The organism is Pseudidiomarina fusca, assembly GCF_032227045.1.
In the GTDB taxonomy this organism is placed as follows: Bacteria; Pseudomonadota; Gammaproteobacteria; order Enterobacterales; family Alteromonadaceae; genus Pseudidiomarina; species Pseudidiomarina fusca.
This window is the reverse complement of sequence record NZ_JANFPJ010000018.1, coordinates 1-46,926: the sequence shown is the minus strand read 5'-3', so window position 1 is coordinate 46,926 and position 46,926 is coordinate 1. Positions and strand designations below refer to the sequence as shown.

Here is a 46,926-nt window from a genome sequence, read left to right as displayed (position 1 = left end):
AAGAGGTGAAGGCCTTTTTAAGTTGGTTGGCGAATGAGCGCCATGTTGCTGTTAATACGCAAAAAGTTGCTCTAAATGCTTTGGTGTATCTTTATCACAAAGCGCTGAATCAAGAACTAGGTGATCTTAATTTTAGCCTTGCTACTAAACAGCGTCAGTTGCCTGTAGTGCTCACACCTGAGGAAGTTCAGCGCATTTTAAACCAGCTTAGTGGTCGAAATAAGCTGATTATTGAACTCCTATACGGTAGTGGTTTAAGAGTAAGTGAGGCGCTTCGTTTGCGGGTTCAAGATATCAATTTTAGTCATTCTGCACTTACGATTCGTGACGGTAAAGGCAAGAAAGATCGGCAACTTCATCGATAGATTTAGCTGACGCGCGTTCAATAACGATGCGCCGGTATACTGCTGTAAGGTGATGGCTTGGGTCAAAACTCAGCTCCAGAAACGACAAAAGCGGTATCCGATTAAGATACCGCTTTTGCTGATGAAGCGCTAGCGCTTGAGGAACTTGCAGACCCAGCTCCGGACCCTGCTACGTAGCTGGGGCCGCAAGTCTTTCTTTCAAAAACCGGGCAATCCTGCTGATTGCTTCATGTAGGTCATCAATTTTGGGTAAGAATACCATGCGGAAGTATTGGTTGCTGGCAAGGTTAAAGCCGCTACCTGGCACTACCAATACTTTTTCTTGTTGCAGTAATTGCATGGCAAAGTCTTGATCGTTTTCTATGGGATAAAGTTCAGGATCTAAATGTACGAATAAGTACATGGCTCCTTGAGGGCTATTTACCGAGACTCCGGGAATGGCATTAAGATGCTCGACTGCAAAATTGCGTTGTTCATATAATCGTCCTTCTGGCGCACATAAGGCCTCTATCGACTGGCTACCACCCAAAGCTGTTTGAACGGCAAGCTGCGCTGGAACATTAGCACACAGCCGCATACTTGAAAGCGTCTCTAGCGCATTAAAAATGTCACCGGCTTGATCTATCGCACCACTGATGATTAACCATCCAGACCGAAACCCGGCTGCTCGATAAGCTTTTGATAAGCCATTAAAGGTAAAACAAAGCACTCGCGGGTTAAGTGCAGCTATCGAAACGTGCTCAGTTTCGTCAAATAATACTTTATCGTAAATCTCATCAGAGAACAGGAGTAACTGATGAGCTTCAGCAATGTCAGCGATAGCGGTTAGTAGAGCTTTACTGTAAACAGCACCCGTTGGGTTATTCGGGTTAATCACCAAAATAGCACGTGTCTTTGCCGTAACCTTGCTAGCAATGTCTTTAACATTTGGGGCCCATTGATTTGCAGGTTCGCATTGATAGTAGACCGGCTTGCCACCAGCTAAGGTTACTGCCGCAGACCAGAGCGGATAGTCTGGCGATGGAATGAGCACTTCATCATCTGGATTCACAATAGCTTGAGTCACCAAACTTATAAGTTCAGAAACGCCATTCCCCATAAAGATATGCTCATGGGTCACCCCTTCAATGCCCTTACGTTGGGCTTCTTGCATGACCGCTTTACGAGCCTGAAATAAGCCTTTGGAATGGCTGTATCCCTGCGCATGAAATAGATTTTCTGCAATGTCGCTCACAATTTCTTGGGGGGCGTATAGCTCGTATGGCGCCAGATTACCAATATTGAGACGAATAATCGGATGTCCTGCTTTTTCCAAACGTTCAGCTTCTTGCTGCACAGCTCCTCGAATATCGTAACGAATATTCTGCATTCTCGTTGCTGGAGTAACCATGTATCTATCCTTGTTCAGAGTAAAGTGAGGAACTTGCAGTAAAGTGAGGAACTTGCAGACCCACCTCCGGCCCCTGCTACGTAGCTGGGGCCGCAAGTCTTTCAACTAAGTTTTTTCAACTCAAACTAACGATGCAGCCACAACAAATCATTCACCTCACTTTCAGTAGGTGCGTACCCGCAAGGGGCGCTGAGTAGCAGCGCGCGCAGTTCATCAATTTTGAAGTTTTGGCAGGCGTCGTCCAGCGCATCCAGCAACGCAGACATTTCATCCCAGGGTAAATAGGCTTCTTGGGCTTGGCAGATACGTGGGTGGGCGCAGTCGATGACATTGTCGCCGATCAGCAGTTCTTCGTAGAGCTTCTCGCCAGGGCGCAGGCCACTAAAGGCTATCTCGATATCGCCATGGGGGTTACTCGAATCACGCACTTCAAGGCCGGATAAATGAATCATTTTACGAGCTAAATCGACTATTTTCACGGGATCGCCCATATCCAACACAAACACCGAACCGGATGTTCCCATGGTACCAGCTTGGATCACTAGCTGAGCGGCTTCAGGGATGGTCATAAAGTAACGAGTGATCTCTGGATGGGTGACGGTAACAGGGCCACCCTCGGCTATTTGCCGTTTAAATAGAGGTACTACGGAGCCAGAAGAACCTAACACGTTACCAAAGCGTACCATGCAGAAGCGAGTCGCTACGTCAGAGCGTGACGCGAGGCCCTGCAAGACTAACTCTGACAAGCGTTTGGTGGTGCCCATCACATTGGTGGGGCGCACCGCTTTATCTGTAGAAATCAGCACAAACTGTTCAACGCCTGAGGCAATCGCTGCTTCCGCAGTATGCCAGGTGCCGAACACGTTATTACGCACGCCTTCTACCATGTTAAATTCAACCAGCGGCACATGTTTATAGGCCGCAGCATGGTAAACCGTTTGCACTTTAAAAGCGCGCATCACGGCTTCAACCCGGTTGCGGCGCTGTACCGTGCCTATCATCGGATAAATCGGTACTGATAAGCCCAAACGCGTAGACATCGCACGGAGTTCGTTATCGATGCTGTAAAGGCCGTACTCGCTAAGTTCGTAGAGTACTAATGCGGCTGGCTTTTGCTGCAAGATCTGACGACACAGCTCAGAACCAATCGAGCCACCGGCCCCCGTAACTAAAACCACTTTGCCACGAATGTGTTGCTGCATCAGCGCTGGCTCTGGGTCTACCGGGTCGCGGCCCAATAAATCTTCGATGTGAACATCTTGCAAGGCATCGATGGCTAAATCGCCATTCACCATATCGGCCATACCCGGTACCGTTTGAACCAGTACGTTAAGCGATTCTAATGATTCTAAAATTTGTTTACGCACCGAACGTGGTGCAGATGGCAGTGCCAGTAGAATGCGTTGTATGTGTGAGCAGCGCACAGCTTCAGGCACTCGAGTCGGGTCGATAACAGGGATACCCAGAATCGTTGAGCGCTGCAGGGTTTTGTCATCATCGACAAACACTACCGGATGAAACTGCTCGCCATTGATCAATGCCTGTGCCAACTGGCGTCCGGCCGAGCCAGCACCATAAATCATCACACGCGTTTTACGACGGCTCACCATGCGATGATACATTTCGCGCATGGCCAACCGGCTACCACCTATCAGCAGTAAACTCACCAAGCCAAAATTAACGATGGCCTCGAAAGGTAAACTGACACCAAACAAATGTACCAAGGTATACAACCAGATGGTTGCTACCAGCACCCCGGCAAAAACCAAACCCAGAGCTCGGATACTGACATAGCGCACCACCGCACGATACAACCCTAACTTAGTAAAGACCGCCAACGAGCCAACCGCTAAGCCTACGTATACCCCGGTCCACTGCCATAAATGGCCAGGCATATTCAGGTTAAACGACAAACAGTAAGCAATCACTAACGCCAGCAGTAGCGCCGCAGAATCGGCAACTAAGCTAATCACTCGTTTCACCGAGCGTGGAAGTTGCAAAAGTTGACTAAGCAGGTTCACGTGCAATACATCCTAATTGTGCAGAAAGGTAGCTCCGACACCATAGGCAATCCGCTGCCTTGGTAGGTAAAACATTGGCGCAAGTATAGCTTTGTTAACGGGGTGTTACAAGGATTTGCAAAGTAAGAAAGGAGTTTGGGGCGCATAGGAGTAACTAGCACCAATGACCTTGGCCAGTTTAAACGAGCAACATAGCTTGTCATGGCTAGTTGTTCGATGCAATTTCTTCGATCAAAGTTCGACTACTCTTCAATGAGTCGGTATTAAGTTCAATTCGATTACTATTGTTGACGAGTTAAATACTGCAATTATCATCGGGGACCTTTGATTCGTTGGGCAAATAGACTTTAACAAGCCCCCAAAGAAAACTAACTGATGATAGATGTCCAAAATCATTTGCCATAAATCACCTTACTAGTTACAACAAAGATGTAGTGAAAAACTCAGACATAGGAAAGAACAGGCACTGAAGCACTTAAGCTTCAGTGCCTGCCCCCAAAGCCTATTTTTTCAAGCAGAGAAAGCCGCCGCCTTCAATTGTAGTGCCGTTGAAATCTTTTGCGCGTGGGTGATAGCCGGCTGCATAGTAACCTGCACCTAAGGTGCTGCAAACTTCCTGACCCTGAGTTTCTAAATTCGCTGGAACCGGCCCAAAGGCTGATAGATCATCCCAAACTCGAGCGCTAGGATTTTCAGCATCAGCAACAATCTGGGGCGGTGTAGCACCCGGCGCTTTACCAATGTTCGGACCTGTTGTCATACATCCACTGACAAACAGAGAAACCACTGCGAAAACAACAGCTTTTTTTACATTTAATAATGACATATTCAGGTTCTCCTTAACTGACCTCATCTGATAATAGCGCAGATTTCGACATTTTCTAGTAGCTTGCGATGTTTTTTCTGCGCCAAGAATAAAACGCCAAAAATCTATGGAGCAGCAACAGATCATGTTGATTATCCAAGGCAGCGTTCCAATTAATAAGAGCATCCTTCTGTTGCAATGGCAACAAAAAAAGAACACTATTTATCCACAATCATTTAATATGCAAAAGGTAGTCCGTTGTCACAATTTATTGTTGTTCTCGCGTACCCTCGAACGGGGTCGTCTTTGTGTATGCAAACATTGAAGCTGTTAGGTGCTCATGTGGCTGGTGAAGCAAAACGACCCGACCTAGATATTGACGGCAATCCCAAAGGTTACTACGAAGATATGCGGGTACTTGGCAAAGGCTTGAACGCCCAAATTATAAATGAATATCAAGCTATTAAAGCCCATAATATCGCTTTTAAATTATCATACGCCCCCCTTCACCCGAACCACAAACGAACGACTCCTGAACAACAAGTTGCATTTTTAAAGCAACTCAGCCCGAGATTTATCTTAACCGTTCGAGAACCCTTAGAATCAATCATGTCAGTTCAACGATGGTCCGATTCTACTTGTCCTAAAGAACAATTTATTCGTATTACCCAAAAATTAAAGAAATACAAAGAAAATATAGAGACTATATTAAAGGTTCTTCACGACAATCACTGGCTAAATCCAAACAACTGTCTAGTCCAAAATTATCATGATGCAATTCAGAATCCGACAGCTTATGTTGAACGCCTGGCTGATTTTGCTCGCCTAGCACCAAGTCATGAGCAAATAGCATCAGCGAAGGCGAATATTGACCCAGCCCTTTTTCGCTATAAAGCCAAAACATTACCCGCAAATGTTGTGGATTGGGACAGTAAAATTGGCGCTAGTGCAACCTATGAACGCTTGATACAGCCTTTACTCATTAGATAACAACACCGAATAGCGTTATGTGTTTTGCGGTTTTCTCATTTTTGCTCTATACAAATGTACGTGCATTAAATATGAACAAAAAATGAGGACGGAAAACCAATGGATTATTTTTTAGGTGAAATACGACTGTTCGCTTCCAAACGTATACCGAGGGGATGGTTAGAGTGTAAGGGACAAGCTTTACCAATCTCCAGAAATCAGGCTTTATATGCTCTCATTGGAAAAAAGTTTGGTGGGGATATGAATAATTTCAATCTTCCCAATCTGCAATATCGTGCTATTCGAAGTACAACAAATCCGTCAAGTCAGATAGGTAACCAAGGTGGCAGTAGTGCGGTTGCACTCACCTCTAACCAAATACCTTCCCACACTCATGAATTGGGCGCAAGTCACCAAATCGCAGATACACCTGTACCACAAGAACAGTCTTTACCTGCCAACACGATAGATGAATTTATACCCTTTTATGGCACCAAACTACCCAATACGACGGGCTCATCTCGAAATTTCACCTCAGCCGGTGCGAGTGCACCACATAACAACATGCAACCTTCACTCGCCATGGTGTACTGCATTTCAACCGATGGCATGTGGCCACCCCGTCGATAAACAAGGAAAATTATTATGGCTGATTGTTATATAGGAGAAGTTCGTATTTTTGTGGGTATGCGCCCTCCCAGAAATTGGTTGTTCTGTGAAGGCCAATTATTACCTATAGCTGGCAATGAATCGCTCTACAGCTTACTTGGCACAACCTACGGCGGCGATGGGATCACTCGCTTTGCGATACCAGACCTTCGCGGTTGTGTTCCTATTGGTCAAGGACAAGATCCGAGTAGCTCCAATAACATTCATTGCGGTACCCGCATAGGCACCGAAACAGTAACTCTTTCGTCTAGTCAATTGGCAGAACATTCACACTCACTTAATACCAACACGCAATTTGACGGAACCACGGTCGCGCCAGATCGAATGTACATCAATAGTCTAAATATTGAGGCGTTCAGCAATACCACCGACCCCAATCGCCTAATTAACTTTAATCAAAATGCTGTGAGCACGGTGGGCGGCGGACAACCTCACGAAAACAGAATGCCATATATGGCACTTCACTACATGATTGCTACTCAGGGTGAATACCCCATGCCAACAGAATAGGAGCAGAAAATAATGGATGCATTTATAGGTGAAATACGAGCTTTTCCTTATGGCTTCGCTCCTGATGGTTGGCTCGCGTGCAATGGGCAAGTGGTTCCTATACAGCAATACCAGGCGTTATTCAGTATCGTTAGCTATCAATTCGGTCCCCGTAGCAGCGTGTCGTTCTACTTACCCAACCTGAATGAAAAAATTGTCATAGGCGCTGGACGCTTGGCTGAGACCGGCTCGTTATACCAGTTTGGACAAACAGGCGGACAAGATGAGGTAACCCTAACTGAGGCACAGATCCCAGCACATTCTCACCGTTGGGTTGGAGCGCGCCGCCCGGGCGAATCTAATAGCCCAACCACTGGTGTACTCGGCAATATACTTGGTTTAGTAGAATACAAGGAATTTCCACAGCCGACCATACCCACAGCTACGTTTGGTCCACAATCTATGGGAGTGACTGGCGCAAACGAGGCTCACGAAAACCGACAACCATTTTTGCAAATGGCGTATTACATCAATTATGACGGCGTCTATCCCATTCCAAGCGATTAAAATAGTCACAACATTAACGACTCGTTTTTTGCCTTAAATTTCAATTATTCTCATATATTCGCTAGCAATTTCAAAAGAGAAGTCTAATATAGTTCAAAGAGTAGACAATTGGCGCCCCTACCCTAGGGGCATAATGTAAGAGCAAAAAAGACAAGGTTAACCCATGCACCAAAACAACAATAAATTAGACTGTGAAGGTAAGCTTAACGACATAGCTAATAACGATAGCAAAGCTTCTTGGCAAGCACCTAAAGTAACTCAAATCACGGCTCGAAACACCGAAGGTAAAAATTGGACTGCGGGAGGCGAAGCCTCAGAATGGCAAGGTCCTAGCTAACCCCACAAGCGATTACTGCTCAACGTGGCAACCTGTGAACAACGGGTGATACATGACACATGAAGGCGGGGCTAAACGCTTGGGCTATGTTGGGGTAGCCCCGCGCAACTCACCATATCCAAGTAGTCACCGTCAACTAGACCACCGCGGCCTTGGGTTTGTAGAACGCTCGTCCCCCAATTTAAATTACCCTCAATTAATATCGGGCCCTCATCAGTCAAAGCAACATCCCAACCAACTGACTTTAAATCAGCAACTTCAGCATGAGCCCGAATCGCTAAAACAACAAGATCAGCCCAACAGGGTAACGTAAAGTTGTCTAACTCACCAACACGACCATCAGTAACGTCAATTGCGTAAGGCTTTACAAATACTTGATTCAGAACCGGAAGTTCAAGGTTAGCTCGCCACGCCCTAAAACCTTTGGCGGTTCGCAACGTAACAATGCGAATCACCACTAAGTCATGATTGTCGTAGAATGGCGTTAAATCTGGGTGACTCACGAGTTTCGGTTGCTTTAAATAAGAGGTCGAACACAAAGCCTCATTCAAATAGCTCCGTATTGCCGTTAAGCCCTTGCGTTGAGTTTTACCATCTTTACTTCGCAAATGCGCTTCGCCACATTCTGTCCACTCGATTATAAGACAGCCTTTTGCTTGTGATGATATTTCCGGCTTAAAGAACAGCGCTGGTCCCGCTGCCAACTCCACAACAGTATCAGACGTCACTTTTTCAGTCGGTATCACGGCAAGACCGGCCTGCGCCATTGCCTGCGCAAACTCCAGCTTACTTGATATAATTGCCGACGAACGCTTGCTATACCCCTCCTGCAATACCATATGCCAATGCGGTAGCACTTGGTTTGGTACATATGCCCACCAATCATTACGCGCTAGCTCTGCAAAATTTAACGAAGAAAACGAAACCGGAGCCAAGCCGCGCAAATAGGCAAAGAATGATTGCTTCATATAATGAAGAAATGTTAAGCCTGTTGAAGGCTGGTCGACTGATTTTGAACATCGCCTTTTAATCAAATGCCGAGTGTAAAACCATGGCCCCCAAATGAAATACCAAACCAACAAACTATAAATAACACCAAATACATATAACGATCGGGGAATTTGCGGCCACGCTTGAAGAAAAACTTTTTTGTGCAATTTATAAGCACTCATGTTTAAATCAGCCCAACCCATTGGAACGAAAAAGCGCCAGCTTACTAATGTATGCGGTATTGTTCTTTTTATAATTCGTTGGTAAAAGAAATTTAGAAATTTACTCAAGGCAGTCAATCCACTTAAAATGGGTTAAATACAATAAAAATCGCTAAAGGCACTCCAACTTGGTCAATTTTGTATCACAACTATCTCACCGCTTAACACACTCAGGATCTCATGAAGCAGCCGATCCGATAGATCCTGACTTTATTACTGCGTTAAAATACCACCAGCTAGTGTCGGCGGTACAAGAAGTATTACCGCTTCCACAGCTCAAAGAATGGCAATTTCACAACCTTAAGCGCACCAAAATACAACTATTAGCCAAGCAATACCTGAGTGATTTTTTTAACCAAAACGCCGTTAAATTTAAATGGTTAAAGGGCCAGGGTTTAGCCCAGAAGTTATACCCAACGCAGGCATCTCGCTACGCAAGCGATTTAGATGTGCTCATCCAAAGCAGAGACGCGGTTCTTACCTGTGCCGTAAAACTTATTGCTGAGGGCTGGACGTATTCCAATAACGCCAATAAAAACACTCCCAACCACCTTCAGCAACATCTTAAACTACACAAGGACATTCCATTATCGCACCCTGACTTTGGTACACTTGAGCTACACTATCGCGTTACAGCAGTTCCTACACCGCTTGGAACTGCCTACGAAACATGGCTCTGGCAAAATAATCATCAGAACTTAAGTGCCGAAGAATTCTTGTATTTATGCTATCACGGTACAGCAACTGCGTATCATCGGTTAAAGTGGCTCTACGATATTCATCTTTACATTACTGCATGGTCAAACGAAATCGATATCAATGATCTGTTAGCTAAAGCACATAACTTAGACTGCGAGCGCCCCTTATTACTTAGTTGGTATTTGGCCCACCAAATATTTAAAACCCCGTTACCTGAAACTGTCCAAATTAGAGTTCAACAATCGCCGTTAATTCGCTTCGCTGCAAAACGCATTATTAATCATGCGAATCAATGCCGCGGACGAAATCCACATACTGCATATCGGCTCGAGCGCCGATTGTTCTGGTATTTCGCTCATAAGACGCGTAAACATCGCTACCAAATAGGCCGTCATTTGACTATTTTGGCATGGCAGCGATTCAAATAATCGGAGACCTATATAGGCTTAAGCTATAAATGCAAGAAAGTTGAAACAATCGTAAAAGAACGGTGTCCTTCTCTGCCAGAAAAAACTAACTTTCCGGTACAAAGCCACGCATGCGCTTTCATACCCTCTGCCTCGTCTTTTCGAACACCTAAATGTACCACATACGGAATACCATATAATCGACACCAGCAAGCTCCAACTAAAGCTTGCACCAAACACTTGGATTCCCATGGCGTAAACCGAGCAGCAAGTTCAACCGCTCTGCCAATTTGCCAAGCACGCTGCAACTGCCGGTCACTAGTCAAAACACACAACTCCGTATTCCCCCAATGCTGCCCAAGCACACCACGATACCAACGAAACGGCAGTACCACCACCGCCAGCCGAAATAGTCCAGTCATTGGCCACATCAAGATAAACCACAGCTTTTTGCGCAGCGACATCTTAATGAAGAAAGTTTGAAGCTTGTTCAACACCGCCATGAATGATCTCTTTTCATTGTTTAACCTAAATGAATTTGGTTATCGGCAAGCTCATTAATCGATGCTTGATGTGATATAACAATTACCGTTAATTTGCCACGCAAACTTTGAATCGTCTCTTTTACCAAAGCTTCATTAGCCTGATCTAAAGCATTCGTCGCCTCGTCCAAAATAAGCAATTGGGGGTTACGCAAAAGTGCTCTTGCTATGGCTAATCGCTGGCGTTGACCACCACTTAACTGCCGCCCATGATCGCCCACCCGAGTATGCAAGCCTTTAGGTAGACTTTGTACAAAATCCCAAGCCGCCGCATCCCGCAACGCTCGCTCTATGTCAATGTCCGAGATATCATCGCGAACCCAAATTAAATTGTTGTAAATTGTGTCGTCAAATAGTAATGGCTCTTGCACCACATAGGCGACGGAATGACGCCAAGCTAACGTTTGCATCGCATTTAATACAATATTGTCCACCACGAGTTCACCGGCGGTAGCTTGCTGCAGACCCGCAATTAGATCAGCAACCGTGCTCTTGCCTGAACCCGATGGTCCTGTTAATGCCGTTATTTTATTAGCTGGAATGACACACGAAAACTGTTGTAAAACCGGTTCATTAGCACCATTGTACTGGAACGTGACATGACGTAACTCACATTGCTGAGTGATTTGCACAACATATTTAGTGGCATCAACCGCTGCTAGTTCCGGCTCCTGCGCTTGCTGCAATTGTTTTACTACAGCGCGGCCATTAGCACTTGCCGGAATAGCATGCAACGCTTGCTGCACCGTTTTTTGCACACTCGATAACAGCGGTAGCATACGCGCAAGAATAACCACCAACACGATTAACTCAGCGATTTCACTACCGACAACCGTTAATGAAATATAGAAAAACGCGGCCACTAATAGCGCTGCGATAATCGTTAACAGCCACGTGGTCACGGCATTAATAAGGGTCAATCGAATCTGCTGCTGTTCCAGACGTTCACTGGTATGAGACAGGGCCTGCGCAAAGCGATCTTCAGCGCCAAATAGCTTAATCATTCGTAAACTATGTAAGTGCTCACTTACCGCCTTAAATAAGCGTTGATTCTCGCGCAACTGCGTACGACCGCTTCCCAGTGTTCGTTTGTATAAGGGTAACAACAATACCGATGACAACACCGCAAACAACAGCGCCATGAAGCTCATTTGCCACGACACCACTAGCGCCACTACAAAAAAGCCAATCGTAAGCAAAAACTGAGACAAAAACTGAAAAGTAAGTTGGCTTAAACGCCCTATTTGGCTCACTTGTCCATTTAAAAGGTAACCCAAGTCAGCCAGAGAATAACCGTTCAAAACGCTCCATTGAGTACGCATAACCAAACGATACATCGTTTGTCGTAGCACATGCGTGTAGCGTTGCTGTACTGATGCACTTAACGTCATATTATACGCACGAAGCGTTGCCACTAAGGTAATCAGAGCGACATAAACCACGAGCATCGACACTAAATTTAAAGGGATATGTAACGTCTCAAAAATCGCTGCAACAACTTGGGTGATTTCATGATTTGAAGCGGTCTCACCAGCAAAACCGAGCACGCTTAATAACGGCAAAATAAAAAGAACGCCTACGCCAGCAGAAAGCGTTTGTGCCACCATGAGTAGGACAATTAACGAAATACGCTTTGGAAATGCACGAAAGAAGTCTAGAAAATAGTTTTTCGCTTCGGTTACTGTTTGTCGTGCCGACAGTACTGGTAATTGATGATATCCTGACATGCCCTGTCTTTATTTTTTGATAAACAAGGATTCCACTATACGATACCTTGCGTTTACACTCCATCTACAATCATGTCTTTTATGTACCACCACAAGGCACTTATGTATAATTAGGTACACAAGTTATGACTCAAGAAAGGAACGACGTGTTTTCTTCACAGGTATACGGACAATATATTGAAAGCGATTTCATACTACCTGGGCTGGCTCCTGCATATAGTCAGAACAACACGACGTTAAAACGGCAAGTAATAAGGTTAGCCCACACCACTTTTCAACAGCCGGCGCAGAATAAACGAATTTACGTCAGGCTTAATCATGGTATTTATCGTTCACCTGAGTATCCAAATCACTTATTCGGTACAGTAGACCAACTAGGTAGCTTTAGGCTCACGCCGTCCAGCGTAACACTTGCGCCTATCGATAGCCTTCCGCACCAACATCTTATATCGTTCGCACTGGGTAGTGGGCTAGGAGTGCAGCTTTACTTACGGCAAATTATTCCAATGCACGGTATGGCATTTTTAAATTCTGATAACACCGCAAGTTTAGTTTTTGGTATGAGTGGCGCAGGAAAGAGTACCTTAACGGCGGCCTGCATAAGCGCAGGGATTCCTGTTTTTAGTGATGATATTTTACCTATCGAGCGACAAGGTCATGAGTTGTTTATCCATCCGGCCCACCGTCGACTAAAGCTATCACAACAATTAGTCACTGAGTTAACGATACCAAGCGAAAACCATCAACCTGTGAATCATTCAATAGAAACGGCCTATCCAAACACCGATAAAATAGGATGGGTGGCACCACAAGAAAGCTTTGCACACGAACCGGCTCGCGTATCACGCCTGTATTTATTACGTAAAGTTCGCCATCAAGAAGCAGGCTCTGTGAGCTCTCCAATGAGCCCTTTTCAAACAATCAACCTGTTACGACGCTTTGTATATCGCCCTAAGCTCATTCCCTTTTTGGGCTTAAACAAACTCTTTTTTGAACAGGCTTCTCTACTTAGTCAAACGACTCAGTTACGCGAAATACACCTACCAGACATCACACACTTTTCATCCTTTAACAACTATGCTTGCAAAATCAAAGAGTTGCTTCAAGTTTAACGCTATTTCTGTAGCAACGTAACCGCAGAGCTATTCATCTAATTTGCAGCCTGTATTATCTAGATAGCTTTTTAGCCGATTTGTAAAAACGCCAGCGCCATCGTCATTGAGATGAAGTAAATCGGCAAACCAGTCTTCTTGCATGCCATCGGTGTTATGCTGCCATAGCTCGCCCGGGAGGATAATACAGTGATTTGTTTTAGCTAACTCACGCATTATTTCTTCTTGTAAATGAAATGGATTGGGTATCTCTTTTTTTAAATTATCTTTCAAAGTAATCCAATCAATAAATCTATCATAATATCTAACTAAAATAGGTGGCTCCTCAATTATAGCCCTTTTATTTCGTATTATTGCTTTTTGCGTTGAATTAGCCTCAGCCGTCATGAGACCTTCTAGCATTCCAGTAACGTACCATTGCGACAAAGGTGATTCTAGCAGGACAAAGTGAGAACCATGTTGTGAAGCCAATTGCTGAATCTTCCTAAGTTCATTCAATGACTCTTCAATAATAGTACTATTACTCTTCAACGCAGGAGTAACTGCGGATAATAAAATCGGAAAACGGTAAAAGGGGTGCAACTCTGTATTAATAGGTTCCGCTTCTTGTATAAATGTAAACTTAGGGTCAGTACATCTGTCGGTTGGCTTTACAGTGCACTTTAAATAAGCAAGCATGGAATGCCCTTGCCGACCTTCTACTCGAAGCGGTATGAGATTGGAGCGAAAAAAACCAATAAAATCATTTCTTATAATGGTCAGATCAGAAATTTCTCTTAAAACAAGATAGGCATTTTCACGACCTTTATTGGCAAGTAATCGACTATTTGAAAAGTTTATCGAATGCCCGTTATCTTGAAGTAAAATAAAAGGGTTCAGTGTTAAAAAAATCCACTTGGGCTTTGCGCCGCTTTCATAAACAGCCTCTAAAATGACCCTTGTTTCGAAAAGATCTCCACCGGGAATCCATAGTGGAACATGCTCTAAGCCGAGTTCGTCAAAGTCAATGGCCACAGAATGTGAATTACCAATAGATATCGCATCCGCTTTGTGTAATCTGCCATCTCTGATATCACTGATTCGCTCAGAAATTATAAATATTTGATTTACCCAAATATGACTAATCAACCATAACGAAACAAAGAGCAAAGCACAAAAACAAAACGCTCTTGCTGCAGAAAACTTGCTACTATCTTTAAAATTGGAAATAAATAAACGCATTTTGATCCGGAGCTGAAAAGTTAGTTATAAAGATAATTATTATTAAATAGCAAGCCCATCTGAAAATAGGATTACGAAAAGGCCAATTCTCTTTTTCTTTCTGAAAATCGACAAGCTTTCGACTAAAAAACCAACTAGCTGATGCTATACCCGCAATTAATAAAGGAAAAACCATAGCGTAATTACTGATAGATATATCCATTTGAAAAGAAAAAATCTTTAAGAATACTGTACCAGCATGCTCAACACTAGGTGATAGAAAAATAACTGCTCCCAAATTTACTAAACAAAAAGTCCTTAATTTCCGAAGGTTATCCCACAACCTATTCTTCGGCAAAATTAAATTCTGTTTATAAAATAATTTTTCTACTACAATAAAAACCCCATTAACAAAGCCCCACAAAATGAAGTTGAAAGCAGCTCCATGCCACAAACCTACAATCGTGAATGTAATGATAGTTAGATAAAAACGCCAGTAACTATTTTCAGATAGGGATGCTAAAGGTTGATGAAGATAATCGAAAATCCATCTTGTTAAACTAATATGCCAGCGCTGCCAAAAATCTCGGACACTTAGAGCACTGAAGGGTCTATTAAAGTTTTCAGTGAGATTTACACCATATATCCGCGCCGACCCTCTCGCAATATCAGTGTAAGACGAGAAATCCATATAGACATAGAACATAGATAGTCCTGCAGTTGCAGTAGCTTCAAGCCATGTGTATTGATCACCGTTACCATAGACAGTATCCATCAAAGGCGACAAATTACCTACAATAACGAGCTTTTTAAAAAGTCCAACCAGTATTAATATAAGCCCAGAACGAATACGCTCCCAGTCAAAGTTATAATACCGTTTTAACTGAGGTAATAGCTTATTTGCACGTTCTATTGGACCAGCTATTAGCTGTGGGAAATAAGCTACGTAAAGAGCAAAGTAGCCCAGATGCCTTTCCGCAGTCTTCTTTCCACGATATACGTCAATGGTATATCCCATAGACTGCAACGTGAAAAAAGAAATACCAATAGGTAGGATAAAATTTGCTGCTGGACCTGATAGAAAAGAGGATGTTTCGAGAAGATAGCCAAGTGTTTCATCGATTAGCAGTCGATATTTAAAATAAGCTAAAATAGATAAATTTGTTATTATACTTACTATCAAAAACAACCTGCGTTGTCTTTTATTTTTAGTTTTGCTTATACTCAATCCACAGCTATAATCAATAAAAGTTGAAACAAGTAATAGCCAGATAAAATCTAATTGAGAATACCCATAAAAAAAGTAGCTTACAATAAGAAGTAAAAGCCACCTTAAACGAAATGGCGTTATAAAATAAATAGAAGCACTAAAAATGAGTAATAAAAAATATTCTACGTTATGAAAGCTCATGGAGTCTCTCTGTCATTTAACTGGGAAAACTAAGACTCAAAATAGCACTCAGGGTAAGTAACCTAAATTAGACATTACTTCTGAATGGTCTTTCACAATGGTATCGACTTGCTGGGTGCTTAGCGTGTTTTTCCAATCACCAACAATACCTTTTCGAAAAAAACTTTGAACACCTACGGGCTTTTCACGAAAGCCAAACTCCCTTTCCTTCTTTTGCAGTCGCTCAAAACGCGTGAGTTCTAACGACTTCTCGATCAGTTCCTTATCATTGGGTAATTCCAGGAAAGTTGCTATTTCGGAAAAGGTTTCAAACGGTTTAGACTTCATATCTTCATAACGTACGAACTTAACGGATAAATCAGCATTTTGCCATGAACGCACATGCTCACTCCACGACCACAACCATTGCCGAACCTGATTCGCTTGACCTATCTCGGTTTTACAAAGTGCACTATTCGAATAGTTCATTTTCGCTATTGACTCGTCAATGGAGCACTTTGAGTGATTTGCAAATGAAATACATACGTCAAGAGGGTTACGAACTATATATAACGCACCTCGTGTGACATCTCTTGGAAACATTGGCTGCCGAGCCGCACCTTCCCCCACAAAACTATAGGCATCATGTGCTTTATGATATCCCCAATTTTTTGTCACACTATTTATGTACCGATATGCAGAAGGGCGTAGGGTATCTATTTCATTCGGTGTTAAACTGTCTAGTGAAAATCCGAGTGCATTTTGAATCCACTCTCGCCCACTCGCTATTACGCCAGTTCTTAATTCATTTAAATCAATATCAAAGCTTTCTTCGAAAGTATTTTCATGAATAAATTCCTCGTTCATACTCCGCAACGCTGATATGAAGCTACGTGTCCAGGTGTTACCAGACTTCGGATATGATGCTAGCCAAAATAACCGTGCTTCATGATTTATCACGGGTGGCTCCAAGAGGTTCATTTGTTAAATAAGTAAATAATGCTTTGCCCATTTTCTCGAAATTTTCTAATATCTTAGAGCTGCGCGGACGCCCTAGTTTTATAACCGGTGTATGCCCAAAGCTCTTTCCAATCAAAATAAAGTGAATTTTTTCTAGCCCTGCAGTCTTCGCAAACTCCTTTCTAAATATCTGGTTCTGTAACGGCGATAGCTTCTTTACTCCTTGAATTTCTTCAATCTCAACAGTGTTTTCATTGTCACCAGTAAGCAACACTACAAGGTCAACAGAGGCTTGTTCAGAGATAAAGCGCTCACCAATATGCCAGTCAAACTTATTAACACTAGGGCGTACTGGCGTTAACTCGGCTTCATCTAGTTGCAAAGCTTGCGACACATCTTGCCAAATTTTTAACCGCGGAGAACCACTACAAACAACCCCTTGACTATTAAAAACAGCCAAATCGTCAGCGACTAAACACGCATTACACTGGTTAATGAGGTACGCTGAAAAAGACGATTTCCCTACCGCAGAGTGTCCACATAATAGCAACCGATGAATCTGACCATGTATTTCAAGGTGAACGACATTACCGTGCATCACTAGATACTTACGCATATTCATTAATGGGCCTAAAACAGCTCCTAATAGGTACAACTCTACAGAGTCCATATCCGCCGTAGGGTAAGGCTGCACATTGATAGTATCTAGATCAGCAACAAAGAAACGAGCAATATTTGGAACATCAAGCCAAAACTGGGTATTACTTATACTTGCGAAAGCTGATACAGACTCCAAATGGCTCGGCGGCGCCGACTCAACATTAGCAAGTTTGATATGAATATCAGGGCTCTTATCCGTCACTAACGGCGCCTTTAATTCGAACTCACTGGCAAGTACTACGCCATAAATCTCATAATTATGAGCCATCCAATATCCTTAAGCTTCGTCGGGATGAATTTGAATCAACTTCTTTTGTTGCATGTCATTCAAAAAAAATAATAAATCTTGCTCACATTGCTCTTTGCTCACCACAAACTCTTGCTGTAATTTGGTACACAGAACATTCACCACATGAGGCTCTTCCAACATTGTCCAAATTTTGCTCGCCACTCCATTTAAACCAAGGTAGTTATCTTGGTCCTCGCTCATCATTACAACTTCTTCGCCCATCAGGGCAAATACTAAATCAGGATGACGTTGCACTTTACTTTCCAAATCAATTACCATTTTTTATCCTAACTGTCTAATAGAAAAGCTAATAACTCGCTGTAACTACCTGAACATTCGCTATTTACTTCCACGAGTAACTTTACCACTCGTAGTTCGAGCTAAACTACCACGCTTAAGCAAGGTAACTTTCAAATTACCCACACCAAGCTCCTTCAGTAAGCACTCATTTATCTTCTGTACTAGAAGCTGGTTGGCATCTAACGTTTTATCAGTTCGTTCAAGAACTAACTCAGCATTCTCAAAACCTTTTGGCTCTTGACTCCGACCCACAACACTGTTGCTAAGCAGTCCTATATTTGTATTCACCGGAATGTTTAGTTCAGAAATAAGAGCAAGTATATCGGCTAAATAGATATTTCTTCCGGCAAGTGAGACTCGATCATTATTGCGCCCCAGAACCACAAGACAGTCGTCCTTTATATAACCTAAATCCCCGGTATTAAACCAACCTTCAACTTCTTCCCCGTTTAAATAGTTCGAAAATAAACTGGGTAAACGAACCTCTATCTCGCCAACATTTAATTCTGAGGACTCGCCAAACTCACTTGAACAATAAACATCATTCTCTGACTTGATACGAATAAAATTCGCGGACTCCGCAGACAATATACAAGGTAAAATACGAGTGTCCAGATGTTGTGCTTTATCGAATTCATAACAGCTCATCGCTGGGCGACCGCAAACATACAATACCGCTTCGGCTAATCCATAGGTTGAAAAAAAAGCGTCTCTGGGTATGGAGCAATATTCACTCAATTTCCTAAAAGTTTCTGTTAAAGCGCTTGGTACGATGTCTGCTCCCACAAATATCCGCCGCAAATTTTGCAAGTTTAACTGCCGGAGTTGTTCACTCGAAGTAGATTTCAACAAAAAATCGAAGGCAAAAGGAGGCCCACCTGTTACTGTAACTGAGTATTTTTCCATCATAGTAAGCCATCGTATCGGCTTTTTTAAGAAGTCAGTCGGCGACATAAGCACAGTTTGCCTTCCGCAAACTAAACTAAAAACATAGATCCCAAATAATCCCATGTCGTGGTGTAGCGGTAGCCAACTCCCCATCACATCTGACTTATCAAACTCCCAATCTTGATTGTTATACTTTGTATTGCTTAAAATTTGTGCATCTGTTAAACAGACGCCTTTTGGCTTAGAAGTAGAGCCTGATGTAAACTGAACAATGCGATTCTTTGGAACCTGAGAGCAAACAAAACTTTCACAGCGGTATTCGCTACTATCTAACAAATACTGGCCAAGTAGAACATGGTCCATTAATAAAGCATCAACAAACAATGAACGAATAAAATCTGATCGCCCCTCTTCCTTTTCTCGAGTTGGCTGCGGAATTGGAATAATTGTATATCCGGCATAGATAAGTGCTAACAAACCGACATATATTGATCTATGGTGACTTACATAAACAATAACGTTTTTAGCCTCACCAAATTTTAATTTTAAGAAGCCAGCTAGTTGTTGCGCTTCTCTACTCAGCTCTCCAGCTGTTATGTCATCAGAACCTTTTTCTCCACCCCGCTGCAAAATACGAAGGAGAGTTTTCTCTTTAATCTCAGACAGCGACTTATAAATTGCGAAGGCCAAATTATCCGCGTGGTTCATCATTATCTCTCTTGGTCGGCTTTTCGTTTAATTGATATGTTTCAATAATTTGCTTGCCATAGTCGACGGAAAAATGAATAGGATCCCGCCAAATAGACTGTATTTCGTCTTGTACAGCTGGAACCTTTACAAATATATTCCGCCCGCGGCACAATGCAGCAATATCATTTGTATGGTCAAAAATAGACTTTACCTTTCCACTCCAACGAGCACGTTCAGCACGGGAAGGCAGCAAATAGTCATTCATATCAAATACGAGGAAGTTTACCGTTAGTTGAGGATATCGAACGCATAACCTCTGGTAGAAACCTAGTGCATCAGAAAAACTTGCGGGAAATTTGTTCTCGATTTGGCTTGCATAAACCTCACGCAACCGGATCGCTTTCGCATATAGGTTTTCGGAAGTAGGTGCCGGAGATTCAAAGTCATCAAAGGTTACACGATAGGACTCTGCCGGTAAAAAGAGCGCCTTTAAACTATTAAAACTTAGCAGTACTGTCTTCCATACATCTAACGTTGTCTGTCGATTGGTTCTATCATTAGTCATCGGCGCAAATACTTCTACATTCAAAATCGTATTTTCAGAGCTTAATGTAGCTTCAGACAAACCATCTACAATCACTGACGTTTCAAAAAAATTCATGCCAGCTAACCCAAGCACGGCTAACGAAGGAGTATCAACAAAACCATCTCTTACTATGGATGAGCCGACCAAATAAGAACGTTTCGTTTGGTCACCTGCAAACCTTCTAAGCATAAGAAGTTCAACAATACGGTTACTGTGCCGCCCTTTCAAAACTTCTAAATTATTGCTATCCGGCAATGGGCTGTTTTTAGTGAAAAGCCCAAATGGATTAATGAAAGAATAGGCGACTACATACGCCGTTAAGCTTATTACAAAAACTGCAGCTAGTGTAAGTACGAACTTGTGTTCCTTTAGTTGGTTAGAACTGCTCATAAAAAAACTTACCGTAATGCTGTGAATAGAAAATCACCCACAAAAAAACAAACGCAACTGCGGCAGCGCGCTGCCGGTTCATTTTCATTATCTTTAATTTCCGAGGTTCTAGCTCACTATACCCAGTAATCTCCATTGAGTTCGGCATAAACAGGGAGATTAAAGACGCAACCCCAAGCAACAACATAGCAGCGAAAGGCGTCATGCCGGTATCTATCATAAATGTTCGCAGCGATATACTTGAAAAAATCAGCGGCTGAGACAATGCAAACAAATCAAAAAAGCTCTGAAAATTAACAAGCCCAGTTAAAAAATGGGTCCCGATTCCTATACTACCCGCTTTAAAGTAAGCAGCAATTAGAGAAGCAGTAGCTAATAGAGTTATTTGCCCAATAGCTCCTCTCCGCATTCCTAGTGCTTGGCCAGGCTTTTTACCTGATACAAATTGCATTCCCATAATAAATAATGCCACGGCAATCGCGGAATAAATAAAAGTTATATTAGGAGCGTGCCACAATCCTGCTAACAAGAAGACCGCAAAGACAGAAATTGCATAGATTAAACTTGCTCGTTGCCTACCTTCTATACGACGAGGAAGCCTTTGGCTAAGCCATTTAGCTGTAGTTGAGAACACATAAACTTTTAAAATATTAAGCAAACTAATGTGCCATCTATTAATATAATCGGAAACATTCTTTGCTTTAAATGGAGAGTTAAAGTTCATAGGTAACGTTATGCCAAAGCACAACGCTATGCCTATGGCAATATCGGAGTAGCCTGAAAAATCAAAGTACAATTGTACTAAAACACCCCAACTTAGAAATATCGACTCCGAAAAGCTCGCTTGATCTAACCCTGCAGCTACAGCTGCATACAGTGTGTCATTGATTGCTCCCAAAGGTGCTGCTATCGCGAGAACTTTTAACAAACCCAAGGCTAAAAGTGTTAGACCTTGCGCAATATAATACCAACTTTGATTGGGTAAGCTTTTAAATTTAAGCACAGCACCTTTATAACTTAAGATCGGCCCCGCGATAAAATTCGGGAAGAAAGTAGTCGCAAGTAAATGACGAAGCAAAGACAAAGGCCTCGACCGATTTTTGTACGATTCAAATAAGCCTGTAGCGAGATGAATACTATAAAATGCTAAGCCCGTAGGAATACCAATAGTAAGCAAAAACCCCTGCTCGCTGTCACTTACGAGTAAGTATTTATAAATAATTAGGGGGCTAAGTGTTATAGCTAAAAAGAACAAAAAAAACTTATCACAGCGTCCTGTACTCAATCCATACATCATGCCCCAGGAGACTGTCGAAATAGATATAACAAGTACTAACGCCTGTAAGCTGACGTACCCAATAAATACTAGGCTAAATACTAATAAGAAAACGACAGCAACATTCTCTGACCGGCGCTGGATAAATGCATACAGCGCCGCCAAAAATGGGAGTACGAATATAATGAGGAAGGGGTAGGCTAACATTTTTTTGTCAAAATGAGATTCTCTAAAACAACAGCATCAAGCTCCGTTGTCATTAAGGTCGCAACTGCATCTTCAATTGAGTGTATAATAGGCTTGCCCATAATATTAAAGCTTGTATTTAATAAAATAGGAACGCCAGAGGCTAGCTCAAACTCATTTAATAATTTATGTAACCAAGGCTGATATAGCTTATTTATAGTTTGAACTCTTCCTGTACCATTAGCATGAGTTACTGCAGGAATTCGATCTCGCTTTTCTTCATGTATTGAAATTGCAGCGCTCATATAAGGACTTAGAGCATCGGCTATGAACCAATCGGCGACCTTCTCCTCGGGAATCATGGGAGCAAAAGGGCGATATGCCTCACGCCCCTTCACCTTACGATTAATTGCATCCTTCATTTCGCTAGAAATCGGTGATGCTATAATTGACCGATTCCCCAACGCACGAGGACCGAACTCAGCACGACCTCTCGCAATTCCTATAATTGAGTTCTTCAATAATAAAGCTACAAGTTCATTAATAAGCTCAGAGTCGTCATCAATAATGTTCACATTAACTAAGCCTAAGGTTTCAGGAAGCTTAACTAACGTTTTTTTATTCAGTTGACTACCCAAATACGGCAGATAATTATTATGTGGAAAAACATCGTGTTGAGTTATCTTTGCCCGAAGTAGCAAAGCTGCACCAATTGCATTTCCATCGTCTCCTGGAGCAGGCGGAACATGCACATTCAAGGTCGAGCGCCGCGTTATCAGCTCACCATTAAAGGCAGAATTAAGCGCACACCCACCTGTCAAAATTATATTGTTTGTGGCTGGAGAAAATCGTTCTAAGTTTGAGTCGATCAACTCATTCAGAACTTCAGTGAACACATATTGTGCGCTCGATGCAAGTTCAGCAGAGCTCATATAGTCCGGAGCAATGCTCGGGTCTCTAGCGTAAACCTGAAACTCCTGCTTTATTTCATCAAGCCCTGTGATATCTGCAAAATACAGGCGCCCAGATTCAACACGAAATAAGGAACGGAGCCTCGCTACAAGGGCTTCGTTTGGATCAGAGAACGCTGCTAGACCCATTACTTTCCATTCTTCACCGGCAATACTCGAAAACCCACAAAGTTCTGTTATCCATGCATAAAAAGCACCAAGGCTGGCGGGGCCCCAGTTCCTTAATTTACGAACCACACGCCCTTCATGCCATTCAAAGACACTTATTGCACCGGTTTCACCCTCTCCATCTACGACCAAACAGAGAGCATCAGGATGCGGGGAAAAATAGTAAGCACTTACAGCATGGCATAAATGATGATCGAAGCCTTGAATTTCATTTAACGCCAAGCGGTCACCCAAAATAAAGCGCAGCGCCGCACCTGTCGACATCTGCGTTGCTTTATGTACATGAGAAATCCGGTCTACACTACGCTGGCTAAGCAATACTTCTCTGTACTCTTTGGCAGGTTTGCTCTCCTCGGTCTTCAACCAAGTTTGAGCAAGAAAGAACTGAGCATTCGGGTCGTTTAAACATATCGTATGCAATATGGGAGCAATGTGCTGCTCGATATCAGCCGGAGAGCCAATTGCTCTCTTTGACTGCAAATATCGCTCCGTCGCCTCAGCAAAAATACATTCTCCAGCGTCGTTCACTATTGCTATCGCAGGGTCATGCCCCGTGGTAGATAACCCAATATAATAGCTACTCATATCTATTTTTGACGTTTAATTACTTCGAGGACTTCTTCCGAAACTTCAGCGATAGTTCTACATTCGAACATAAGCAATGGCTCTACCTCAATTTCGTATTCATCTTCAATCATTCCGCACAGCAATACAGCATAGAATGACGTCATCCCTATATCTACTAGAGGCGTCGTCGGAGTTACATCTTCACGAGAAACCTCTAAAACCCCTACTGCGCTATTTGTCAAAAAGGCTTGTATGTCTTGCACTGTTGTCATTTTCTATGTTGTCCTAATAACCAATCGCGATATTTCGTAGGCAATTTTATTATTCTCGTTGTGCTTAATATCTAAAATTTTTGCCGTCGGAAATTTTGTGAAAAATTGCTGTACCATGTACTTCAAAATAAATCTGGAAAGCCCAAAACCAACGCAAAAGTGTCTTCCGTGACCGAATGGGAATGCAGGACACCCGCCCCGCTCTATCGCTTGGATATCAAACAAGTAGGTTCCGTTGTAGGCGCTATCCTTAGCGCTATCCTTGCAAACTCTATGTAAGTATGATTGTGCCGCACCCTTCGCTATTTCCTCGTCTGAAAGAGCAACCGTGCGATCACGAGACTCTTGCAGCCGCTTGGCAACAATATTAGTAAAGGTTTGGGCTAATGGAGCCGTAGCCGCGTAAAGAATAATAACTATTGATATCTTATCAACTTGACGCTCTGGCCACGCACGGTTTCTTAATAAATGCCCCAAAGCCGTGCGTTCTCTGACTATACCCGCAGCCACTGTGTCCTCGACCGCTTCAATGGCGCGCTTAATTTTCTGGTTGATGGCCTTTAATTCGCGGAGTGAACGATAGGGCTGCACAAGTTCTTGTAAACGAATTGTATCTGCATTAAACGAAGCCGAATCTGCGGGCATTAGACCCAGCGTCGGTTTCAAGAGGCTATCAAATACTTTTAAAGAAAGCTCTTCTACTAAGTCGAACTCTGCACATTCATCTAAATTATCAACAAGCTTTTCAATTGTATCTTTAATATATTCCGACCAATCGTTTAGGATTACGTCCAGCAGATCTTTATAAACATCTCGAAGCTGCCGCAACTGCTCTCCTTCTTGAAAAAACGGCGCAAGACGGGTAAACCGAACTAACTCATCCAAACCAGACACATTATGGCGCTGTAGTTGTTCTAGATAAGCTAAAAGACCCGGAACCTGCATGCCATCACGCCTGAGTAATGCATTTGCCTCCTCAAAATCAACAACACGCTTGAACATTGTCTGTTCTGCTAGTTTGTTCAAACTCTATGCGCCTCAAGTCGGATTAGATAGCTCAAGCTATAACCATAATGAATCTGATAATCAATTTCATAGTTATCAAGTAGAAGAAGTAATTTTAAAGTCCGCTGCCAAAACCAAGGTATGAGTTGAAGTGCAAGCCATTGGCCTGGGCAAGCATGCGAACCTGCACCAAAATTTAAGTTGGGGGTGGAAGACAGTAACTCACTTACATCAAACTCTTTAAGCGATTCTTCCCGCCGATTAATTTGATGTATATCTACCGCTTGGTAACACTGGTCGATTTTACTGTATCTAACAAGACGTTGAGTATTTCCAAAAACCCGAATGATATTTTGTACTACTCTATTGTCTACCTCTAAACTGATGAAAGCTTGGAGCTCGTCAGTTTTAAAATTACTCATCAATATAGCAATGAAACGACCCACAAGTTCGGCTGGTGTGGTGGAGCCTAATGCAAGCAAAAAGATACTTGCCTGTAATTCATCAAAACTTTTACCATCTTGCTCGGCTAAACGTTTGAATTTGTCAATTAGGGGCGCATTAGCACTGTTAAATCGAAGCGAATCACTAATAATATCAAGCAATTTACCCGCACTTGCATCTGCCTGCTTAAGCTTTCGGATGGGAGCTAAGTGCTCAATCATTTGTTCAGTACAATGAATTTCACTTAAGAAGTCGTATTCATCGCGCTCAGGCAAGTGCAACCCTAAAATGTCAGAGCCAATTAACTGCGCTAGCGGCGCAACAAGACTGTCAAGAAAATCGACTGAATCACCTTGAACTAACTGGGCTTCTACGCCAGCGAACATAGCCTCCGCCTTCTCAATGAATTGCGGCAGTAAAGACTTAATAAAAGAGCCAGCTAAGCCCGGTCTCAAAAACCTACAAAATGACTGCTCCGATTCAGAAAAACCTAAACCACGTGCAACCGTGTGCACATGCTTTAGGTTTGGAAACGAAATAGAACCATGAGTGCCCTCCTCAAGGAGGGTAATAAAATGCAAAAAATCAGGAGGTATGGAGTTCCTGCACCTAAGTACAGCTCGCCCCTCGGCTTCGCTGCAGATATTACGATGGCTAGTCTCTTTTAAGGCATCCATTTAGATAGGAATGTTAATGCGTTATCGATCGTTTACTTAAGACGTTCCATAATTATAGTTAATTTCTACGGTGTCTGGCGATGGTTTCGATGATTTGGTTATATCTATCGCGAAATCAATCACTACTGGCGTTTCCCATGTTTTTTTGTCAGTAACTTCAACAATAACTTTATTACTCGACTTGTTACTTAGATTTTTCATTTTAGTTCCCTCTTTTTTAGATAAAAAAATGTTAACCGAAATCGCTAAACATGTATAGATGTGCCCGAATAAAAAAATGCCACTCTTAACTACTTGCGTTGCCTCTATGAACTTTGATGTTAAAATATTTCCTACATTTCGCTTTAAGTCAAGAACTATTTCGAGAGGGTGCCTGCTTTACTACACGAAACTCGTGGTGGCCTCTAACTATAAGCCATCAGTAATCCTTGGTTTTAAGAACTAAGCACTTGGATGAGATTTCGTTGCTGCATTTCATTTAAGAATAGCAATACATCTTGCTCGCATTGCTCTTTACTCACTTCAAACTCTTGCTGTAGTTTTGTACAAACAACGTCTACCGCTAAAGGTTGCTCTAACATCTCCCAAATTCTGCTGGCGACCCCGTTCAATCCAAGATAATCACTCTGGTCTTCACTCATCATAACAACTTCATTGCCCATGTGAGCGAAGACTAATTCTGTATGCCTTTGTACTTTATCTTCCAATGCTATGGTCATATTAACTCTTCCTATCATTAACTTATCGAACGAAAACAGAAGCGCCCAAAACGCTTATACTAACTAAAAGTTACCGCTTTTTGTTAGGACTACTCTCAGTTAATTTACTACAAAAATCCAGCCGTCCCTCTTGCTGTGCTTTAGCGAGACTATTTAAAGTATCCAGGGCTTTAATATTTGCGACAAAGGGTAATTGCAAGAGATGATCAAGTCGCTCAAAGCGCAGATAATGCTGCAACACAGGCAATTTAGCATTATCTTTGACCTCAGCTATAAGCTTTTCCAATCTCATTTTCACATCAAGACGCTGATGTTTTGGTAGCACCACATCATGTTTCATTCGCATTCGAATGCGTTCGGTCACTAAGTCTTTAATAATTTCTCGAAACATCCATCGCTCAATACCAAATTTACATTTCATATGGGTGGGTACTGAATAAGCGAACTCAATCAGCTCTTTATCAAACATGGGGTAGCGATATTCAAAATTAAAAGCCCTTGCATGGATTTCCGACCCCGATACTCGGCTCTCTATCCCCACATGAAATAGCTCTCGGTAATCTCTTTCACGAACGCCAGAAGATGTATAGTTATCAACAAAGTCAACAGCCTCTTTTAGTCTTTGCCTTGTAACAAGTTCAGGATTCAAAGGGGACTCGGTAGCGGAAAAGTGCAATAACTGGACCATAAGATTACGCCGGCGCTCAATTGTTCTGAACAGCGGTGGGTAACCATATTTCACACCAAGCTTTAGAAAGTTAAACAAGGGCTTCACTCTACGCCCTCTTTTTTTTGTGTATTGATACTGCTGATAAAGTGATAACCAACGACCTTTACGGAATAATTCATCCTCATAAAAAGCCCCATAAGAAGTGACGCAGTGATCACCGCCCCAGCCACTGAGTAAGGTACGCACACCTCGGTCTTTCACTAAATAGTACCGAGTACATTTTTGCCCCGGATGAGGGGCTACAACACCATAATATTGTTCTATTAAATCATTATAGTTTTCAGGTTGTTGTTGTGTTGTCCACTCAGCGGATAAGTTTGGATAAAGAGCCAAAAATTCAAATATATCCTTATAGGTATCTTGGTAAATATGTCTATTATCATCAGTAAGTTGCTGCGAATCATACGAATAGGTATAAATAGTTTGATGCGGCAACATTCGAGCTGTTAAGCCAGTTATAGCGGTTGAATCAAGACCTTCACTAAGCTCACAACCGATTGGGTACGCTGAAAGCAGGCGACGCTTCACCGCCTTCTCAAACCGCACCCTCAATTCTCGTAGATAATCCTCATCTGAATTTAGACTAGGGTACTGTTTAACTTGCAACTGCCAGTAGCACTCACTGCGCACACTGTGCGGCGTAATAACTACATAATGTGCAGGAGGAACCCTCTGTATTGCCTTAACTGGGGAGTAATAACCTGAATTTGACTTTGGTAAAAACAGATCAAGCACAAAATCGTCATTAAGCTCTCTAGACACAAGCCCACTTTCAAGCAGCGCATTATGTTCATTACTAACCAATACAGCGTCGTCAGTAACACTATAGAAGGCCGTTTTAATTCCCAGATGATCACGAGCTATATAAATTGAATTTTTATTTCTATCCCAAACCGCAAAGACAAAATCCCCTAGCAATTTTGCTGCACAGTCTTCACCCCATTTTTGATAGGCAGCTAAAATAATTGCACCGTCAGGATAATCTGATGCACGAAACATATCGCGTTTATCTCCGATATCGAGTCGCAATTCGTCAAGCAATTCATGTCGGTTATCAATTCGAGCATTAGCTACGCACAGAAAATGGCCACATTGAGACACATGCACAGATTCATTATGAGATTGTGGTGTATTAGAAAACCGAAGATGACTCACTGAAAGAGCGCCACCGTTAGGTTCTATGCTCAGCTCATATTGATCTACACTTTCTGGCTGCCAATAATCACTGGCAGCCAACATCTTTTGCATGATAGCTGCGGTATCAAATGTTTTAAACGCCCATAAAAGATTAAAAACACTCATAAACTATCTCTACCAGGGTTCAACCCTTCAATCATTTGAAGGTACATGGCATCAACTAAACCGCCTCGTTTTTCACTCTGCATTAAGTTTGTTCCCCAATTTATGTTTCCTTCAAGCAGCAGAGGTCCCTTATCCGTTAAAGCCACATCCCAGCCTACAGCATTTAAATCAATTACCTGTTGATGCGCGTAGGTAACCAACACTTTAATCGCTTGCCATTCCTGCAGAACTTTACCGTCTAGTTGTGGGATGGCTCCAGAATCTACATTAATAGCATAAGGCCGAATAAAAACTTTTCTTGAAATAGGTAGCTCTACATTGGCACGCCAGACCATAAATCCACCAGCAACTTTTAACGTCACTATTCTAACAACTACCACCTCATCATTATCACAAATATCTGCAAATTCAGGAGGCATGACCAGTCTCGGCTGTTGCAAATAGTTCAAGTTCTTCGACAACCCCAGAAGGAAATCAATCACAGCCTGTTTACCATCAACACGAACAACACCATCTTTACTTGTTGAGTGAAACAAGCCTTCTTTAGTGGTCGTTAAAATAAAACATCCTTTGGCTTGAGATGATACGTCTGGCTTAAAGAAATAATCATTGCCCGGTACCAGATTAGCTAAGCTATCCACAGTCATCAATTGTGTAGGTACTGATGGCACATCTATAGAACTTGCAAAGAATAACTTACTACTCATTATCTTAGCTGTTCTATTACTATAGGCTGCTTGAAAGGTCTGATGCCAGTGTGGCAATACTTGGTTAGGAACATAGTACCACCAATAACATAGCGGGACGTTATATAGCGCCAGTGAATGGAAGCTCTGGGGAGTTATTCCTCTCGAGTATGCTCTTATAGCTTTCCATAAATAGCGAGGTGATATGGGAACGATCGTTTCTGTTTGCTTACTGCCGTGTTTAGTCTTTCTGTAAAGATGCCGAACATACAACCAAGGGCCGAAAATGATATACCAAGAGATGATGCTGTAGACCACGGCCAAACCATACAACCAGCGTGGAATAGGTTGCCAAGCGTTGAAAAAAACTTTTTTATGGAGCTGATATCCCTGACACTTCTTATCAGCGAGGCCAAGAGGCACAATGAATCGCCAACTAATAAGAGTATGGGGCGACTTTCTCAATAATATCCGTTTATAAAAGTACTTTAAGAGTTTACCCAATGTACTAGATCCACATAGAATGGTAGTCAAAGCCCACTAATTGATGGTCACTTTATAATTATAGGCAGCTTCGATAAAGTCTACACCAACAAGCTCCTTGAACTTCCCGAGTATACATCGTGAAGTAGCAAACCATCCAATTATTGTGTCGCTTTGTTTAGTTACGACAAGAAAAATACTGCACCACGTCAGTATAGGATGACGGTTTGGCAAAAAAATAGCCCTGAATACGATCACATCCCAATGCCTTCAATTCATGCAGCGTTGCCTCATCCTCAACGCCTTCTGCTGTAACTTGCATGCCCAGATTGTGGGCTAATTCTATGGTTGAACTAATAATAATTCGGCTGCGCTCATCAGTGGTTAAAGCTCCTACAAACAGTCGATCTAATTTAACCTCAGCTATCGGAAACAAACTCAAATAACTCAAGGATGAATAACCTGTTCCGAAATCATCCACACTGCAGCAAATGCCTCTTTTAGCCAAGGTTTGCAAAACATCTTGCGCAACCCCAGAATCAGTAATCAAACCCGTCTCAGTGATTTCAAAGCACAACCGAACATTTTTTAAACCAACCACAGTGGCCAGAACAAAATCTACAAAGCCCGGTTCCATTAAATCATCGGCGGTAACATTCACACTAATACGACTAATCTCATAATCTTCAGCAAGCCTCTTTGCATATTCGCAAGCCTTCGAAATTACCCAACGAGTTACTTCGGGCATCATCCCTGCTTGCTCAATTAGTGGAATAAAGGTAGCTGGTAATAACATACCGCGGGTAGGATGATGCCATCGCAATAATGCTTCAGCGCTATTAATCTTATCTTCTACAACGCTATATTGAGGTTGTAGTAATAATTCAAAATCCTGCATCCGAGCCGTTGTAAAGTCTTTGAGCAGCATTAAATCAACAGGATCAGGCTCAAAACTTTCGTGGTACTTAAGCCACTGCATATGATGACTCTGAACATAAGACAAAGCAGTTAGTGCACGGCGCAAAAGCTCCTCTGTGGGGTTATCTAACCGTTCGTTTAAATCAATCTCAACCACACCCATAGCAATTACTGGGTCGATATCAACGTTAGACATTTCTAAAGGCGTGGAAATAAACTCGTAGATTTGTTCAGCAGTTAAGTCTGAGTGACACGTAAAAGCGAATAAACCAGCACCCAAATGAGCCTTAGAATGAAAAGAAGGATGCTCTAGTCTGCGAGCAAACTGTTGCACTAGTTCAATCGAGGTTTGATGTGAGAACGCCGTTGTCACCGCTTCAAGGTTAACAATCCGAGCTACCACAAACCAGCGCAATGCTCCATCAGTAGAGTTGTTATCCAATTGCTGATTTAAATAGTTAACAAATGCATCTCGGTTTAGCAGTTGAGTTAACGAGTCATGCGTTGCTGTGTATTTAAGCTGTGTCGCAAAATTAACTGTTTTTATTCGAAACAACACCAGTACCGCAATAATGCCAATTAATAAGGTAATAAAGACCAACAACAATCCGGTGTAATGCTGTAATTGCTCATACCAAGACAAATTCTTCCACTCTAAGGTGGGCAGCCAACGATCATAAACCTGCTGGTAGCCACCGCTGACGATAATGCTTGATAACGCATCATTAATCTTCGCTAAGGTCTCGGTATTGCCTTTACGAACTCCAAAAGCATAAGGCACTGCCCAAAATGGCGGGCTCGTCTGCACCACATCTAAGTTGTATTGCTGGATGAGATGCCGCGACGATTGGACGACTTCAATACATAGCTCAGCTTGGCGTTGGGCCACTAATACCAAACAATCAAGCTCATCTGTTGCCCAAACAATTTGAGCCCTTAGTGCGGGCGGTAACTCTAGCTCTGCGTAGGCCCCTTTCACCACAGCAATTCGTTCATCGGTTACTGCGGCTAATGCCCCTACTGAAGCTGCGTCATCGCGCATAAATAGTGCATGGGCCACAAAATAAAAGGGAGTTGAAAAATCAAAGCGCTCAGCGCGCTTTTCGGTAGCGATTAACGCAACAGCATCGGCTTGCTCCGTCAGCACAGCAGCCAAAGCATCTGACCAAACCGCTAAATTTTGCTCAACAGCAAAATGTCCTTCTAACTCAAACTGACGTTCAAGATCAACGAGAAAGCCATGAATTTCATTGTTCTGAGACCACTGAAATGGAGGGTAAAATGTTGACCCAGTAAATCGCACCGAGTATGTCGAACCTAATTCCCCTGGTTCTGTCTGAGCTGGTGTTACAACAACGAACGCAATAATGCTTAATGTCGCGAGGATAAATGTAACAACCAGTAATTGAATCGATGTCTTCGTGGTTGTTACCATTCAGGTCCCCGAAACTGAGGCTAGCAAAACCATTTAAGGCATCGCTAGCCTATTATTCATTATAACAGCACGGTGCTAATTAACTACCTACACTTGTGTAAGTATTAGATTCAAAAGAGTTATTATCTTTAGCAGCACTTTCGGTAGTTGCTGAAGCTAAAACTTTCAATGTAGGCTTTTGCCAAACTTCACGCTGTTCGTTCGCATCGACGATGACTTTATTGGGTTTGTTGTCCATGGTTTTTCCCCTATGATTACCAATTAATGACCTATCGTTCAAATAATAGCCGTGTTGTTTTATAACACAAAATTTAATCAACATGCCAATAAAGTTAAAACGAAATACACTACGGGCGCATTGGATATTCACCACCATCAACACAAATATAAAACCCCATCGCCAGTGCCGGTTGTCTATTCTCATGCGCTTGACCGGCACCTGTAATACCGATAGTTGCTGGATGAAGTGGTGCGAGATTAGTGCCAGCAGCGGTAAAAGTTTTAAACTCGATGGTATCTTCAATATTTGCGAGGTAACCTGATGACGGAATAGACGAATCTGCAACTTTACGAACAGCTCGCCATTCATGAGTATGTGGTGGAAGTTGTGGTGGCAGTAGGTTAACGGAGTTAGCTCCCAAAGACTGACCAAAAGAATAACCAGATAACCCTGCCCCCTGTCCCCACTGAGCTATCACTTTATGGCGGAGGTCAGGGAGATTATAAGTGGTAGAGCTTCCACCGAATTTAGTACCAATAATAGAATAAAGTGCCGGATATTGCGACACTTGTAAAGTTTGCCCCATGCATTCCAACCAATACCTTGGTGCAAAGTTATACGGAAAGGCTCTAATTTCTCCAAGATAAGCATCCATAATAGTTGCTCCTAGTATTGCGATGGATAAATGCCGGTGTGGGCAATAATGTAATTTAACGCCATCATGGGCATTCTATTTTCATGTGCCATTGCATGGCCCTCAGGCTTAATACATTCAGCATTCAACACATTAATATCCGCCGGATTAGTTGATGTACTGTAACTTTTATTATCGCCTAAATTGAGCGCATTATTGGCCGGAATATTGGTATCACCGGTTGCGATACTAACCATAACACTATGTTGGTGTGAGGGCATTTCTGCAGCGGTTAAGGTCTCCGTCTCTGTGCCTAACGTTTGGCCTCGAATCACATTACTACCGGTTGCAGGATTAGTACCAACTCCAATAGGAATTCTGCTACGCATATCAGGCAACTTAAAATGAGTTTGACCATCACCGCCATAGGTTGTTCCCAGTAATGAGAATAGCGCTTCGTTTTCTACAATTTGAAGCGACTGCCCAGCACAGATATACCAGCCTTGCGGAGCGTAATCTCCCGCAAAAATTCTAATTTCACCAAGATAGAAATCACTCATATCAATGTCCTCTATGGTCTTCTACGGCCGGCTAGGAAAGATGCCAGTTGTCGCAATACAATAGACCAAGCCAATACTGGGCTGCATGTTGTTATGGGCTTGGCTCCCACCGACGCTACTCAAGCTATTACTGGTAAGCATTTGATCAGGGACCACTGAACCATAAATATCAGCTGCATCGCCAGATACTTCTCCCAACATGGTATTAGGTCTTGGTTGAGGAACGTCGGCAGCAAGGCTTGTTGCCATTACTTGGTGACGATGCGCAGGCATTGCTTCAACAGTTAAGGCGACTCGCTCACTCCCTACTTTAGTCCCCACAGTCAGCCCAATGTTGTAATCTTGCCCCACCACAGCCCGGTATCGCAAATCAGGAAGCTGAAACGTAGTTCCCGCATTACCTCCGAATCTGTTAGCAAGTAATGCATACAATGCTTGATATTGATTTATCGGTAGCGTTTGTCCGTCGCAAATCATCCAACCATTAGGGATAAATCCATAAGTAAATAATCTTATTTCACCAAGAAAATTATCCATGGCGAACTCCTCTTGCGTTTCTTGTTCATTCGATTGGAATTGGTTAAGAATTTAACATCTAGAACATTGGTGTAGAACAAACTTTGAACAAACGCAAGTGTTTATAACAACTTTTTCAAATACCAATGCAGATCGGTTTCGCCGCAAATACAAAAACCTAAGCGCTGGTAAAGTCGTAATGCAGGATTATCTTTTTGCACGTGAAGGTCAGCATCTAAAGATTTAGCCCTCGCAAGATCAATGAAGTGTTCAAGCACTTGAGTACCAACACCTCGGCATCGATAGCGTTGATCGATAATGATATCAACTAATCTTAAACATCCAGTAATCTGAGCTTGCCCAATACGAAGTATTCCAATCGGTTGACTATCCAAGGTGGCGGTGAGCTTTTGATAATCATGGAAAGAAACAGAGTAAGACTGCTCACGAATATCATATTGTGAACGTAGTAATTGCTCTAAAATGGCGGGAGGTAAAAGTAAGCGTGAAAACTCCTGCTGTTTTTGGTCAGCAAAGAGTGTGTAGGCCAAGTCACCATCTCGGGCATCTGAAAACGGTTCTAACCTGGTTGTTATCACACACTCTCCTCAGGGCTAACTATAGGCTAAAGTTACTGCATTAATAAACAAATCTAATTGCTCCATCGGCAACGCGTTCACACCAGCAGCTCCAGCTCGACCACCGCCGGTTGCGAAGCCTGAACAAATATCGCCCGCACCTTGCAAATTCGATTTAGGCGCCCGCAAACTGATAGTTAATGTGCAGCCATCGGCATTAGGAGTAGCAATTACAATCGCTTTATCAGGATTTGCATGAGCTAAATCATTACCTAGGGTACCGCTAATGCGGCGTGCCCAAGCAGCGTCATCAAGTAACAAAGCTTTCACTGACTGATTTTCAGCAATAACCGCGGCTTGGTTAGCTTTTTGTATATCTTCGGCATAACCAGCTCGGAGCGCCGCAAAGGGTGAAGAGGTATCTGCGATAACATCAAAGGGCGAATCATAGGCAAGTAACGCTTGGTATAAGTCTTGCGGCTTAAAATGCAAGTCCGTCAGATTAGCACCATAACCGTTGTAATTAACCAACACACCTAATTCGCGCAGCTGCTCTGATTGCTCGTTAGAAAGACCCAGTTTGCTGCATTCGGCATAAGCCACACTATTTAAACTATCACCAAAAGCTGCGGCGATAGCCCAAACATGATACTGCTGATTTAAGTAGCCACTGACTAGCAATCCCGTACAAACTGACGGAGAGAAATCTATGACTGTAGTTAGCCGCGGATGCTCAAATAGAGTCTTGGCCTGATGGTGATCACAATAGAACACCGAGTCCACACTTGGTAAGATGCTCCGTAGTGCCTCCGTATTTTTATCAAAAGAAAGATCTAACGAAGTCACCCTAGCACCAGACGCTTGCTCAGGATTGATGTGCTGAATAAGCGCATTATCTCGTTTCACTCCGCTAATCACTTGGCTTTTATTGACAGGAAAGGCTTTACGCCACTGAATCAGCGAAAAAATACCATCGGCGTCGCCGTTAAAAACGTCAATGTGTTTCACGAGATGATGTCCTTTTCTATCAGCGCTTGAATCACCTGTTCAGCCGCTTCTTCGACGTTTAACGAAGCTGTGCGCAAATGCACCTCTGGCATAACCGGCGGTTCATATGGTGAGCTAATACCGGTAAAATGCGGAATATCACCTGCTCGTGCTTTTTTATACAAGCCTTTAGGATCTCGTTGTTCGCACACAGCCAAGGGAGTATCTACATACACCTCGATAAAACGACTAGCAGCAAGTTTGCGGGCTTGCTCACGATCGGCCATAAACGGCGATATAAATGCAGTTCCTACAATCAGGCCAGCATCGGTCATCAGGTTCGCAACTTCGGTAATGCGACGGATATTTTCTACTCGCGAAACATCGTCGAAACCTAAATCTTTGTTCAAGCCGTGGCGCACATTATCGCCGTCCAGCACGTAACTGTGACAACCACGCTCATATAGTTTTCTATCTACTACGTTGGCAATCGTGCTTTTACCTGAACCAGATAAGCCGGTATACCAGATAATACAGGGGTTATGGCCATTACTCCCAATACGTTCAGCTAAGGTAACTGAAGTTTTATGCCAAACGATATTATTCATATAAAATCCAAATAATCACCCGTAATAAAAAGCGAGTGAGCTGTTTTACAGTATCAACTTAAGATACACTTTTATCATAATATTTTTATAGAATCTAAACTTAACTTGCGGTTACAAGGCTACCTAACGCTCATGGCTCAGAAAATAACTCATCTCAAACAATTAGAAGCGGAGGCAATACATATTCTTCGTGAGGTTGTAGCCGAGTTTAATCATCCAGTTATGTTGTATTCAGTGGGTAAAGATAGCTCTGTGCTGTTGCATCTAGCTCGGAAAGCTTTTACACCTGGCCGCATTCCCTTTCCGCTATTACATGTCGACACCACATGGAAATTCCGAGAGATGATTGAATTCCGTGACCAAATGGCCCAGAAGTTAGGCTTTGAGTTAATTGTTCATATCAATCCTGAGGGCATTAAACAAGGAATTGGGCCGTTTACTCATGGTAGTGCTGTTCATACAGACGTGATGAAAACCCAAGCATTGAAACAAGCACTAAACATGTATCGATTTGATGCAGCATTCGGTGGTGCGCGGCGGGATGAAGAAAAATCTCGCGCTAAAGAGCGTATATTTAGCTTTAGAGATACCAATCATCGATGGGACCCCAAAAACCAACGACCTGAATTATGGAATCTTTATAATGGGAGAGTTCATCAAGGAGAGAGTATTCGAGTGTTTCCTCTCAGCAATTGGACAGAGCTAGATATATGGCAATACATCTACCTTGAAGGAATTGACATACCGCAGTTGTATTTTGCCAAGCCGCGGCCAGTCGTCAATCGTAATGGTACATTAATTATGGTCGATGACGATCGCATGTCCCTAGGCGCAGGTGAAATTGCTGAAACCAAAATGGTGAGGTTTCGAACACTCGGGTGCTATCCGTTAACAGGCGCAATTGAGTCTACCGCAACTAGGTTACCAGATATTATTCAAGAAATGTTAGTCACAACAACATCGGAGCGCCAAGGAAGAGTCATCGATAATGACAGTTCAGGATCCATGGAAAAGAAAAAAATAGAAGGGTATTTCTAGCAATGAGTCATGCATCAAAACTTATCAAAGAAGATATTCTTCAATACCTTGAGCAACACGAAAATAAAGATATGCTGAGGTTTATTACATGCGGTAGCGTGGATGACGGGAAAAGTACGCTAATCGGACGTCTTTTACACGATAGTAAACTTATTTACGAAGACCAATTAGCGGCGTTAGTCAAAGATAGTAAACGACATGGCACTACAGGCGACCAACCGGATCTAGCACTACTCGTTGATGGCTTGCAAGCAGAGCGTGAGCAAGGTATTACAATTGATGTTGCATACCGTTACTTCAGTACCGAGCGCCGAAAATTTATCATTGCTGATACCCCCGGGCACGAACAGTACACACGAAATATGGCTACAGGCGCCAGTACATGCGATTTAGCGATCATCTTACTTGATGCGCGTAAAAGTGTTGAATCACAAACACGTCGACATAGCTTTATCGTAAGTTCACTTGGAATTAAACAAATCATCGTCGCCATAAACAAAATGGATCTAGTTGAATATAGTCAAGCGCGCTACAAAAAAGTGCAGCAAGATTATTTGAAAATGGCTGGCATACTTAACATACCCAATATCCGATTTGTGCCTATTTCAGCACTTAAAGGAGACAATGTCGTTCATCGCAGCAAGAATACGCCATGGTTTCGTGGTCGGTCACTTATAGAGTATCTAGAGACGGTAGAGGTTATCCCAACCAATCATCAGCAAGCCTTTAGATTTCCTGTACAATATGTAAATCGCCCAAACTCAGAGTTTCGAGGCTACGCAGGTACTATTAGCTCTGGCCAAATTAGCGTTGGTGACACCATCCGAGTTTTACCTTCAGGTAAAATTTCTAGTGTTCGCAGTATTGTTACATTTGATGGGAATTTAGATACAGCAACAACACCATTAGCCGTAACCCTCACGTTAAACGATGAAATAGACATCAGTAGAGGCGATGTCATCGTAGATAAAAACGCGCTAGCACACTGCAGCAAGTACTTTCGAGCACGCATAGTATGGATGCATGAATCACCATTATTACCTTATCAAACTTACTATATAAAAATCGGCACTAAAACCGTTAAAACTGAAATCAGCAAAATACATTATCGATTTGATATTAATAGCTTAGACGAGCAACCAGCAGAAATGCTGACTCTAAATGAGATAGGGGTCGTTGACTTTGAATTAGCCGAAGTTGTGGTTTTTGATAAATTTGAAACCAATAAATTTACTGGTGCCTTTATCGTTATTGATACAGTAACAAATAGCACTGTTGGGGCAGGAATGATACATCAGCCACTATCGGAGCCCGATGAAAAAACGCTAGGCGCTAGTGACTTTGAAAAGCGCCTGAATAGCTACGTACGCAAGCACTTTCCTCATTGGGGGGCGAAAGCTATAGATTAATCATCATGCACTACTTTCGCTGTGCATGATGTAAAACATCCCTCAATACATCACAGGTCTTCGCAATTTCAGCTTCTGAGAGTGTAGGATGAACCAAGAACATTAACGATGTTTCGCCGAGTTCTTTAGCAACTGGCAATGATGTTGTAGGGCGCCAGCCAGTATTATCAAACGCTTTTTCTAAGTAAACTTCAGAGCATGAGCCTTGGTAACAAGGCACGCCGCGAGCCACGATTTCTTCAATGATACGATCACGAGTCCAATCATTGGCTAACTTGTCAGGGTTTACGAACATGTAACATTTGTAGGCCGCATGAGCACAACCTTGTGTGGTCGGTTCGTTGCCGACTCGACAAGATGAACATGTTTTAGGACAGGTTCCTAGTTTCGAATCAGGTACGCGTACCACATCAAATTCTCGAGCTGTTTGCCAAATAGCTTCAGCGTTAGCTTGTCTGATAGCTGTCCACTCAGTCATGCGTTTAAGCTGTATACGGCCAATCACAGCCTGCATTTCCATCATGCGCCAGTTGGTACCAAAGCTTTCATGCAACCAGCGGAAGCCTGGCGGGTGGTCGCGTTCATACACTGCTTCGTAGCTCTTGCCGTGATCTTTAAACGACCACATTTTGCGCCATAAAGCTTCATCATTGGTGGTGACCATACCGCCTTCACCGCCCGTTGTCATGATCTTATCCTGGCAAAACGACCATGCACCGATGTGGCCGATACTACCTACGGACCGCCCCTTATAGCGAGCACCATGAGCTTGGGCACAGTCTTCGATAACGTACAAACCATGATTATCGGCTAGCTCCATGATGGGGTCCATATCAGCGGCACGCCCTGCAAGATGCACAACAATAATTGCCTTCGTGCGTGGGGTGATAACCCGAGCGATAGTATGGGCTTCAATATTTTGTGAGTTGCGATCCACATCAGCAAATACAGGCGTTGCGCCAGCATTGACTACCGTTGAAATAGAAGCAATAAAGGTACGCGGGGTAACAATCACTTCATCCCCTTCGCCAACTCCTAAGGCTTTTAAAGCAACATCTAACGCTAACGTACCATTGCTTAGTGCGACAGCATATGACGCATCAGCCCAAGCAGCGAACTCCTTTTCAAACTCGCGGCATTCAGTGCCTGTCCAGTAATTCACTTTATTAGATAGAACAACATCATGAACGGCCTTGGCTTCTTCTTCAGTAAATAATGGCCAAGGGGAGAATGGGGTGTTTAGCATCTAAGTACTTACTCTATAGTAGAAGGAACCGAAACAAGCACGTCACATTTTGCAAATGTAAGTCCGATTTCATAATCAATTGATACATCGTCGCTCTGGCCTTTAATACACTGAAGCAACGCTTTAACTAAATTTGCTCCGGCCTCGTGTGAGAATGGATAACCACCGCCGAAACGAGGATTCATTTCTAAAAGATAAAACTCGCCATCTCGCTCGAGGAAGTCACAATCAAGGTTACCGATGTGACCCAAGGTATCACCTATTGCCTTAGCGTAAGCATACAATTTATCGGAATAAACGGTTAGCGCCTTGTCTGTTTCACCAGCCCTCATTGCGAGCTTTTTCTTTAACACAACACCTCGGTTGGCACCGCTAAGATCATTAAAAATATCAACCCCATACTCTGGTCCAGTGACGAACTCTTGGATGAGAACAATATCGCTATCCGTTGCTAGCTTTGATAAGAATGAATTCGCGAGAACACGCTGGCAAGTTGCAAAAGCGTCTTCAAGCTCTGCATCCGTATTTACAACATAAAGACCAATCGATGCCGAGCCCCATCGCGGCTTTACAATAAGCGGATACGTAATAGAACGAGTACGCAAAGCATCAAACGCTGTCTTCGTCGAAAGATAGGTTTTCGGTGCAGGTATTGAGATTGACTCGGCAAACTTACATGTTTCGAACTTATCTCCGCAGATGTTTATTGCTCTCTCATCGGATACAATCAGCTGTGTTCCAATTTCAGTAAATTTCGCCTTTGCCTTTGCTAACACAGGCAACTCGAGATCATTTAAAGAAATTATTGCATCAACACGCTCGCTTTTGCAAATCGCTAACAAAGATTCAATATAATTTGGTGCATCGACGGCTGGAACAAGATGATATGCGTCGCAGCCAGCGAGTGCTGGAGCAGAAGCTGTCATATCGGCACCAATAACCCGACCTCGCTCGCCCAGTTCTTTCTTGAAGTAATCAACTAAGTATTTTCTGCGCCCTGCGCATGTGAGAAGGATGTTCATATTCACTTTCTGAAAGCCGCCATATAAATGAGATCCTTTAATTTTCCTTTGTGACGTATATGCCGTTTAAATCGACCTTCTTCTTCGAATCCACACGATTCATAAAGCCCAAAAGCTCTATGGTTGTGCTCAAGAGTACTGAGGTAAATTTTTTGTAACCCTAATTCAATAAAGCCGAATTGCATAAGAAACTGAACAAGCCGCTTTCCAAATCCCTTACCCTGATACTCCCTATTCCCCAAAGTAATGTATAACTCAGCTTTATCGGCTTTCGAGTCGATATTTATGAATCCCCCAAATCCGATAGCAATAAAACTATCTTCCTTATGTACAAAAAAAGACAAATTACATTTAGTCGAATCAAGAATAGTTTTTGAAAACCATGCTTCCGTTGAGGCTAAACTTATAGGGGTCTCAAAAGTCAGTGTTTCGTTAATATCAGGGTCATTGATCCACCTTACTCGGTCAGTTAGATCATCTTTTTCTATACGTCGATAGTAAAGCTCATCAGTTATTTTTATCATCGTAGTCACCTAAGTTTTACTCGACTGCAAATTCAGTAACCCACCAGTGTGCCAAAAAACAACGCGCGAGCCGCCTTGTACTTGATGCTTTTTAAGGTAATCAACCATTCCAACAAAAGCTTTTCCAGAATAAACCGGATCTAACGGAAGCCCCGTGCTGCAAATCGCTTTTTGAATACGCTCAATAAGTACAGGTGAATACTTTGAATATCCACCACACACATAGTCATCAACAAACTCTATCGCTGGACATTGCTCTTTAGTGAGCCCAAATTCTTGCTGTATAAGCGGGTAATATACTTCTTCAACAGCTTCTGCACCGCGAGGATTTAAGCGAGCAATTGAAATACCAACGACTTTAGTACGCCATCCTCGTGCAACAACGCCGGCTTGAATCCCGGCATGAGTTGCTCCCGTACCAGATGCTAAAAAGATATAGTCTGGTTCTTCTGGAAGTTCATTTACGGCATTCATATAAGCCTTAGCGCCTTCGATGCTATGACCGCCGCCGGGAACGACTTCAACGCCTAGGCCTTTATTTAAATAATGGGACTTAATATTTGCGATCGTTTCTGCAATTTCTGTAGCAGCTACATAGCTTACTTGAGCACCAGAAGCCTCAATAAAGAATCTATTTCCATTGAGAAAATTACTGTCCTCGGGTGTTCCATGCAATACAAGGTGGCACTTATTTCCACGTTGTGCAGCCATGAGCGCACAGACACGTGCATGATTAGATTCAACACCACCATTGGTAATGATAACGTCGACTTTATTACCGAAATTTTCAAATATCGCCCTATTTTTTCTGACCTTATTACCCCCCAAAAAATCTGGCAATAAATCATCTCGTTTCACTGATAAACTAATACGTAACTCTTCTGAGATCATCGGTAAAGAATAATAAGGCGAATAGCTCATTTGAACTTTTTCCTTTCATCACTCAGTTTTCCAAACTTACTCGATGGTACTACGACGACATCTTTTGACCGGGTAACTTGAAGCACTGTTTTGAAAAGTATTTGAATATCTAACCAGAAAGTCCACTCCTTGACATACTTTACATCTAAAGCAAGGCGATCATCCCACAGAACGTGATTACGCCCTGATACTTGGGCTAATCCAGTTAACCCAGGTCGGACAGTGTGCCTAAGCTTTTCATCGTCAGTGTAATAGTCAAGATACTCAATCAAAAGTGGCCGAGGCCCTACAAATGACATATCACCCTTCAATATATTAATTAACTCGGGCAGCTCATCTAAGCTTGTTTTCCGTAGAAAACTACCGAAAGGAGTCAAGCGAATGCTATCGGGTAGAAGTTTACCTTCTGCATCGCGCTCATCTGTCATGGTTCGGAACTTCAGCATGTTGAATGTTTTCTCATTCAACCCTGGACGCACTTGTTGAAAAAATACAGGACTGCCCAATTTTAATCTTACAAATAACCCAACTAGTAATAATAATGGTAAAAGTAAAAGTAATGCTACCGCTGATGCTATGATATCGAATAGTCTTTTTATTAACACTTAAGAGGCCTTTCCTTGATGTCGCTTGCTACAATTAGCGAACCAGTAGATTAATATTAGCTTATGACAAGCGGCTGCTATCTTCGAATATGAAATTTCAAGGTCTTTATTATTTAATAAGGAAGTAAAGTACATCCTCCCGAAATCTTTTTATTCTATTGTCAAAGCCCATTAAAAAACTTTACCGTTAAGTAGTTACTGCACACCCATTGCTTTAAAAATAGCTTCATTAACCTTGTGGACATCATATTTTTCAACAGCTATTTCTCGTGAGCGCTTACCCATTGCTGTGATCAATTCTGGGTTATCAATAAATGCTTGCATAGCAGTTGCCAATGGTTCTACCGATTGAACAGGTACCAAATAGCCATTTTCACCTTCGATCACTGTTTCTCTGCACCCCGGGGCGTCAGTAGTAATAATCGCACGGCCCATAGCCATTGCTTCTAATACCGAGCGTGGTGTTCCTTCTCGGTAGCTCGGCAATACATAGACGTGACAGGCTTTAATGAATGAGCGTACATCTGTTTGGTGACCATGCCATTGTATGATTCCCTCATTGCACCACGCCTCAATTTCACTCTGTTTCAATGCATCAGGGTTGCTATCTAGCCCACCAACAATATGGAATGTTACCTCTGGGCATTGCTGTTTAATAAGCCGCGCAGCGTTTACGTATTCTCGTATTCCTTTATCGCCAAGTAATCTTGCAATAAGTAAGAATGATACTGGTTGACTAGGTAATGGGGAGTACGAGAATTCATCAACATTAATGCCACTACCGTTCACTATATGTACTGGCACATGTGCGGGTAATAAACCTAAGCGCTTAAAATCTTTTTTATCGTCTTTGTTTTGAAATAATATCAATTTCGTACGTCGCAATGCAGCAGCATAGAGCTTACGTGCAATATATTGAATGACTCGGCGCTTTCCAGAAGGCTCCCCGGTAAAGGCATACCCTAGGCCAGTAATAAGTGCCACCCTCATGGGCACTTTCGCCTTTGCTGCCGCAAAGGTTCCCCAAATTACTGGTTTGATGGTATATGCAATGAATAGGTCGGGCTTTATCGACTTAATTATCTTTATTAAATGAAACAAAGCCCCTAAATCATGCGACGGATTGAGTCCAGCTCGATTAAAAGGTGCATCATGACAGTGCACACCCCGCAATTTTAACCATTCACATGCTTCAGTATCGTTAGAAAGTTCTGGCGCACAAACATGAACTTGGTAACCGTTTGCGGCCAAATCTAGAATGAGCTGGCCTCTAAAATTCACTAACGAGCGTGACGCTGAGGCCAGAATAAAGGCCTTTTTTAACACTTAAAAAAGTCTCTATACCAAGCAACAAATTTATTAATTCCATCTTGTACCGATGTACTCGGCTTGTAGCCTAAGTCTTCAACCAAATCGGTAACATCTGCAAAGGTCGCAGGAACATCACCAGCCTGAAGCGGCATTAAGTTCTTCGGTATTTCTTTGCCCACCGCATTTTCAATAGCAGTAATGAAATCCATAAGCTTCACTGGGTTGTTGTTACCGATATTGTAGACTTTGTAAGGTGCTGACGAACGACTTGCATCGGCACCCTTTTCAATCCAATCCGTTGCTGGCTGTGCAGGGTTATCAATAACGCGAGTAATGCCTTCGACGATATCGTCAACATAAGTGAAATCTCGCAACATGTTACCGTTGTTAAACACATCGATGGTTCGCCCTTCTAGAGCGGCTTTGGTGAATAAAAACAGCGCCATATCTGGTCGACCCCACGGCCCATAGACGGTAAAGAACCGTAGGCCCGTGGTATGTATACCAAACAAATGCGAATAGGTATGTGCCATCAATTCATTCGATTTTTTACTCGCCGCATAAAGACTTATGGGGTGATCAACATTATGCGATGTTGAGAACGGCAATGTCTCGTTGAGGCCATAAACCGACGAACTCGAGGCATAACTGAGATTCTTGACACCAAAGTGACGACAAGCTTCCAAGATATTCAAGAAACCAACAATATTGGCGTCTATATAAGCTTGTGGATGCTCTAATGAATAACGTACGCCGGCTTGTGCGGCCAAGTTACAAACGGCATCAAACTGCTCTCGTTCAAATAGTGCGTCAAGCTCTGCTTTGTCTTCTAATTTGAGCTGCACAAAGCGATAATTCTCGTGTTTTGTCGACTGCACCATCTGACCGTACTGAACCTGATCGCTGTTAATACCAGTTTCAGCCAAACGGCCATGTTTTACACGAATATCGTAATAATCATTAATGCTATCAAGACCAACAACTTCATCGCCCCGAGCAAGTAACTTCTGTGCAAGATGGAAGCCGATAAAGCCGGCTGTGCCTGTTATGAGTATTTTCATTGTCTATCCGTTCCGATGACGAGCTTTCTTAATTTTATCAAAATGTTTAAATAATTAAGAACCAAAAATTTAAAAGGTTTGAACGCTACTCTTGAGGAATACATCTCTCATAGCCTGAAGCAACTAGCTTATCCCGTACTTCCGGCCAATTTGCAATTAGATCTGATACTGGTTCAGGGGTTTGTCGCTTGAGATACGTGATTGGTTTAGCATTAGGTAAACCAATAAAATCAAGTACCTTCTTATAACTATCGTTGAAGTCTCTCACTAGCTCTCCATAGGGAATGTTAAGTAATTGGTGCTGAGAAAAGAAATCATCTCGCCACGCCTCCCACTTTAATGTCTTTTCCATCCATTCTATTAACTCTTTCGCTTTGAGCTATATACGTATCATTTTCCCTCGCAATCATCCACGACAGAACACTTCTTAGCGTATCCTCGCTCTTTAAATGAACGACTCTTAAATTAGGAGTTTCTTTAAGCACCTTAAATAGCTTTTTGGGATCACCATGACGTGGATGATATTAAAAAACTTTGCATTCTGAAACTTTGATATATCGAGGCTGCTTGCCAAAAACCTCTTGATAACGCTTTTCAATTGTGTTGGCTCCAAGGTGACCAAAGCGTTCCCCTTCACTCGAACATTTTGGTGGCTAACCAAGCTAGAGGTCGATAAGTTTGAATCTGTTCGCGAGCGAGATAGCACTATAAATGGAGTGTAATTTTTTTACCAAATGGCTTTAGCAAATAATATTTCGCTAATCTCAAAACAACTTTAATTTCCATACCTAAACCTTTCGCTCCCTAATTCATAATTAAAGCGAACTTAATTCACTCCTTAAAAAACATATCGTACCAATTATACTTCTCACCTAAATACTTTGAGCCATTAATAGTGAAATGCCCGTTATCTCTGTAGAGTATCGTATTATTTTCGAATGGCAGACAAATTCCATCTTCTGGACAGACGGTTGGTATTAAATCTACAACTTTAACAGTTCCGGATTCTAATTTATCACTATTGCTTAAAACTAGATTCGATAAGAGAACCGAAAGGTTCTGATATTCACTGCTCACGGGAAATGAGCACGAAGTAATATCGCGGCCCAATCGTGACGCCTTGTCTAAGCAGCGACCAACATTAAACTCAGCTCGTGGGGGGGGGGAGACTATTGTTACAGCTA

At 42.6% G+C, this 46,926-nt stretch carries 47 protein-coding genes and 1 pseudogene; 10 read left to right on the top strand and 38 right to left on the bottom strand.

What is annotated here, in order from left to right:
* A pseudogene (locus NOG12_RS09795) lies at window positions 1-353 on the top strand (tyrosine-type recombinase/integrase); the annotation flags it as partial.
* A gap of 181 nt (window positions 354-534) precedes the next feature.
* Here the strand turns inward: NOG12_RS09795 and NOG12_RS09790 are convergent.
* From NOG12_RS09790 to NOG12_RS09780, 3 genes are all read right to left on the bottom strand, one after another.
* Window positions 535-1,755, bottom strand: coding sequence for a pyridoxal phosphate-dependent aminotransferase (locus tag NOG12_RS09790; RefSeq protein WP_313933143.1), 1,221 nt, complete (start codon window positions 1,753-1,755; stop codon window positions 535-537).
* A 125-nt stretch (window positions 1,756-1,880) separates the two neighbouring features.
* The gene (locus NOG12_RS09785) at window positions 1,881-3,776 is read right to left on the bottom strand and encodes a polysaccharide biosynthesis protein (RefSeq protein ID WP_313933142.1); all 1,896 of its coding nucleotides are present in this window, start codon (window positions 3,774-3,776) and stop codon (window positions 1,881-1,883) included.
* A gap of 502 nt (window positions 3,777-4,278) precedes the next feature.
* The gene (locus NOG12_RS09780; RefSeq protein WP_153827339.1) at window positions 4,279-4,602 is read right to left on the bottom strand and encodes a hypothetical protein; all 324 of its coding nucleotides are present in this window, start codon (window positions 4,600-4,602) and stop codon (window positions 4,279-4,281) included.
* 237 nt (window positions 4,603-4,839) lie between these two features.
* Between NOG12_RS09780 and NOG12_RS09775 the strand changes: the two genes are divergently transcribed.
* The 5 genes from NOG12_RS09775 (at window position 4,840) to NOG12_RS09755 (ending at window position 7,612) form a co-directional block, all read left to right on the top strand.
* A complete protein-coding gene (locus NOG12_RS09775) occupies window positions 4,840-5,571 on the top strand; it encodes a sulfotransferase (protein ID WP_313933141.1) in 732 nt (243 codons plus the stop codon).
* A gap of 99 nt (window positions 5,572-5,670) precedes the next feature.
* On the top strand, window positions 5,671-6,180 hold the full coding sequence (locus NOG12_RS09770; RefSeq protein ID WP_153827341.1) for a phage tail protein: 510 nt from the start codon (window positions 5,671-5,673) through the stop codon (window positions 6,178-6,180).
* A 15-nt stretch (window positions 6,181-6,195) separates the two neighbouring features.
* Window positions 6,196-6,729, top strand: a complete 534-nt coding sequence (locus NOG12_RS09765) for a phage tail protein (protein WP_153827342.1) — start codon at window positions 6,196-6,198, stop codon at window positions 6,727-6,729.
* A 12-nt stretch (window positions 6,730-6,741) separates the two neighbouring features.
* Window positions 6,742-7,275 (top strand): phage tail protein, encoded by a 534-nt coding sequence (locus NOG12_RS09760; protein ID WP_153827343.1) that lies wholly within the window; start codon window positions 6,742-6,744, stop codon window positions 7,273-7,275.
* A gap of 163 nt (window positions 7,276-7,438) precedes the next feature.
* Complete coding sequence (locus tag NOG12_RS09755; RefSeq protein ID WP_313933140.1) at window positions 7,439-7,612, top strand: hypothetical protein; 174 nt, start codon at window positions 7,439-7,441, stop codon at window positions 7,610-7,612.
* 71 nt (window positions 7,613-7,683) lie between these two features.
* On the opposite strand, the gene NOG12_RS09750 is transcribed toward NOG12_RS09755, so the two are convergent.
* Window positions 7,684-8,892, bottom strand: coding sequence for a sugar-transfer associated ATP-grasp domain-containing protein (locus NOG12_RS09750; RefSeq protein WP_228759596.1), 1,209 nt, complete (start codon window positions 8,890-8,892; stop codon window positions 7,684-7,686).
* 59 nt (window positions 8,893-8,951) lie between these two features.
* Between NOG12_RS09750 and NOG12_RS09745 the strand changes: the two genes are divergently transcribed.
* Entirely contained in the window at window positions 8,952-9,950 is a 999-nt protein-coding gene (locus tag NOG12_RS09745) for a nucleotidyltransferase family protein (protein ID WP_153827403.1), read from the top strand.
* 23 nt (window positions 9,951-9,973) lie between these two features.
* Here NOG12_RS09745 and NOG12_RS09740 read toward each other — a convergent pair whose 3' ends face one another.
* Window positions 9,974-10,432 (bottom strand): lasso peptide biosynthesis B2 protein, encoded by a 459-nt coding sequence (locus tag NOG12_RS09740; protein ID WP_153827404.1) that lies wholly within the window; start codon window positions 10,430-10,432, stop codon window positions 9,974-9,976.
* 20 nt (window positions 10,433-10,452) lie between these two features.
* A complete protein-coding gene (locus NOG12_RS09735) occupies window positions 10,453-12,198 on the bottom strand; it encodes an ABC transporter ATP-binding protein (RefSeq protein WP_313933139.1) in 1,746 nt (581 codons plus the stop codon).
* A gap of 125 nt (window positions 12,199-12,323) precedes the next feature.
* Here NOG12_RS09735 and NOG12_RS09730 point away from each other — a divergent pair, with 125 nt between their 5' ends.
* Window positions 12,324-13,310, top strand: coding sequence for a hypothetical protein (locus NOG12_RS09730; protein WP_313933138.1), 987 nt, complete (start codon window positions 12,324-12,326; stop codon window positions 13,308-13,310).
* 30 nt (window positions 13,311-13,340) lie between these two features.
* Here NOG12_RS09730 and NOG12_RS09725 read toward each other — a convergent pair whose 3' ends face one another.
* The 23 genes from NOG12_RS09725 to cysC form a co-directional block, all read right to left on the bottom strand.
* The gene (locus NOG12_RS09725; RefSeq protein WP_313933137.1) at window positions 13,341-14,531 is read right to left on the bottom strand and encodes a hypothetical protein; all 1,191 of its coding nucleotides are present in this window, start codon (window positions 14,529-14,531) and stop codon (window positions 13,341-13,343) included.
* Window positions 14,506-15,921 carry an MBOAT family O-acyltransferase gene (locus tag NOG12_RS09720; protein WP_313933136.1) on the bottom strand — a complete coding sequence of 472 codons (1,416 nt, stop codon included), beginning with the start codon at window positions 15,919-15,921 and terminating at the stop codon, window positions 14,506-14,508. The genes NOG12_RS09725 and NOG12_RS09720 overlap by 26 nt, the downstream gene beginning before the upstream one ends.
* A gap of 48 nt (window positions 15,922-15,969) precedes the next feature.
* On the bottom strand, window positions 15,970-16,767 hold the full coding sequence (locus NOG12_RS09715; protein ID WP_313933135.1) for a sulfotransferase domain-containing protein: 798 nt from the start codon (window positions 16,765-16,767) through the stop codon (window positions 15,970-15,972).
* Between the two features lie 79 nt (window positions 16,768-16,846).
* Entirely contained in the window at window positions 16,847-17,788 is a 942-nt protein-coding gene (locus NOG12_RS09710; RefSeq protein WP_313933134.1) for a hypothetical protein, read from the bottom strand.
* A gap of 9 nt (window positions 17,789-17,797) precedes the next feature.
* The gene (locus NOG12_RS09705) at window positions 17,798-18,088 is read right to left on the bottom strand and encodes a PqqD family protein (protein WP_313933133.1); all 291 of its coding nucleotides are present in this window, start codon (window positions 18,086-18,088) and stop codon (window positions 17,798-17,800) included.
* A 60-nt stretch (window positions 18,089-18,148) separates the two neighbouring features.
* The gene (locus NOG12_RS09700; RefSeq protein WP_313933132.1) at window positions 18,149-19,708 is read right to left on the bottom strand and encodes an AMP-binding protein; all 1,560 of its coding nucleotides are present in this window, start codon (window positions 19,706-19,708) and stop codon (window positions 18,149-18,151) included.
* Complete coding sequence (locus NOG12_RS09695) at window positions 19,689-20,663, bottom strand: hypothetical protein (protein WP_313933131.1); 975 nt, start codon at window positions 20,661-20,663, stop codon at window positions 19,689-19,691. Before NOG12_RS09695 ends, NOG12_RS09700 begins: the two co-directional genes overlap by 20 nt.
* Window positions 20,650-22,146: an MBOAT family O-acyltransferase gene (locus tag NOG12_RS09690; RefSeq protein WP_153827138.1), complete on the bottom strand. Its 1,497-nt coding sequence runs from the start codon at window positions 22,144-22,146 to the stop codon at window positions 20,650-20,652. Before NOG12_RS09690 ends, NOG12_RS09695 begins: the two co-directional genes overlap by 14 nt.
* Window positions 22,140-23,849 (bottom strand): carbamoyltransferase family protein, encoded by a 1,710-nt coding sequence (locus NOG12_RS09685; RefSeq protein WP_313933130.1) that lies wholly within the window; start codon window positions 23,847-23,849, stop codon window positions 22,140-22,142. The genes NOG12_RS09690 and NOG12_RS09685 overlap by 7 nt, the downstream gene beginning before the upstream one ends.
* Window positions 23,850-23,851: 2 nt before the next feature.
* Complete coding sequence (locus NOG12_RS09680) at window positions 23,852-24,103, bottom strand: acyl carrier protein (RefSeq protein WP_153827140.1); 252 nt, start codon at window positions 24,101-24,103, stop codon at window positions 23,852-23,854.
* A 3-nt stretch (window positions 24,104-24,106) separates the two neighbouring features.
* On the bottom strand, window positions 24,107-25,129 hold the full coding sequence (locus NOG12_RS09675) for a cytochrome P450 family protein (protein WP_153827141.1): 1,023 nt from the start codon (window positions 25,127-25,129) through the stop codon (window positions 24,107-24,109).
* Window positions 25,126-26,229, bottom strand: a complete 1,104-nt coding sequence (locus tag NOG12_RS09670; RefSeq protein WP_153827142.1) for a cytochrome P450 family protein — start codon at window positions 26,227-26,229, stop codon at window positions 25,126-25,128. The genes NOG12_RS09675 and NOG12_RS09670 overlap by 4 nt, the downstream gene beginning before the upstream one ends.
* 434 nt (window positions 26,230-26,663) lie before the next feature.
* The gene (locus NOG12_RS09665; RefSeq protein WP_162014616.1) at window positions 26,664-26,948 is read right to left on the bottom strand and encodes a PqqD family peptide modification chaperone; all 285 of its coding nucleotides are present in this window, start codon (window positions 26,946-26,948) and stop codon (window positions 26,664-26,666) included.
* 70 nt (window positions 26,949-27,018) lie between these two features.
* On the bottom strand, window positions 27,019-28,980 hold the full coding sequence (locus tag NOG12_RS09660; RefSeq protein WP_313933129.1) for an asparagine synthase-related protein: 1,962 nt from the start codon (window positions 28,978-28,980) through the stop codon (window positions 27,019-27,021).
* On the bottom strand, window positions 28,977-29,687 hold the full coding sequence (locus tag NOG12_RS09655; protein WP_313933128.1) for a sugar-transfer associated ATP-grasp domain-containing protein: 711 nt from the start codon (window positions 29,685-29,687) through the stop codon (window positions 28,977-28,979). The genes NOG12_RS09660 and NOG12_RS09655 overlap by 4 nt, the downstream gene beginning before the upstream one ends.
* Before the next feature lie 640 nt (window positions 29,688-30,327).
* Window positions 30,328-32,502, bottom strand: coding sequence for a putative bifunctional diguanylate cyclase/phosphodiesterase (locus NOG12_RS09650; protein WP_313933127.1), 2,175 nt, complete (start codon window positions 32,500-32,502; stop codon window positions 30,328-30,330).
* Between the two features lie 79 nt (window positions 32,503-32,581).
* Window positions 32,582-32,740 (bottom strand): hypothetical protein, encoded by a 159-nt coding sequence (locus NOG12_RS09645; RefSeq protein WP_313933126.1) that lies wholly within the window; start codon window positions 32,738-32,740, stop codon window positions 32,582-32,584.
* A gap of 109 nt (window positions 32,741-32,849) precedes the next feature.
* Complete coding sequence (locus tag NOG12_RS09640) at window positions 32,850-33,377, bottom strand: phage tail protein (protein ID WP_313933125.1); 528 nt, start codon at window positions 33,375-33,377, stop codon at window positions 32,850-32,852.
* A gap of 11 nt (window positions 33,378-33,388) precedes the next feature.
* Window positions 33,389-33,916 (bottom strand): phage tail protein, encoded by a 528-nt coding sequence (locus NOG12_RS09635; RefSeq protein WP_313933124.1) that lies wholly within the window; start codon window positions 33,914-33,916, stop codon window positions 33,389-33,391.
* Between the two features lie 21 nt (window positions 33,917-33,937).
* Window positions 33,938-34,453, bottom strand: a complete 516-nt coding sequence (locus NOG12_RS09630; RefSeq protein ID WP_153827150.1) for a phage tail protein — start codon at window positions 34,451-34,453, stop codon at window positions 33,938-33,940.
* Between the two features lie 101 nt (window positions 34,454-34,554).
* A complete protein-coding gene (locus tag NOG12_RS09625) occupies window positions 34,555-35,031 on the bottom strand; it encodes a GNAT family N-acetyltransferase (protein WP_313933123.1) in 477 nt (158 codons plus the stop codon).
* Between the two features lie 15 nt (window positions 35,032-35,046).
* Entirely contained in the window at window positions 35,047-36,018 is a 972-nt protein-coding gene (locus tag NOG12_RS09620) for a DHH family phosphoesterase (RefSeq protein ID WP_313933122.1), read from the bottom strand.
* The gene (gene cysC, locus NOG12_RS09615) at window positions 36,015-36,605 is read right to left on the bottom strand and encodes an adenylyl-sulfate kinase (protein WP_313933121.1); all 591 of its coding nucleotides are present in this window, start codon (window positions 36,603-36,605) and stop codon (window positions 36,015-36,017) included. The genes NOG12_RS09620 and cysC overlap by 4 nt, the downstream gene beginning before the upstream one ends.
* 132 nt (window positions 36,606-36,737) lie before the next feature.
* Between cysC and cysD the strand changes: the two genes are divergently transcribed.
* Both cysD and cysN read left to right on the top strand, forming a co-directional pair.
* The gene (gene cysD / locus NOG12_RS09610) at window positions 36,738-37,643 is read left to right on the top strand and encodes a sulfate adenylyltransferase subunit CysD (protein WP_313933120.1); all 906 of its coding nucleotides are present in this window, start codon (window positions 36,738-36,740) and stop codon (window positions 37,641-37,643) included.
* Window positions 37,644-37,645: 2 nt separating this feature from the next.
* Window positions 37,646-39,052: a sulfate adenylyltransferase subunit CysN gene (cysN, locus tag NOG12_RS09605; RefSeq protein WP_313933119.1), complete on the top strand. Its 1,407-nt coding sequence runs from the start codon at window positions 37,646-37,648 to the stop codon at window positions 39,050-39,052.
* A gap of 10 nt (window positions 39,053-39,062) precedes the next feature.
* Here the strand turns inward: cysN and NOG12_RS09600 are convergent, their stop codons facing one another.
* The 9 genes from NOG12_RS09600 to NOG12_RS09560 form a co-directional block, all read right to left on the bottom strand.
* The gene (locus NOG12_RS09600) at window positions 39,063-40,298 is read right to left on the bottom strand and encodes a DegT/DnrJ/EryC1/StrS family aminotransferase (protein WP_313933118.1); all 1,236 of its coding nucleotides are present in this window, start codon (window positions 40,296-40,298) and stop codon (window positions 39,063-39,065) included.
* A gap of 8 nt (window positions 40,299-40,306) precedes the next feature.
* Window positions 40,307-41,320 (bottom strand): ATP-grasp domain-containing protein, encoded by a 1,014-nt coding sequence (locus tag NOG12_RS09595; RefSeq protein WP_313933117.1) that lies wholly within the window; start codon window positions 41,318-41,320, stop codon window positions 40,307-40,309.
* 2 nt (window positions 41,321-41,322) lie between these two features.
* Complete coding sequence (locus NOG12_RS09590) at window positions 41,323-41,844, bottom strand: GNAT family N-acetyltransferase (protein WP_313933116.1); 522 nt, start codon at window positions 41,842-41,844, stop codon at window positions 41,323-41,325.
* Between the two features lie 9 nt (window positions 41,845-41,853).
* Window positions 41,854-42,765 carry a 1-aminocyclopropane-1-carboxylate deaminase/D-cysteine desulfhydrase gene (locus NOG12_RS09585; protein WP_313933115.1) on the bottom strand — a complete coding sequence of 304 codons (912 nt, stop codon included), beginning with the start codon at window positions 42,763-42,765 and terminating at the stop codon, window positions 41,854-41,856.
* Entirely contained in the window at window positions 42,762-43,370 is a 609-nt protein-coding gene (locus NOG12_RS09580) for a sugar transferase (protein ID WP_313933114.1), read from the bottom strand. The genes NOG12_RS09585 and NOG12_RS09580 overlap by 4 nt, the downstream gene beginning before the upstream one ends.
* A gap of 195 nt (window positions 43,371-43,565) precedes the next feature.
* Window positions 43,566-44,696 (bottom strand): glycosyltransferase family 4 protein, encoded by a 1,131-nt coding sequence (locus NOG12_RS09575; RefSeq protein ID WP_313933113.1) that lies wholly within the window; start codon window positions 44,694-44,696, stop codon window positions 43,566-43,568.
* A complete protein-coding gene (locus NOG12_RS09570; RefSeq protein ID WP_313933112.1) occupies window positions 44,690-45,742 on the bottom strand; it encodes an NAD-dependent epimerase in 1,053 nt (350 codons plus the stop codon). Before NOG12_RS09570 ends, NOG12_RS09575 begins: the two co-directional genes overlap by 7 nt.
* Before the next feature lie 85 nt (window positions 45,743-45,827).
* The gene (locus NOG12_RS09565) at window positions 45,828-46,094 is read right to left on the bottom strand and encodes a hypothetical protein (protein WP_313933111.1); all 267 of its coding nucleotides are present in this window, start codon (window positions 46,092-46,094) and stop codon (window positions 45,828-45,830) included.
* Between the two features lie 479 nt (window positions 46,095-46,573).
* On the bottom strand, window positions 46,574-46,926 hold a 353-nt coding region (locus NOG12_RS09560), incomplete at its 5' end, for an SGNH hydrolase domain-containing protein (protein ID WP_313933110.1).

Excerpts from the sequence above, each read along its gene's own strand:
- NOG12_RS09790 (WP_313933143.1), bottom strand. The coding sequence starts at position 1,755 with ATGGTTACTCCAGCAACGAGAATGCAGAATATTCGTTACGATATTCGA.
- NOG12_RS09780 (WP_153827339.1), bottom strand. The coding sequence starts at position 4,602 with ATGTCATTATTAAATGTAAAAAAAGCTGTTGTTTTCGCAGTGGTTTCT.
- NOG12_RS09770 (WP_153827341.1), top strand. The coding sequence starts at position 5,671 with ATGGATTATTTTTTAGGTGAAATACGACTGTTCGCTTCCAAACGTATA.
- NOG12_RS09765 (WP_153827342.1), top strand. The coding sequence starts at position 6,196 with ATGGCTGATTGTTATATAGGAGAAGTTCGTATTTTTGTGGGTATGCGC.
- NOG12_RS09760 (WP_153827343.1), top strand. The coding sequence starts at position 6,742 with ATGGATGCATTTATAGGTGAAATACGAGCTTTTCCTTATGGCTTCGCT.
- NOG12_RS09755 (WP_313933140.1), top strand. The coding sequence starts at position 7,439 with ATGCACCAAAACAACAATAAATTAGACTGTGAAGGTAAGCTTAACGAC.
- NOG12_RS09740 (WP_153827404.1), bottom strand. The coding sequence starts at position 10,432 with ATGGCGGTGTTGAACAAGCTTCAAACTTTCTTCATTAAGATGTCGCTG.
- NOG12_RS09735 (WP_313933139.1), bottom strand. The coding sequence starts at position 12,198 with ATGTCAGGATATCATCAATTACCAGTACTGTCGGCACGACAAACAGTA.
- NOG12_RS09730 (WP_313933138.1), top strand. The coding sequence starts at position 12,324 with ATGACTCAAGAAAGGAACGACGTGTTTTCTTCACAGGTATACGGACAA.
- NOG12_RS09725 (WP_313933137.1), bottom strand. The coding sequence starts at position 14,531 with ATGCGTTTATTTATTTCCAATTTTAAAGATAGTAGCAAGTTTTCTGCA.
- NOG12_RS09720 (WP_313933136.1), bottom strand. The coding sequence starts at position 15,921 with ATGAGCTTTCATAACGTAGAATATTTTTTATTACTCATTTTTAGTGCT.
- NOG12_RS09715 (WP_313933135.1), bottom strand. The coding sequence starts at position 16,767 with ATGAACGAGGAATTTATTCATGAAAATACTTTCGAAGAAAGCTTTGAT.
- NOG12_RS09710 (WP_313933134.1), bottom strand. The coding sequence starts at position 17,788 with ATGGCTCATAATTATGAGATTTATGGCGTAGTACTTGCCAGTGAGTTC.
- NOG12_RS09705 (WP_313933133.1), bottom strand. The coding sequence starts at position 18,088 with ATGGTAATTGATTTGGAAAGTAAAGTGCAACGTCATCCTGATTTAGTA.
- NOG12_RS09700 (WP_313933132.1), bottom strand. The coding sequence starts at position 19,708 with ATGATGAACCACGCGGATAATTTGGCCTTCGCAATTTATAAGTCGCTG.
- NOG12_RS09695 (WP_313933131.1), bottom strand. The coding sequence starts at position 20,663 with ATGAGCAGTTCTAACCAACTAAAGGAACACAAGTTCGTACTTACACTA.
- NOG12_RS09690 (WP_153827138.1), bottom strand. The coding sequence starts at position 22,146 with ATGTTAGCCTACCCCTTCCTCATTATATTCGTACTCCCATTTTTGGCG.
- NOG12_RS09685 (WP_313933130.1), bottom strand. The coding sequence starts at position 23,849 with ATGAGTAGCTATTATATTGGGTTATCTACCACGGGGCATGACCCTGCG.
- NOG12_RS09680 (WP_153827140.1), bottom strand. The coding sequence starts at position 24,103 with ATGACAACAGTGCAAGACATACAAGCCTTTTTGACAAATAGCGCAGTA.
- NOG12_RS09670 (WP_153827142.1), bottom strand. The coding sequence starts at position 26,229 with ATGGATGCCTTAAAAGAGACTAGCCATCGTAATATCTGCAGCGAAGCC.
- NOG12_RS09665 (WP_162014616.1), bottom strand. The coding sequence starts at position 26,948 with ATGACCATAGCATTGGAAGATAAAGTACAAAGGCATACAGAATTAGTC.
- NOG12_RS09660 (WP_313933129.1), bottom strand. The coding sequence starts at position 28,980 with ATGAGTGTTTTTAATCTTTTATGGGCGTTTAAAACATTTGATACCGCA.
- NOG12_RS09655 (WP_313933128.1), bottom strand. The coding sequence starts at position 29,687 with ATGAGTAGTAAGTTATTCTTTGCAAGTTCTATAGATGTGCCATCAGTA.
- NOG12_RS09650 (WP_313933127.1), bottom strand. The coding sequence starts at position 32,502 with ATGGTAACAACCACGAAGACATCGATTCAATTACTGGTTGTTACATTT.
- NOG12_RS09645 (WP_313933126.1), bottom strand. The coding sequence starts at position 32,740 with ATGGACAACAAACCCAATAAAGTCATCGTCGATGCGAACGAACAGCGT.
- NOG12_RS09640 (WP_313933125.1), bottom strand. The coding sequence starts at position 33,377 with ATGGATGCTTATCTTGGAGAAATTAGAGCCTTTCCGTATAACTTTGCA.
- NOG12_RS09635 (WP_313933124.1), bottom strand. The coding sequence starts at position 33,916 with ATGAGTGATTTCTATCTTGGTGAAATTAGAATTTTTGCGGGAGATTAC.
- NOG12_RS09630 (WP_153827150.1), bottom strand. The coding sequence starts at position 34,453 with ATGGATAATTTTCTTGGTGAAATAAGATTATTTACTTATGGATTTATC.
- cysC (WP_313933121.1), bottom strand. The coding sequence starts at position 36,605 with ATGAATAATATCGTTTGGCATAAAACTTCAGTTACCTTAGCTGAACGT.
- cysD (WP_313933120.1), top strand. The coding sequence starts at position 36,738 with ATGGCTCAGAAAATAACTCATCTCAAACAATTAGAAGCGGAGGCAATA.
- cysN (WP_313933119.1), top strand. The coding sequence starts at position 37,646 with ATGAGTCATGCATCAAAACTTATCAAAGAAGATATTCTTCAATACCTT.
- NOG12_RS09600 (WP_313933118.1), bottom strand. The coding sequence starts at position 40,298 with ATGCTAAACACCCCATTCTCCCCTTGGCCATTATTTACTGAAGAAGAA.
- NOG12_RS09595 (WP_313933117.1), bottom strand. The coding sequence starts at position 41,320 with ATGAACATCCTTCTCACATGCGCAGGGCGCAGAAAATACTTAGTTGAT.
- NOG12_RS09590 (WP_313933116.1), bottom strand. The coding sequence starts at position 41,844 with ATGATAAAAATAACTGATGAGCTTTACTATCGACGTATAGAAAAAGAT.
- NOG12_RS09585 (WP_313933115.1), bottom strand. The coding sequence starts at position 42,765 with ATGAGCTATTCGCCTTATTATTCTTTACCGATGATCTCAGAAGAGTTA.
- NOG12_RS09570 (WP_313933112.1), bottom strand. The coding sequence starts at position 45,742 with ATGAAAATACTCATAACAGGCACAGCCGGCTTTATCGGCTTCCATCTT.
- NOG12_RS09565 (WP_313933111.1), bottom strand. The coding sequence starts at position 46,094 with ATGGAAAAGACATTAAAGTGGGAGGCGTGGCGAGATGATTTCTTTTCT.